This window comes from Shewanella sp. 10N.286.52.E4 (assembly GCF_041468785.1).
Taxonomy (GTDB): Bacteria; Pseudomonadota; Gammaproteobacteria; order Enterobacterales; family Shewanellaceae; genus Shewanella; species Shewanella electrodiphila.
Genome location: NZ_JBFRJJ010000019.1, coordinates 115,344 through 156,417 on the forward strand (window position 1 = coordinate 115,344; position 41,074 = coordinate 156,417).

The following is a 41,074-nucleotide window of genomic DNA, read 5'->3' on the forward strand; positions in this document are numbered from 1 at the left end:
GTAAAAATGCGCGCCATTTTGTAGCCATTGCCAAATAGACTCGCCTTGCTCGGCGATACGATGCTGCACATAAACTTTATGTTCTTGATCCCGTGAGAAAGCGACATCTAAACGAGATAAATCGCCAGATTTTAGGTATTGCTGCCACTCGACTTGATATAAGAAGTCTTGTTCAAAATGAGGGTTACCGAAGAATAACCAGCTGTCACTATTAACCCCATCTACTGCACGTTGCTGCATGAATGCTCTAAATGGCGCAACGCCTGTACCAGGACCAACCATAATAACTGGCGTGTCATTATTTTCAGGTAAACGGAAATGCTTATTAGGCTCAACATACACCTTCACTAATTGGCCTTCTTCAGCTGATGCTAAGAAATGTGAAGCACCGCCAAATCTTGCTTGACCAGCTCGCTCATCTTCAACTAATGCAACGGTTAAGTGCACTTCATTCTCAACTTCAGCTTGGCTTGAAGCGATAGAATATAAACGTGGAGTCAGCGGTCTTAACAGCTCAACTAATTTAGCGGCATCAATAGTGACCGGATATAAACTAATTAAGTCAGCTAATTGATGACCCAGTACAAATTGACGAGTTTGCTCTTTATCTGCAGCGATTGCAGTTAACTCATCGTTAGCAGCAAGTTCAGCCCAAGCTGTTACTAAGCCCGGATAAAGCTGTGTCAGTTCTTTCTTTTCTAGTAAGGCCTGCTCAAGAGAGAATGTATGCTTGCCAACCTTAACTTCTGTGTTCGCATCCAAAGATAAAACAGCAATCACTTCATTGACTAAGCCTGAGCTATTCGTAAACCAAATACCTAATGCATCACCTACTTCATAGCTAATGCCTGATTCGCCTAAATCAATCTCTACATGACGAACATCACGATCAGAATCACGACCAGTTAATTTTTGGCTAAGTAAGATTTCAGCTTCGTAAGGTTGCTGTTTAGTGAACTCGCTTTCTGAAGTTGCTTTAGCAGTGTCGATTGACACTACGCTCGCGCCACTTGCTTGCACTAAAGGCTCAACAGCTTCTAGTACTTGCTCTTGCCAGCTTTCAGCCGCCTCTTCGTAGTCAACGTCACACTCAACGATAGGTAGTAATTGTTTTGCACCTAACGCCGTTAAACGTTCACTGAAATCTTTTCCGGTTTGACAGAAGAACTCATAGCTCGTATCGCCAAGCGCTAATACAGAGAAGTTAAGTGCGTCGAGCTTAGGCGCTCTTTTTGATGCAAGAAACTTATGTAACTCAATGGCATCATCAGGCGCTTCACCTTCACCATGGGTACTGACGACAGCGATTAGGATTGTTTCTTGCTTCAATTGGCGAACATTATAATCGGCCATTGAGGCTAAATTGACAGCGAATCCTTTTGCCGTTGCTTGCGCCGTAAGTGATTTAGCAATCGCTTTACCGTTACCTGTTTGGCTACCAAATAAAATCGTCACTGTTTGCGCTGCTGCAGTTTCTGGCGCTGAGGCAATTTGACCTTGATTTGAGGTTGCCGCTAAATAGCCACTAACCCAAGCTAATTGTGTTGCAGATAACTCTGAAGTGAGCTGTTTTAGCTTGTCGACTTGTCCTTGAGACAATGGCGAAGCGAATGAAGAAAGTTCTTTTAACAACATTAGATGGCCTTATAACAGTTTAATGTCAACAGACTACTCCTAATGCTTACAACCAAAAAATAATAAAAATTACTTTTTTATTCCATTAAGGAATATGCAAAGGCGGTTTTTTAAGCTACAAAAGTGTGGTGTAGCGCAAACTTTTAGGTCAGACCTCGGTAAAAATGAGATTTAGCTCATTCTTTACTTGTATCAAACTTAAGAGTTGCCAGAATGATGCACTTTATAAAAATGGTACTAAAGTTGTGTGAATAATCAAAAGTCGTAATGGCTGCTGTTCAGGCAACTCGAAATACTAAAACGACCCGACCCTTCCCTACATATAACTAAGAGGTTGTCCTTTTGAAATTAGGTCTACCGAAAGAGAGTCACCCAGGTGAGCAACGCGTTGCGCTAATCCCTGCTAATGTGACCATTTTAATGAAAAAACAGCTACAAGTGATCGTAGAATCAGGCGCTGGACTACAAGCAGGTTTCACCGATGACGATTACGTCAAAGTTGGGGCCACAATAGCTTCTTCACGAGAAGCTCTACTCACTGAAGCCGATATCATTACAGTGGTAAACTGTAAGGGTGATCAATTTGATGAAATTCAAGCTGTTTTGAAACCACATCAATTGGTTATAGGGATGATGGATCCGTTAGTTAATCCTCAAAATGCCCAGGCAATCGCCAACACTGGCGGCAGTGCAATTGCGCTTGAATTGATCCCGCGTATCACTCGTGCTCAAAGCATGGATGTCTTATCGTCAATGGCAACCATTTCTGGCTATAAAGCCGTATTACTTGCCGCGCACAAAGCCCCGCGCTTGTTCCCAATGATGATGACTGCTGCCGGTACATTAAAACCGACTCGTGCCTTTATCATGGGTGTCGGTGTTGCAGGCCTTCAAGCTTGTGCAACAGCAAAGCGGTTAGGCGCTGTTGTTGAAGCTTATGACATCCGCCCTGCTGCTCGCGAACAAATTATTTCAGTCGGCGCCAAACCTGTTGAGCTGGATATTGAAGCTGAAAATACTGAAACCAAAGGTGGCTACGCTGCTGAGCAAAGTGATGACTTTTTGAAACGTCAGCAACAAGCTATGGCGAATGTGTTAGCGCAACAAGACATTGTCATTACCACTGCGGCTATCCCGGGTCGTAAAGCACCAGTGCTTATCACTAAAGAAATGGTTGATGGCATGAAAAGCGGCACAATCATTGTTGATTTAGCCGCTGAAAGTGGCGGTAACTGTGAGTTAACTCAAGTAGATGAAGTCATTATGCATAATGGAGTGATGATTTTAGGCCCTTCAAATGTACCCAGCACTGCTGCAAACCATGCCAGCCAAATGTACGGTAAAAATGTTGAAAACCTACTTAACCTACTTATCACTAAAGAAGGTGAGCTAGTACTTGATTTTGAAGATGAAATCGTCAGCGATACTGTTGTAGCTCATGGTAATGATGTTAGTAGTGCCCGTCTTCGTGACTTACTGGGTTTAGCACCTTTGGCGACACCTGAAACCCCATCAGAGGAGACAGCCTAATGGATATGACCTTATTACTATTACTGACACTTTTTGTTGTTGCAGTATTTTTAGGCGTTGAACTGATTACTAAAGTTCCTCCTACGCTTCACACACCGCTAATGTCGGGTTCAAATGCGATTTCAGGTATTTCGCTAGTTGGCGCATTATTATCAGCTGGCTCTGGCGCAGGTATTATGGTTAACGTACTTGGCTTTATTGCTGTAGTGCTTGCCACCATCAACGTGGTGGGCGGTTACATGGTAACTAACCGCATGCTAGCCATGTTTAAAAGGAAATAGACTCAATGACAACATTTATTTATTTAGCTTACCTTGTTGCCGCAGTCTTATTTATTCTAGGTATTAAAGGGCTTACAAAACCGCGTACTGCGGTTCGTGGCAACCAACTATCTGCGATGGGCATGTTCATTGCTGTTGTCGTGACCTTGTTTGATCAAAGCATTCTTAGCTACGAGTGGATCATCGCAGGTGTGTTACTGGGTGGTACTATCGGTGCCGTGATGGCGACAAAAATCAAAGTCACCGACATGCCGCAAATGGTGGCATTACTGAATGGTTTTGGTGGCGGTGCTTCACTGGCAATTGCCGCTGCAAGCTTCCTTGATCCTGCAGCAGCAACCAATGCAGTAGCACTTATCTCTATCGGTGCCACTATCATTATCGGTTCTGTCACGTTATCAGGCTCATTTGTTGCTTTCGCTAAACTGCAGGAGCTTATCTCGGGTAACCCGATTAAAGTACCCGGCAACAAACCGTTAAATGCGATTCTATTAATCAGTGCAATTGCGCTTGCGATTGCGATGGTCATGGATCCAACCAACACCAACTTAATGTATGCCTTAGTGGCTGTAGCGGTGGTGTTAGGTGTACTACTTGTAGTGCCCATTGGCGGCGCAGACATGCCAGTTGTGATTGCATTACTTAACTCATATTCAGGTATCGCAGCCGCAACGACGGGTTTCATCACAGGCAATACTGTGCTGATTGTTTCAGGTTCTTTGGTAGGCGCTTCAGGTATTATCTTGACGCAAATCATGTGTAAAGCAATGAACCGCTCACTGTTTAATGTGTTATTCGGTGTGATGGCCGAAGGCGGCGAGAAGATTGATGCTGATGAAGTATATGCTGGTAAAGTGAAATCAACATCACCAGATGAAATCGCCATGATGCTCGAAACGGCTGAGCGCGTTGTGATTGTACCTGGTTATGGTTTAGCAATGGCTCAGGCTCAACATGCCGTACGTGAACTTGCCAACGTATTACAGAGCCGCGGTACTGACGTTAAGTATGCAATTCACCCTGTAGCAGGCCGTATGCCTGGCCACATGAACGTACTACTTGCAGAAGCTGAAGTGCCATACGAGCAGTTAATTGAAATGGATGAAATTAATCCACAGTTCGAGCAAACTGACGTGGCGATTGTGATTGGCGCGAATGATGTTACTAACCCAATGGCACGTGAAGATAAAGGTAGCCCAATTTACGGCATGCCGATTCTGAACGTTGATAAAGCCAGAACCGTTGTAGTCATTAAACGTTCTTTAAGCCCAGGTTTTGCAGGCTTGCCTAACCCATTATTTGCCATGGATAACACATTAATGTTATTCGGCGATGGTAAAAAAGGTATTGTTGAACTGACACAAAGCTTGAAAGAAGCTGAATAATTGATGCACTCTTGATCCGCTCTTGATGCTCAATATTCATAGAAAAGGCCGCTAAGCGGCCTTTTTTCTTGTCGATAACTCGCTAAACAAGCTGATTAATTTTCATCATGTTCATTTATCGAACAAAAAATAGTTTCATTAAATGACAGGTTGTCGTCATTCCCTTATCTTTCACGCTTTCTAATGGATAATATTTAGACTATTGTCATGATAATTGACTATTAAGTCTAAAAATCGTACAAATGTTAGCTGGTTTATTTTTCCTAATGACTCGGATGATTGACGAATATGGATATCAACGCTTCTCAAATTGAAGCACTAACTGCACAAATTGCTCAGCTTAAAAGTGAAAATGAATCACTAAAGCAAAAAAATAAACAGATCCAGCAACAGCTATCTGCAACATTGGATGGCACTGGGTTGTGTTTGTGGGAACAAGATGTGCCCACAGGCGACTTGTGTATTTATAATCAAGAATGGGGCTCATTGTTAGGTTACACCCGCGAAGAATATTCAGCCAATATGCAAAGTTGGAAAAATAGCCTCCACCCTGAAGATAAAGATTGGGTCATTAAAGCATTTGAAGATCACGTTAATGGGCAAGAAGATGTTTATCAAGCAGTGCACCGAATGATCCATAAAGATGGCAGTACCCGTTGGGTCTCAGATCGCGGCAGGATAGTTGAGTATGCAACAGATGGTACTCCGCTAAAAATTCTCGGAACCCACATCGATATCACCCAAGAAAAGCGCTACCAATTAGATTTAGCACGACTCGCACATCGAGATCCATTAACAGACTTATTAAATCGCACTGCAGCAGAGAAAGTTTACAAAGACTTTCAACGCAGCTCAAAGTTTGACTCTGGTACATTACTCTTTATAGATGTCGATAATTTTAAATCTGTTAATGATCGTTTTGGTCATCGTTTTGGTGATTTAACACTTATTGAAATCAGCCAAGTATTGCAGCACTACTCAGAGACTTTACTTCCCAAAAGTAAAACTAAGATTGCGAGAATTGGTGGTGATGAATTTGTCATTATTACCACGATATCTGAGTATAAATTAATAAGTGTTTTAGCAGGTTCACTGGTCAGTCACTTTAAACAAACACAAACCATTGATGATAAAAATATCGCCCTTGGACTCAGTATTGGCATAAGCTGTTTTACTAGCAAAGATCTTTTTGTTGAAGTTTGCGAGCAAGCAGATAATGCCATGTATGGGATCAAACAAGCAGGGAAACATAATTACTCTTTTTGGCAACAACCAAAAAGCATTTCGCAAATCATCCGCTAAGCTGCAATTGTATTTGATTAAAGACGTTAACAACTTGCTATAAAAATCAGCGGTTATGTCATATTAAAAAAAATGCCATGCTATAATCCTTCCAAAGTTACTGTAAAACCTGACACTTAGTCGCTTTACACTTCCTACTCAATTGTTAATTATTTATTTCATTTATTACTGGTAGTTAAGTTTATGTCTAAATATTCGAAGCTTATTCCTTTCTTTTTATGCATTTGTCCACTATCTGTGACCGCCAGTGAAAATGTAGAAGTTGAACCACTAGCAAGCAACAAAACAAGCGAAAGCACACACACTGATAAGACCGTAGAGTACTTTCCAAGTAAATGGGGCGTAGGGATTGGAATGCGCCGTGCTGATATTCCCTATGCCACCGAAGACGATGTCGTCACCGATGTCATGCCACTAATTGAGTTTGAAAATGACTATTTCTTTTTAGACGGATTAGAAGGTGGTGTACATTTATGGAAGAATGATGAACACCAAGTAAATATCTACAGTCGCTTTCGTTTTGTTGATATTCCACAAGAATATCAAAACGAAACTCAATCTGATGCGTTTGATTTTGGTATCCAGTATCGGTTCCAAAAAGAGGGTTTAGAAGCTGACGCTGCTTTTATGAGTGACGGTAATAAACGCTATTATGGTTACACCCGCACCCAGTATCACTGGACTGCTGGCGACTGGCAATTAAACCCTTTTGCAGAGTTTCAGTGGAAAAGTAACTCCTTTAATGAGCATTATTATGGTTTTAACCAGATAGACCCTGGCGCAGGGCTTGCCTTTTCTGCTGGCTTAAATACTCGTTATCATTTAGCCAGCAATTTATACTTATTAGCTAATTTCGGGGTCACTCGCCTTGAAAATGATATCTATGATTTACCGACCATTGAAAACCAATATCAATTTGAATCCTTTTTTGGCTTCGGTTTTTATCCCGATGCTAAGCGCCCAAATACCAATCCCGTACCTAAAGAAAGCGGTGAATTTTTACGTGTTGCTCACGGCTGGGCTACGCCTTCAAATCTCAACGAAATCTTAACTGGCAATGCAAAAGGCGACAGGTATAACAATCAGCTCACCTCTTTGTTTTATGGTATTCCATTATCCGATAGCTTATTTACGTTACCTATTGATCTGTACTTTACTGCGGGTGGTGTTTGGCATCATGACTCTGAAGTACAAGACAACCTCGCTGAAGGGGTTATTGGGGTAAAAGCGTTCTACACCCTTGATTTAGGTTGGCGTTTCCGCATCGGTGTCGCAGAAGGATTATCTTATGTTTCCGAAGTCACTTATATTGAAGGTAGTGAGCTTGATGAAAAAGATTATCGCCCATCTAAACTATTAAATTATTTAGACTTCTCTTTCGATGTAAACATTGGCGATGTCTTTAACTATGCACCTCTACAAAATGCGTGGTTGGGTTACAGCATCCATCACCGTTCAGGTATTTTTGAAACCAGCTCTGCTTTTGGACGCATTAAAGGTGGCAGTAATTACAACACCGTTTACGTGCAATGGCATTTTTAGTTCGTACTAAACATAACTAAACATAACTACACATAACTAAACAATATATATACGAGGCCTGTCATCATTGATATGACAGGCTGTTTTATTCAGCATCAATATTTAGCATCAAAGTAGGTAGGTGCCTCAGCAAACTGCTCAATGAGCCATTGATTTGCATTCTCATCCCCCATTAATATCGACAATGTAGGCTGTAAAACTTCAATTAATCTAGCCTGGCGCCAAAACATATAATTGGGTAAAACCGGCATAACTCCGCGATTAAATGTGCGCTGAATAAGGCTCGCTATTTCTTTCATTTCAGTGGCTTCAATAGTCGGACTGAGTGGGTAGGTTGCGCTAATGAAGTCACGATAATGCTCAAACTGTTTTATTTCTTCTAACGAATAATGAGTCAGCAACCATAACAACTGCGGGGAGCTCCAGTGGCTGATATTATCTCTGTCGTTAATCACTGCCATATTACGTCGATGAAGCTGTTGCCAAGCAAGGGTTAAACTATCCGACTGCGCTAGACGCCAAACAAGGTAAACATCAGCTAACCATTCATGTTCATAGGCTGTTAGTTCACTTGGTAACCCTTTGCCTTGCAAAGCGATATTCTGTAAGTGGCCTATTTCGTGCCACAAGGTTAACTGTGACTGCTGTGCTAAGTCTAATTGGTAAATCTGTCCATTAAGCGCCACATTTTGATATACCAAAGGAAGAACACGATTAATGACAATCAAACCTGCCACATTCTCATTATTAACAGGAAATACCACTGCGCTTTTAAAACCTAGACTATTGGCAATATCATTATGACTTGGTAACTGACGAGTTACAGCTACAGGAAGCTGTGCAAGGCACTTTGCATAATCTGATATACGACAAATAAGTGCACTTTTTTCTGCTATGGGTTCACGAGGGTATAAACTTGATTGCACACTTTCTTTAGAAGAATTTATCGCAGGTGTAGAATTTAATGAAGACGTTGGAACTGAATTTTGTGATGGCGTAAGTCTTAGTATTGATGTTGATTCTGCAGTTGAAGTTGATATTGGTGTTGATTCTGAAGTTGATGTTGATGTTGATGTTGATGTTGATGTTGATGTTGATGTTGAAGTTGAAGTTGAAGTTGAATCAGAATGAAAATTAGCGTCAGCGTTAGCCAACAACAATAGGCTAACGCTAACGGCACTGATAAGAACTAGCAGTGCCGGTTTTAACACTATTTTTTAGCCATAATATTTTCAATTATTGCCGTGGTAGATACGCCATCTTCAAAGCCAAGAATTTCAACCTTACCACCAGCAGCCATCACTTCAGTACCGCCAGCCACTTCTTCCACTTTGTAATCACCACCCTTCACCAACGAATCTGGTAATAAACGGCTGATAACGCGTTGCGGAGTATCTTCACTGAAAGGAATAACCCAATCGACAGACGCTAAACCAGCCAGCACAGCCATACGGCGATCTTCTTGGTTTACGGGTCTTCCTTCACCTTTAAGTCGTTTCACTGAAGCATCGTCATTTACCGCAACGATTAAGCGATCCCCTAAGGCTTTTGCTTGTTGTAAATAACTCACATGTCCTGCATGTAAAATATCAAAACAACCATTGGTCATTACGACTTTTTCACCGCGTAACCGTGCTTGCTCAAGGGCATAAGCCAGTTGATCTTCAGTGACGACACCGAAACCTGACTCGCCTTGATTTAACGCAAGCGCTTCAATTAACTCAATGCGACTAACAGTGGCGGTACCTAACTTAGCAACAACCACACCTGCTGCGATGTTTGCAATAGAACAGGCCTGCGCCATCGTACTTCCTGCAGCCAACGAGGTAGCTAGCGCAGATATTACAGTATCGCCAGCACCTGTGACGTCGTAAACTTCACGCGCCACTGTCGGAATGTGCAGCTCAGCTTCATCTTGGCTGATAAGCGTCATGCCTTTTTCAGAGCGAGTGACCAGCATGGCATCAAAATTATGTTCTTTAATCAGCTGTTTTGCTTTAGCGATTAAATCTGCTTCGTCTGTTACCGTACCAACAACAGCTTCAAACTCACTCATGTTTGGTGTCAATAAAGATGCACCGCGGTAACGAGCAAAGTCAGTGCCTTTAGGGTCAACTAACACAGTGACACCTTTAGCACGTGCTTTGGCAATAAACTCAACAGGAGTATCGATAGCACCTTTAGCGTAATCAGAAAGCACGAGAACATCGACATCATCTAAAATAGCTTCACTACTACTGAATAAGTTTTCACTGTCAGCTTTGGCATATTTTTCTTCAAAATCTAACCGGATTAACTGCTGGTTACGGGAAAACACACGTAACTTAGTAATCGTTGGCTTATCAGCCACAGTTAACCAACGAGGCTCAACCCCTTGTGCTTGAACCCCTACAGTCAGTGCTTGAGCAGTCTCGTCTGCCCCAACAATACCCGCCAGCTGAATTTGGCCGCCTAACGCTGCAATATTTAATGCTACGTTTGCAGCTCCACCTGGACGGTCTTCAATTTCATTAATGTTCACTACAGGTACAGGCGCTTCAGGAGAAATACGACCCGTAGGGCCAACCCAATATCGGTCAAGCATGACATCGCCGACAACTAAAACACGGGCTTTTTCGAATGCTGGTAGAGATACCTTCATAATAAACTTTTTCTTTTTGCTGACATTAAACGGTGATTGTACCTAATTTTGCTATAAAATTAAGTTAGAATAGCAACTAATTTTGAATTTGGGGTGAGTTACACGTGGTAGAAAAAGCGCAATTTGGTTCTCATTTATTACACCCGAAACATTGGCCGTTATGGTTAGGTGTTGGTTTTATGAGACTTACCCAATTATTACCTTTACGCTGGCAAATGAAAATGGGCGCAGGACTGGGTCGATTAGTACTCAAATTTGCAGCAAAGCGAAAGCACACTGCTGAACGTAACTTACAGCTTTGCTTTCCTGATATGCCACAACAAGAAAGAGATACCCTACTCAAACAGAATTTTGAAGAAACGGGTAAAGCCATTTTCGATACTATCAATGCATGGTGGTGGTCTAACGATAAAATACAGCGTCATATGACCATGAAAGGCGATCAACATGTCACTGACACGCTTGATAGTGGCCATGGCGTTATTCTCTTTGCCGTGCATTGCTTGCCACTAGAGATGGGCGCAAGAATGTTTGGTCAATTCCAACCTGGAATTGGTGTATACCGCCCCCACGATAATCCTGTGATGGAATACCTACAGGTGAATGGACGTCTACGTTCAAATAAAGGATTAGTGCCTAAACGTGACCTGCGTAATATGGTAAGAAGCTTGAGAAATCCTGATGTGATTTGGTATACCGCAGACCAAGATTTTGGCCGTTCAAGTGCGGTATTTATTCCTTTATATGCTGTACCAGATGCTGCAACTATTACTGGCGCCACCACTCTTGCGAAACTTGGCCGCGCTAAAGTGCTGCCATTTTTTGTCGAACGCAATAGTAATGATGATGGTTACCATATGGAGATTATGCCGCCATTGGATAACTTCCCAGGTGAAGATGAACTCGCTGACGCCATTCGTGGTAATAAAATAATTGAAACGATTATTGATAAAAATCGTCCTCAATATATGTGGCTACATAGACGATTTAAAACTCGGCCAACCAAAGAAACACCATCGCTATACGAATAAATGCTGCATTAAAAGCTGTTTAATTGAATCAGCAAACTGACTAAGTAGTACTTTAAACGTCAAAAATGAAAATAAAAGGTGGCTAAACTCGGTCACCTATTTCAACAAGCAATTGAGAAAACGCTAATAAAGTGTATCGGCAACTTGAAATCAATTAAGAAATGATCAAGGATGCCAAACTTAATCGCTTCAACAAATGACTCAGCATGATCTCTACGCTGAGTGATGATTTAGATACGGATTTCTAATCGCTTTGGCAAATACTTATATGGACGCCTTGTTACATTGTTAAGTTACTAAACCAATAATTAGGAACACATCGCCCTTATGTTAAAGTCGTTTTGCGCTTCATTGATTGCTGTTTCTACCCTCTTGGCCAGCTTAAACGCTGCCGCGGTAGAATATCGTTTGCCCGCTAAAGACAGCCGCTTAATTGGTGAAAACCAATATTATGTTGTGCCTGAAGGTAAGCTCACTTTAGAAGCCATTGCTGCTGAATTCCAATTAGGCTTGAGCAACATGATGGAAGCTAATCCTGGTGTTGACCCTTACCTACCAAAACCCGGCAGTACCTTAGTCATTCCTCACCAGCTTATTTTGCCCGATACCCCTCGCAAAGGCATTGTAATCAACAGCGCAGAGATGCGTTTATATTATTACCCAAAGGGTAAAAACACAGTTGAAGTGTTACCCATTGGTATCGGACAAGTTGGCCGTGACACCCCAGAAAACTGGGTCACTCAAGTGTATCGAAAGCGCGCCAATCCGACTTGGACTCCGACGCAAAACACTCGGAAAATTTATGCCGATAAAGGTGTAGAGCTTCCTGATGTATGGCCTGCTGGCCCTGATAATCCAATGGGGTTGTTCGCACTTTACGTAGGTAACTATTTTGCCGTACATGGAACGAATGCCTCTTTTGGTATTGGCCTTCGAGTCAGTCAAGGTTGTGTGAGATTACGCGATGAAGATATTGAGCACCTATTTAATTCAGTGCCCGTTGGCACTCGAGTAGAGTTCGTAAATCAACCAATTAAGGCCACCATTGAGCCTGACGGTAATCGTTACTTAGAGGTTCACCAACCTTTATCAGAAACCATTGAGCAATTTGAGTCATCTGAGCAATTACCGTTAACGCTAGATAAGAAAATCACCTCTATTGTGGCTCATGCTGAAACCGACTCATTTACTTTAAAGCGTTTATTAGAGCAAAGAACCGGGATGCCTACTCGCATTAACAGCATTCAACATGCGCAATTAGATGAAGACGCTGCGCCAGCGGATTCAGAGTAACTCTTTCCATTAAAGCCTCAATCTAACCTCAATCAGATTTGATTGAGGTTAGGCATCCCCCCAACGCTAACCTGCATATTCCAACTTGAGTAACGCACCACAAATCAGTAATCTAAAAAGCCATTGTTAGTTTACTCATGGTGATAGATTGAAAACTGGTATCAAGCAGAATACATCTCAGCTGTTGATGGGAGTTAAAGATAAAACCCTCCCTTTAGCATTAATGCTTACCTGTTTGTTTTCACTAGCCATAGGGTTAATGCCACTCAATCTGGCCGCGTCTCAATGCAAGCTTTCCAGTCAATTTAATCAGCTTAGTCAAATTGAACGCCAAATTAGCCTCACTGAGTTGGATAATGGCTTAATCGTCAGACAGCTAAATAGACCGCAGCAATCCACTGTCGCTATTGCAAGTCAATTTAACGTAGGCTCACGTAACGAAATAGCTGGGCAAACAGGATATGCGCATTTGTTTGAGCACCTGCTATTCAAAGGCAGCGAAAACGCCCCTAACGAAAGTTACCCTCAGCAAATGAGCGCCATTGGTGCCCGCTTTAATGCCAGCACACATTTTGACTATACCAATTACTATGTCACTGTCCCCGCGCAAGCATTGGAGTTGAGTTTATTTCTTGAAGCTGACAGGTTTATCCGTCCTGTACTATCTGAAACCACAGTTAAAAACCAACAAGGTGCAGTGCTAGAGGAAATGGCCACTAGCATAGATAATCAACCTTATCTTCGACCTGCAATGGAGTATTTACTTTCCCAAGTCGCAGGCAGCCCTTATGCTCATGCCATCATTGGCAGTAAAGCGGATGTGACGAGTGCAACCGCAGCCGAACTTGAACAATTTCACCAGCGTTATTATCGCCCCGATGCGATGCAGCTATCCTTAGTGGGCAAGATTGATATTGATAGCACAAATACCATCAAACAATATTTTGCTGATTGGCAAGCACCTCAACACAACCTAGACGAGTTTTCTGCCGTATCAGTAACTCCAACGGCCACTAAAACTGAAATCATTGATAAGCGAGGCCCTTGGCCTGCATTATTAATGGCATGGCACACTGTCGGCAGACAGCACCCTGATTATGAAGCTGTAAGCCTTTTACAAAGCCACTTGTTTCAAAATCTTAAAAGTGCGCTCGCAGCCAACACATTAGAAAACCCACCACAAATGCTCAGCTACTCGATCCCATTGACCATGGAAAATCACGGTGTCACTAACCTTGTCCTCGTCCCTAGAGCAAACACCTCTTTAGATGAACTACAAAATTTGGTTGGATCACTATTTAGTCAAGTCATAGAAAACGGCCTCAACGACCAAGCTTTATGCACGTTAAAAACCGTTGCACTCAATGATATTAACCAGCAATTATCAAACAGTCAGACCTTAGCAAAATACCTGTCGAACACCTCTAAACGTGATAAATTCTTTCCATTAACTCAGCCATGGCGCCGAACCGAAGCCGTCACTTCAGCTGATATTCAGCGGGTCACTCAAGAATACTTTATTGATAAAGCAGTGCGAGTCGATTTATTGCCGCCTTGGTATATTCGCTGGGGGAAAGGGTTACTTGAAATCTTACCTCAAGGGTTTTCAGAGAAACTAGAAAGGTGGGCGCTATAATGAGAACTTATCACTTGAGCCTATTAACCATCTTAACTAGCTTTTTGTTATTAGGTTGCCAGCACTCCCCTGTCATTTTTACTGAGTCACAACCGCCTAAAGTGCCTCAGTTTGCTGAATTAGACAACGCCCCTAAACTGCCATCATTATCGGCGCCTTTAATCAGAGATTATAACAAGGAGGGAAATACCAGTACGCAAGTATCTAATGAACCAAATAGTATTAATATCAATGACAAACTATCAATTCACCAATGGGCTGTTAATCAAGAAGACGCTGTAAGCCAACCAAAACTCAATCGAGTTTATTTTATTGGGATTTCACCTAGTGCATCGCTTGAAAACCCTGATGTGCTTATCGAAGCATTTTCTCAACGCCGTAAAGAGCTAGCAAACCAACAGCAACATAAGCCAGATATTGCCGCCTGCTATGACAGCATCCGTTTTAGAGCCAGCTTGCATAGTATCGCTATCACAATGCAATGCTCTGCGCCATTTAATGAAATGCAATCATTAGTTTGGGCATTTTGGGATGAAAATGCGTTAACTAACCTCAATATTGAAACAGTACAAAGAAACTTAAAACTCAATAAACACATTGGTGCATTCACAGGTTCAGAAATCGATAAAGTCTTTCGCAGTCAATTACTCGGCCCACAGCATCCTTATAATGTAAGTCTCGACAACCAGGGATTAGTAGACTCTCTTGAAAACACCGAAGCAGGTTTTAAGCAATTGCAGCACTTACAACTTACTACCCGTGAGCGATTGCAATGGCATTTGTTTACTAATGATGTAGAAAATTCATTTAATCATGATTCGCAAAAGACTTTGAATCAGCCTCTAATCGAACGTGAAACAGCTGAAAACCTGCATAGCAAAACGATTAATGACAGTTTACCTCTCTGGCTGCTACATGACTCCAATACCAGTGATAGCATGTTGAATAACACAGCCAGCAACACTGTCCATAATACAAAAACTTTAACCTCTGAGGTTACTCCCAAAGATCAAATAACTCCCACAGCCACTATTTATCTCATTGATGCGCCAGATACAGTGCAAACACAGGTGAGAGTCGGTTTTGTTAGCGAAAATGCGAACAACTTATTGAATCACCACCAACAAACGGCAACGAATAATAGTGTAGGTTGTAAAACCATCGCACCATTATTAGGTAGAAGTTACAGCGGCAGATTATTCTACGATTTACGTGAAACCCGCGGATTAACCTATGGGATATACGGCCGCTGTGTTGATGCACCACTTAGTCAGTATTTATATTTTTATGGCAGCACAGCACTAGAAAACTCAGGGGCCTTTATTAAAGGCATACTTGACCATACTCAGCTACTGACCGAAAGCACTGTTAGTCAAGCTGAGTTAAATGCAGTCTCGACCTATTTAATTGGACAGCAACAACTGGCATTGGACACGACTTTTGGTAAAGAAAGTAATTACATACGTAATATTTTATCAGGCAAAACAACTCAGCAAGCGCAACAGGAAGTCAACGCAATAAGCCAGCTTACCCCAGAACAGTTTTTACAAATCTCGAATCATGTTTTATCCCATCCCCCCACAGTCGTCATCCGTGGCGACGCAGATAAAATCAGCGCAGATATTCGACAAAAACTACCAAGCTGGCAAGTACAATTGATTTCAGCGCGCGACTAACAAATAAGAAAACTGACGCCACAGGCTACGAAGTTCTTTCTTGCTGATAACGTTCGCAGTCATCAGTAATCGATAACCACTTCACTTGGTTTGATGTATAGATATGATAGTTAGGTTTAATTAAGCTCGGCTCATCTAAAGAACCAATGGTCAGTGTGAAATAATCAGGGTAGCGCGTATCCCGATAACTTAATGTGCAACCGCATTGCTTGCAAAAACCACGACGAACATTATCTGAAGATTCAAATTCGCTCACCTCGCCTTTAAGCCAGGTTACTTGCTCGCGTTTAAAATCCATCCATACTTGAAATACGGCACCAGACGATTTTTGGCACTGCTTGCAATGGCAATAATCGGCATCAAATGGCTTGGCAGATAGCTGATATCGCACTGCGCCACATAAACAGCCGCCTTCTAAAATAACAGGTTTATTTGTTTCAACTGTTTCAACCGCCTGCTGTTCCATACCCATAACTCATTCCTTAATGGTTAAATTGCCAATTGATTGAGTATTTATCATTACCTCAGCCACAAATGAAGTCAAAACTATCTGAATAACTCCCCCCTGAATCAATAAATAACCAATAAAAAAGCCCTCAAATGAGGGCTTTTAATAGAGATATTTTTAAAGGAGCAAACTTATTTAGTAAGTCGCTTCACGCTTTTCAGCTTCAGCATCCCACTTAGGAGCAAGTTCTTTTAAGAATCTTTGCTTATCAGCATTCATCTTATCCATGTCCATACCTAATGCTTCCTGCGCTTTCTCTTTAGTAGAGATATCAGGGATAGCGATTGGCATTTTCACGCCTTTAGCTGCAAGTAGTTGAGCCAGTTTGATACGTGCATTAGCTGCTTTATCAACTGCGCCACCTAAGATGCGTAACGCTTCTGCTGGAGCATGAGCTGCAACACCGTGAGATGCTGTAGCGTAATCCCAGCGCCACTGACTGTGACGAATATCCATTAGGATAGGCTTCATTTCAGCTTCAGTTGCACCTGCTTCCCAAGCTGCGCCAGCTTCGAAGTGAGCATGTACAAGTTGAGTTTCAGCTCTTAGCTTAATTTCAGTCACGTTCTTTTGATTCTCGTGAGTCACTTCCATCATGAATTCTTTCGTTTTACCTTCATGACAAGTTGCACAAGTTTCGTCGAAACGATCGAAAGGGTTACCCACTTTATGGTCAGTGAATTTGCCTTTACCATTCGCTTTAGCAACACGTGGCATATGACAGTCAGTACAACTTACGTTGTTTTTACCGTGCATACCTAGCATCCAGGTTTCATAACCAGGGTGTTGTGCTTTTAGCATAGGCGTTTTAGAAATCGCGTGAGTCCAATCAGCAAAGTTGATTGCATCATAGTAAACTTCCATTTCTTCAACAGTTGTGCCGTTGTCCCATGGGAATTTCACGTAACCTTTACGGTCTTCAGTTTTCTCGAAGTAGTATTCAACGTGACATTGACCACAAACCATAGACTGCTTGTCTTTACGAGACGCTTTATCAAATGGCTTATCGATAGCTTCTAAAGCGCGATCAACATATGGACGAGAAATACGTAATTTTGGTGAACCTTTTTCATGACAATCGCCACAACCTAAAGAGTTAACGATTTCAGCTCCGCCTTTAGACCATTTACCTTTAAAGTAACCGTCTTCGCCTTGCTCTTCGATCATACGAGGTACATCTGGGCTTTTACAGCTCCAACATGCCATAGGCATTGGGCCATCATCTGGTCCAGTTGGGGCGCCAGTACGTAATGTATTACGCAAGTCAGTCACTGTGTAGTGGTGACCACGTGCCTTATTATAATCCTTAGCAAAACCGTAACCTGCCCATAACACAACCAGGTTTGGATCTTCTGCTAACACATCTACGATTTCATCGCTTTCTGATGTCGCATGCCAAGTTTCATATTGCAATTTATACTTATCTTTATATACTTCATTTCTTGGTTCAGTTTTATCACTAGCCATCGCACTAGTCATCATAAAACTGGTTGCCATCAACGCACTAAGCGCAACAACTTTTGCTTTCATTTTCATCACCGTTCATCTCCGTGTTACATTTTATTTTAAATATTCACGACATCTCCATGAACAAACTTATCCATTTAAGGTTAAATTAAGAATACCCCTTTATGAGTATTAGGCAATAAGCTTGCGCTAGATCAATATGTTAATATGTTGTACATCACACTTTTGAATACTTGTTAATATATTACAGTAATCTCTAATGTAAAATATTGCTTAAAATTCCCGTTAAAACAGACTTAAGTTGGATACCAAATGATTAAAAGAGGCAGTCTCACCTCCACTATTCTAAGACTAATGTTAGTCTTAATTTTCATTTCTTCCAGCTTAGCTGTGTATTCAATTATCAATCTAAGTTTCAGTATTGGTGACGCCAGAGCTATCAATGCTTCCGGCTCATTGCGTATGCAAAGTTATCGTTTAAAACTGTATTTAGAGCGTGATGAACAACTGCTGCAAGAAAAGATAAATCAGTTTGAAACGACTCTGCATTCTGAGGCGTTAGAGCGTTCATTAACCTGGTACAGTCCTGATGCATTATCTCAGCAATATCTGTTGGTGGTGGATAAGTGGGAGCAAATGCGCTTTTTCATCGAGAATCATCAGCGTCAAGATTACAGTGACTCTTTAAAAGACTTTGTTGATACCATAGATATATTAGTGTTGGAAATGGAGCGTTTTGCTGCACTAAAACTGCGGATATTGGTGATTGGTCAAATCATTGGTTTATTCTTAATGTTAATTGTCGCCATCGCCGCAACACGTTATACCCGCAAGAGAATGGTACAGCCTATACTCCAATTGATGGATGTCGCTAACTCTATTTCAAAAGGTAAATTCAAAGTTGATGTACCACAAACAGAATATATGGAACTGCATGCACTCGGAGAAGCCTTTAAGAAAACCGCATCAGAGCTCGATACCCTTTATCAAGATTTAGAAGGCCAGGTCAATGAAAAGACCATCGCACTGACACGAGCAAACAACGAGCTAAGTTTTTTGTATGACAATCTCATCAGATTACACGCCGATAGCCTCGACTATAAAGCACTCAGCACTGCACTTACTCAGCTCAAAGACTTTGAAGCATTAGATTATGTTCGTTTAGTGATTGAACACGATGACGAAACCATTGATAGTATTGAGGCAGATAATGGCTGGTTAGACCCTGCGGTACAAGACCCTAATGCACATACAGAGGTCAAGCCAGTTAAGTTCAACTTACAACTAGAAGATAAAAATCTCGGTTATATTGAGGTGGTATCTCTCAAACCACTTAACAACATGTTATTTGTCAATTTCGCCATGATGCTGACTCGTTCCATTGTTATCCACAATGCCACAGAAGAAAGACAGCAACTCGCGTTAATGGAAGAACGTGCCGTCATTGCCAGAGAGCTGCATGATTCTTTAGGTCAGCTACTTTCATATCTCAAAATCCAAGTCAGCTTATTGCGCAAAAAAATTGAGCCTAATTGCATGACTGAAGATGTGCAGACCCAACTAGTGGACATTAATGATGGCGTCAGCACTGCTTATGGCCAGCTTAGGGAGTTACTGTCTACATTCAGGTTAACCATTAAAGATCCTAACTTAGGTCAAGCCATTGAAGTGATGTTAGCGCAACTTCGTAAACAGACAGGGATCATTATTGAGCTAAATTACCAGTTATCACCGCATTTACTCGCTGCCAAGCAACACATTCATGTATTGCAACTCACTCGCGAGGCAACAATCAATGCAATTAAACATGCAAAACCTTCACGCATAGAAATTGATTGTTTTTTGGCAAATTCTGATATGATACATATCAATATCAAGGACGATGGCATTGGCGTGTCGCATTTAAAAGAACGCGATCAGCATTTTGGTCTCGGAATAATGTACGAGCGTGCAACGAAACTGCATGGCACTGTCAAGTTTGATAATAATCCGCAGGGCGGCACAACTGTCTCCCTCGTATTTCCACCCCAGCAGGAGCCTTTAAATGGGTAAACCTTATTCAGTATTAGTAGTAGATGACCACCCGCTACTTCGACGTGGTATTTGTCAGTTAATCACTTCAGATAGTGACTTTAGACTGTTTGGTGAAGCAGGAACGGGGTTAGACGCACTGACTGCGATTGGTGAAGATGAGCCAGATATTATCTTGCTCGATTTGAATATGAAAGGCATGTCTGGCCTAGATACTTTGAATGCCATGCGCCAAGAAGGCGTCACCGCAAGGATTGTTATTCTAACCGTTTCTGATGCGAAGCAAGACGTGATTCGTTTACTTCGAGCCGGTGCAGATGGTTATCTTCTTAAAGACACTGAGCCAGATTTATTACTGGAGCAACTGAAAAAAGCCATGCTTGGCCATCGCGTTATTAGTGATGAAGTTGAAGAGTACATCTATGAGCTGAAAAATGCTGATAATGATGAAACTTGGATTGCATCATTAACCCCGCGTGAGTTGCAGATTTTAAAAGAGTTAGCTGAAGGTAAGAGTAATCGCGTCGTCGCTGAAGATTTACATATCAGTGAAGGTACGGTGAAAGTTCATGTGAAAAATTTACTCCGTAAAGCAAACGCAAAATCGCGAACAGAAATGGCAGTGAGATATTTAAACCACTAGTTTATTTTTGACTGATTTAAAAAAGGCGACTCATAATAGAGGCGCCTTTTTAATGTCTGCAATCACGAGCATTTGTTTGTAAACACTAAGACTGAACTGCCAAGATTAACAGTTAACTTAACACTTAGTTCTTAACGTTTAGCTCTTAACATTTAGCTCTTAACGCTTAAGGATGAACTCCATCCAGCTTTTAAGTGCCGTCTCAAAATCCTCTAGACCACAATAAGCTTCAGACTCTGAATCGTACATGCTCATCGACTCTTCCAAATCAAAATCTTCATCAAAGTCGATAGCAATTGCGAACACTCTGACTTGTTCACTGTCGATCAACAAGGCTAAATCACGACTATGCATTAGCCAGTCATTTTGCTTATTAGCCCTAATAATTTCAATCTGCTTAATAATATTATTGCACTGCTCAATATCATTACCCAATCGCTCGGCAAAAAAGCGACCTAGAATGGCATGTTCCATACTAAATTCAGCAAATAAAGTGCCGTCTAAACTGTTACGGCGAAACTCGTATTCCATGATAAAACTCAACATTAGGCTTTGATCTTATTTTAACTGATGTTAGCTAAAACTGCGCAGTCACAACGCGTAAATAATGAAAATGTTGCAGATGAACAAAAAATCCGTCATTTTTATCTTCAGTGCTACTATTGCCTATACATTCACCACTTAATCTTACATTCAGCACGACAAATCACAGTACACGTTCATCATCGCGAGTCAGGACTTATATGGATACAGGTTTTATTTATTGCTTACTCTTATCAGGCCCTAATGCAGGTCAGAGCATCACGCCATCTGAACTTAATCAATGGCAACCTGAAGACGGATTATTATGGGTGCATTTACGCTACAGCGATGAAGAAGCAAAACAATGGGTTATCGATGCCCAACTGCCGCAAACGGAAACTGATACCTTATTAGCGGAGCATACTCGTCCACGCTCATTAAGCTCTCAAGATGGGGTATTAATGGTTTTACGCGGCATTAACCTAAATCCTAATTCTTCACCTGAAGACATGGTATCGATGCGTATTTTTGCCCAGCAACATCGAATAGTTTCAACCTGTGAGCGTCAACTTCAGTCAGTAAAAGACATCGCGGAACAAATTATCAGTAAACCTAACAGTATTGATTCTAGTGCTGACTTTTTAGTATCACTTTGTGAACGATTAACGCACCGAAAAATGGAGCTAATACATAATCTCGAAGATCAATTAGATGATCTTGATGACCAAATTACTGCACCAATAAGTTCGTCGCTTCGCTCTGATATTGCTGAACTTAGAAAACAAACAGTCACGTTAAGGCGCTATTTTTCACCTCAACGGGATGCCTTATCTCGGCTATTAAACGATGGCCATGTGTTGTTCAACTCTGAACATAAACTGCGTATACGCGAAATAAACGAAACGTTAATCAGGGTCATAGAAGACTTAGATGCTGTTCGCGATCGCGCTAGCGTCACTCAAGAGCAACTTCAATCTCAGCAGGCTGAGCAACTTAACAAGCGCTTGTATTTTCTATCACTGATATCGGCAATTTTTCTGCCGCTTGGGTTTTTAACCGGATTGCTTGGAGTGAATATTGGCGGTATTCCCGGAACCGAAAACACATGGGCTTTTGCTATGTTCTCTGGTGGGTTAATTCTACTCGTCGCTATTCAAATGTGGTTATTTTACCGCTGGAAATGGTTATAAAATCTGCATAAATAATTTTATTAAATTTTGTTTACAGTTAACCTTTGCCCACAAAAAAGGACGCATATAGCGTCCTTTTTAATCGATAGCTGCTACAAACGCAGCATCAACACATTACTGAGCAGCTGGTGCTGCTTCAACTTGTGCTTTTTCGATAGACAATAATTCAACTTCAAACACTAACGTTGAGTTAGCTGGAATAGTACCTGTATCACGTTCGCCATAAGCTAATTCTGATGGGATAACGAACTTGTATTTAGCACCAATAGGCATTAATTGAACACCTTCAGTCCAACCAGGAATCACGCGGTTTAGAGGGAACTTAGCAGGCTCGCCACGGCTGTATGAGCTATCAAACTCAGTACCGTCGATTAATGTACCTTTGTAGTGTACTTCAACAGTGTCTTCTGCCACTGGAGTCTCGCCTTCACCGGCTTCTAGCACTTCGTACTGTAAACCAGACTCAGTCGTAACAACGCCTTCTTTAGCTTTGTTGGTTTCAAGGAATTTCTTACCTTCTTCAACAGCTTGGCTTGCTAATAACTCTGCTTGTTCAGCACGTTTTTCATTTAATTTAACATCAAGACCTTGAAGTACAGTTTGCATTTCTTCTTCTGTAAGATCTAAAGTATCAGCTAAACCATCGCTAAATCCTTGAATCACTAACGTACGATCAACAGCGAAACCTAGGTCTTCTTGCTCGGTAATATGACCAGCCATGTAACGGCCAATTGAGCCACCAACACTGTAAGCTTCTTTTTGCGCGTCAGTTGTTAATTCAACTTTCTTTGCCACGACTTCTTGTTCTTGGTTACATGCAGTAAGACCAACAACAGCCAGTGCAACTAACGATAATTTGTAAATAGATTTCATTAAAGCTTCCTCAGCGTCCTATAGCGGTTACAATAACCTGTAGGTAAAAAATTTGTATATATTTGGCCACTTTATACTAAATAAAGTGTTTTTTGCAATGGCCTGAATAATAACACTGCCTTTGAGACAACTTTTACAGGAGCAAGTTCATGTTTCGACTTACTATGCTGATATTGTGTATCTGCTCCCTTTTGGGTTGCCAACCCGCGGCTGAAAAAGTGTTTAGTGTCACCACAGATTCAAGCTATAGCGCAAGCTTATCTGAAGATGGTCAACTTGCTTTAGTGAGCACGGCTAGCAATGGTGTTCAGTTATGGGACCTCAATAAACAAGCCTTAAAATTTCGCTGGCAACATGGCAGTGATGCGCAGTCCACTGACAATAATGTTTTCGACACAGCCCTTTCTTCCAACGCGCAATATGCTGCCACCTTAACCGCAGACTCATTGGCGATTTGGGATGTTAATACTGGTGAATCTATTGGTTGGTGGTCACTTCCTGCCTCAGCGCAATCGGTGGCAATTGCTAATAATGCCCAAACTTTAGTCGGTTTAGTTGATGGCTCAGTGATGTCTTTTGCACCACAAAAAAGCCTGATCAAATTTTTAGGCCACCAAGAAAGAGTATCCAGTGTGTCTATTTCAGCAAATGGGCAATTGGCGCTGAGTGGCTCAAATGATGGCTCAGTGATCCTGTGGCAGGCGCAAACGGGTCAGCCGGTTCACCAATGGCAACTTGAATCTCGTATTGGCAAAGTCACCCTTAGCCAGAACGGCCAACTTAGTTTTGCCAGTGATATTACAGGCAACGGCGCGATTTATTACAGCGATAGCGGCGAGGTATTATCAACTCTTGCCATTAATCGTCGTCAAATGACTTTCAGTAGTGCACGCTTTATTCAACAAGATAAAATCCTAGTAACCGGCTCGCCATCGAAAGAAATTATTCTATGGCAAACCCAAACAGGTAAAAAACTGGCAAACAGGCAAATTCAGCTAACTAAAAACAGTCAAAATAGAGGTGCCGTTGTATACTCTATTGCAAGTGATGCCCAACAGCAGATTGTGAGTATCAGTAATCAAGGTTTAGTTGAGTCATGGGGGCCATTGCCATAATCGCAATGCGCAACTCTATGGCGATGAGAGGAAGTAATGCAAGACATGCAACAAAAGATTGATGATCTAGAAATGAAAGTCGCTTTTCAGGAGATAACACTTGAAGATCTTAACCAAGAAGTGATTAAATTAAATGACTTAGTGGCATTTCAACAACACCAAATGTCATTAATATTAAATAAGCTACAAGCCATTGAGCCCAGCAACATGGCTTCAGCATCAGAAGAAACCCCGCCACCACATTATTAAGTGTTGGCTAAAGCATGTTTACTAAAGTGATGTTTGCTATATTCACTGACGAGTAAACCAACAAGCTATCTTATACAAATCACTATCAATGAAGCATTAAGGAACGCTATGCCTGCAAGTGACATTATGACAATAGCACAATCTGGTGAAGCCATTTTGAATCGTCAAGCACAAGCAGTCATATCATTTGATCCAGCTCTGGTTCAGCTTACTGAGAATATGATAGCCACGATGACAGCTGCAAATGGTGTCGGAATTGCTGCGCCGCAAGTATTTAGTGATTTAGCTGTATTTATCATGCATTCAAGATCTAATGACCGATATCCAAATGCACCAGAAACCTCGGCAACCGTTGTGATTAACCCACGTATTATTGCTTATTCAGATGAAATGGAGCTGGGGAGCGAGGGTTGTCTATCTATCGCTGAACGGCGTGTTGACGTATTAAGGCACAAAACAATTAATGTTCAGTATCAATCTCTAAGCGGAGAGGTTATCAAGCAGCAACTGAGTGATTTTGTTGCCCGCATTTTTCAGCATGAATTTGATCATTTACAGGGAATTACTTTGCTTGAACGGATAACTATGGCTGACCAAAATTCATCACAAGCTGGCAATCAAGAAATCAGTACTGAACAAAATCAACAAAATCAGCACACGCAAGGTGCTGTCGAATGAATAAACTGCTTAGCATAGGTCTACTGTGTTTCAGTCTTACTGGCTGTGCATACAATAGCATATTGATAAACTATCCTTCGCAGATCGCACCGATTAAACAGCAACTTGCAAGCCCTACACCCAGTTCTAAATTGTCAGAATTAGCGGGTGAAATAGATACCAATGATGGCTTGTTATATGCTCAAGAAGCGGGCCGCGTCGCCCAGGTTTCGGGCGATTTCGAAACCAGTAAAACCTACTATCAAGCAGCTATTCAGGCTTATAAAGCGTTTGATGACAGAGCAACCATTAGCGCATCTGACTTAACTGCTACCGCAAGTAGTTTAGTGCTAAACGACAACGCAATACCTTACCGTGGACCAGGTTATGAACGGATCATGGTTCATCAATATCAAGCATTTAACTATCTGTTTTCTGGTGATGCACAAGGTGCATTAGTCGAAGTGCGTCGAAGTAATCAACTACAAGCCAGTGAACAGGCACGCTATCAAAAATCGCAAAAATCGGTACGAGCAATGGCTAACGGCACTATCGACAGTGAAATCAATAAGCTAGATCAAGCCACTGGCACCGTTACCAGTTCTTTTTTAAATGCATATAGCTATTACACAACAGGTCTGCTTCATGAACTGTTAGGCGAGCCCAATGATGCCTATATTGATTACCGTAAAGCGGCACAAATCACACCAAACAATAAATACCTGCAGCAAGATCTAGTCAGGTTAGCTAAACAATTGTCTATGCCTCAATACGATGAGTTTAAGCGTCGTTGGGGAGATGCTATTTTACCTAAAAAAGGCCAAGGCCAAGTGGTGATGGTGGTCGAAAAAGGCTTCGTGCCTGAAAAACAAAGCTTAACCGTTCCGTTTACTATTGATGGTAATTGGCAAACAGTGTCACTGGCTACATATCAGCCACACCGCCAAGTGATTCAACCTTCGACTATCCAAGGTCTCGGAACCGTATTAAAAGCGGAACCAATTGCCAATATTGATGCCTTAGCTATTAACGCACTAAAAGAAGATTTACCTGCAGCCTTGGTACGCCAAGCTGCGCGGGTCTATACTAAGTCTGAAATGACTCGCAGTGTTGAAAGTAGCAGTAAGCGCCGTAATAACGAAGCCGATGCAGCAGCAATTTTAATGCAGATTTTTAATGTAGTGACCGAGCAAGCTGACAGACGTAGCTGGCTGACATTACCAAGACAGGCACAAATCGCCCGCCAATATATTGAACCAGGCGAGTACCAAATCCGTTTAGGCAACAGTCCTGCTGCCAAAATTGATGTACAACCTAATCGGGCAACATTAATTTGGGTGATAGAGACTGGTAATCAAACCCGTTTTTATTCAATAATTATTTAACTCAACTATTTATTTAACTCGACTACTTATAAGTCATATCCAACATGGAACTTACTATGAAACATTTTAAACTGATTTTTGTTTTAGCCGCTGTAATCGGGCTATCAGCTTGTCAATCTAAGGTTGAATATGGCGATGCAACCGAAGTAGAAACCGTTAATGAAAACTTCGGTTCAACTGATTTACAAGCCATTGCTGCAAAAATGGTTGATAGCATGCTGACGTTCCCGCCTGTCATCGTCATGACACAGAACGATCGCCCAATTATCTTTGTTGATAAAATCAAAAACAAAACCTCTGAGCATATCGATACAGAATCCGTCACTGATACCATCAGCAATAAATTATTACGTTCAGGTAAATTCCGCTTTATCGATATGACTAAAGTTGACTCAGTGCGTAAGCAACTAGACTACCAAAACAATGCTGGTATGGTTGACCCGTCTACTGCGATTAAATTCGGTCGTCAAGTCGGTGCCCAGTACATGCTGTACGGCAACTTATCTAGCATCGTCAAGCAAGATGGCAGCACAAAAGACGTATACTACAAAATGACCATGCGTCTAATGGACTTAGAAACAGGCCTAATCGAATGGTCTGATGAAAAAGAAATCCGTAAAGTTAAATCTAAGTCTTTCTTAGGCTTATAAGCCTCTGATAAACTTTAATTAGCCGACTTCCAGTCGGCTTTTTTACAACTGTAAACAATAGTCATTGAATAAAACGCTAGTTCCAAAAAACAATAATAAATATTTAGGGAAGAAATTGTGAACCTGTTTAAGTCGTCTATCGTCGCGCTTGCTTGCGCAAGCTTATTTGCTTGTAATAGCACTCCTAAGATTATTGCAACAGAACGTGATGGCAGTGCCAATATCAGCGAAGCCCAAGCAATGGCTCGCTCTAATGTCGTCTCAGAAGTGAATTATCAGCTGAGTTTTAATCTTACTGGCGAAAGTCATTTTAGTGCTATCACTAAAGTAGATTTCAACCTTAGCAGCAATAAAGAGCCGCTGACACTTGACTTGAATCAAGCCACAATTAACAAGCTCACCATTAATGGTAAAGGCATTTACCCGAATTATAACGATGCTTATATCAGTATCAATTCGCAGTTACTCAGCAATGGTAAAAATACCATTGAAGTCGAATACAGCCGCGAACACAGCACCAATGGCGAAGGCTTACATCGTTTTGTCGATCCTGTTGATGACAAGGTGTACTTGTACTCTCATTTCGAGCCAGCTGCCGCTCAGCAAATGTTTGCCGTATTTGATCAGCCCGACTTAAAAGCCACTTATCAAATCACAGTTAACGCCCCTAAAGATTGGAGCGTCATTAGCACCATGCGCGAGAGTAACATTGAAGAGCAAGCTGATTGCAATCTATGGACATTTCCAGTCACGCCTAAGCTTAGCCCTTACAACTTCTCGATGCATGCGGGTCCTTATCATGTTTGGGAAGACAACAGCGGCAAATACCCAATGCGCTTATTTGCCCGTCAATCGGTTGCCGAACAAGTCACCGCTGAAGACTGGTTCACCTACACGAAGCAAGGCCTAACATTCTTTGATGATTATTTTGGTATCGACTACCCATTTAAAAAATACGACCAACTGTTAGTCCCTGATTTTTTATATGGCGCGATGGAAAATGCAGGCGCCATTACTTTTGCTGAAAACCGTTTCATGTACAAAGACACGATGACGGCAGCCCAGCGACAGCGCTTAGCTGGTGTTATCATGCACGAGATGGCGCACCAATGGTTTGGTGACTTAGTCACAATGAAATGGTGGAATGGCCTATGGCTCAACGAAAGCTTTGCATCCTTCATGGGCACTTTAGCCACCAGCGAAGCAACGGAGTTTAGTCATGCTTGGCGAACGTTTTATGCGACTGGTAAACAAAGTGCTTATCGTCAGGATAGCTTAGTCACCACTCATCCTATCGAAGTGCCTGTACCTACCAGCATGAATGCGTTTGATAATATTGACGCCATCACCTACTCAAAAGGTGCATCCACCCTGAAACAACTCAGGCATTTATTAGGCGAAGACACCTTTCAACTAGGTGTGCAGCAATATCTAACCAAGTACAGTTATCAAAACGCCACACTCGATGATTTTATTGGTAGTTTATCTCAAGCCAGTGGGCGTGATTTATCCCAGTGGACTCAAGACTGGTTGTATCAAGCAGGTGTAAACACCTTAAAAGCTGAGTACAGCTGTGACAATGACAGAGTCAGCGAATTTGCGTTAATTCAAACTGCGCCAAGTGATGCATTACCGACATTACGCGAACAACGTGTACAAGTGGCATTATTTGATGCAACCCGTTACTCAATCCATCAAGGCCCCAAAGTTGCGGTCACATACAAAGGCGAGCGAACCGAAGTGCCTGAACTTATCGGTAGCCATTGCCCTAACTTGGTTTACCCAAACTTTGAAGATTGGGGATATGTGAAAGTCGAACTTGACGAACGCTCATTTGAAACCGCAAAACAGCAGCTGAGTAAGGTCAGTGACCCACTGCTTCGTTCAATGTTGTGGCAAAGCATGTGGGACAGTGTCAGTGACGGTAAAACCTCTCTTAAACAATACATCAATGTCGCACTAGTCAATGCACCGCTTGAACAAGACTACACTATCTTAGGTCAAGTCATCGGTAACTTAAAACAGGCTCAGTATTACCTCGACAGCATGGCGCCGAATCATAAAGCGTATGCAGTTAAAGTCGGTAAGGCTCTGACTCAAATGAGCTTACGCATGGCAATGGAACATCGTGACAATGCTGACTTCCAGCGCCGCTGGTTTGATGCCTATGTTAGCCTAGCGAGTAGTCAGCACGCATTGGATCACCTCGCCGATCTACTGGAAGGCAACGCGACGATTACAGGCTTAAATATCAGCCAAGATTTACGCTGGAAAATCATTATCAAACTCAATCAATATGATTATCCACAAAGTGGCCTTATTGCCATTGAAGAAAAACATCGCGACTTATCAGATTCAGGCCAGAAATCTGCAATAGCCGCTGAAGTCATTCGACCTCAAGCAAGATCAAAGCGTCAGTGGCTCCATACCATTGAAAATGACACTGATATGCCATTTTCAAAACTGCGCGTAGCGATGAATTACTTATACCCAAGTGAGCAAAAGTTATTAAGTGCAGCGACAGCAGAGCAGCGTTTAGCCAATATTGCAGAAGTCGATAAAAAGGGACCTGTATTTATGCGAGCTTATAATCGTAGGTTAATTCCAACCGCATGTACCAATGCCAATATCGCCGCGATTAATCAAGTGTTAGATACCGAAACAGGCTTGTCGAAAATGACCCGTAGAGCATTATTAGAAACCCGTCAAAAAGAGCAACGCTGTGTCAAAATCAGCGAAATGTTAACTCACTAGTTCACACATATATGCAAGATAACTCTACATTTTAAAATGTAGAGTTCACCAATGCAGCTTCATGAAATGAAGCTGCATTTTTTGTTTTAAACCAGCAATTAATAACAGGAAGTAATGACAGTAAGTAATGACAGTAAATAGCTTGGTTAACTTCTCAATGTAAATGTCATCATCACAGGGGCATGATCGGTACTATCACTGTCTCTTGCATAATCAGCCCTAACAAGATGTCGATCATGGGTTTGATAATCACTGACTTCAGCCAGGTTTCTTGGGTGTGATGCATCAAATTCACATGAGGCTAAAATGTAATCCAACACCGAGCCTGTATTACCAAAATAGTGAGTTGACTGGCGAGCATATTTTAAAGGGTCAACAGGCGGCAACACATCTTCGGCAATGTCAGAGTCCTCTTCATGTAGACCTGATTCATACTCATCTTGAGCCAAAGTAGCATTGAGCTTTTGACCGGTTTTAAATAAATCATAACTGTCGAATAAGCTAAATTGCGCAAACGCATCCGCCAGAGTTTGGTCATTCATTTTTTTAAGTTCAGGATCAATAATATCGTTTCTAAAAACACGTTTCCCATTGGCACGAAAGGCCTCTAACGCAGTGCTTTGCAAGGTGTCATTAAAGTCGCCCATGAGTAACACTGGTAATTGTGTCTGACTCCGTTGCTTAGCGATTTCATTAAACAATAATGCCGCCTCACTACCCCGCTGCATGTTTGAAGCCCAGCTTCCTAATGCTTGCCTCGCCATAATATCAGCGCCGCCTGTCATGCCAGAATCAGCTAATCGTTCGACGCCCATGCCACTTCGTTTTGACTTTAAATGCACCACATAACATTCGCATTCGCCAAAATCAGCTAACGCAATTTTTACCCGTAGCGGTTTACGGCTAAAACTAAAATCATTAGCAATTCCCATTAACGGAAACAAGGTTTCATCGGGAGTCACTAACGCAGATTCAGTAATGGGATATTTCGACGCAATAGCAACTACAGGGTCTTGATAGACATAATCGCTGATTAAACTCGGCTCATCCAAAGCGGCAAAATACTGATAACCCAAAGGCGCAATTAATGCCTTTAATGCATCAGGACTAAAGACTTCTTGAAAACCAATAATATCTGGTTGATGCTCGGTTAAATAATCACAAATCCAAGCACATTTTTTCTGCCATTGCTGGTGAGAATAGATATTTTCAAAGTCATAATAAGCCGCTGGCGGCTCGATAAAATTAAATAAATTAAACGAAACCACTTTAAAATTTTGTTGTTTATTTTGCTGTTTTTTACTGCTGGTCTGAATCACCGCAAACTGCCTAAAAGCCCTATTCTGACAACAGATTAAAGCCAAATCGATTAAGTGTCGATGTTAATTACAATCAATATCAAAATGATCTTGAACCATCTTTTTGTGAAAATTCATTAATCGAAAAATGATCCTAAATTAGCAACTGCCGTATTACCCCTCGAAATCAGCGCCTGAAATCAGTAATCAAAAAGTCAATTTTATAATTCGTTTACAGAAACAAATTCGAGGAAAGAACGATGAAAAGGATCTACTCTCTTGCCCTATGTTTTTCACTGATTGGATTAACTGCTTGTTCAGATGATGACGATGACACAGTCACTGATGCAGAGGTCGAAACGCCAGTTGTCACTTATGCTGAAGTACGCGTTATTCATGCTGGCAGCGACGCGCCAATGGTCAATGTTACTGCTGATGGTGCAGCTTTACTGTCTGATGTCGATTACGCCATGTCTAGCGGTTTACTCGAAGTACCTACGGCAACTTATGCCATCAATGTCGATGCGATACTTGCTGATGGCAGCACATTAACAGTACTTGAAGCTGAGCTAGCAACAGCAGAAGACATGGAATATACCGCCGTCGCATTAGGTAATGTCAGTGATGAAACGCTAATGCTAAAGCTCATTGCTAATGAAGAAAGTGCCATTGATAGCGGCAATGCCCGAGTCCAAGTTTTACATGCCACTCCAGCAGTAGGACTGGTTGATATTTATGTCACAGCGCCAATGGCCGACATCTCAATGATGGAGCCGACATTATCAGCAAACTATATGGATAATAGTGACCAACTCACCGTACCAACTGCTGATTACCAGATTAGAATTACAGCATCCGGTGACAAGAATGTCGTATTCGATTCAGGCACAGTTAACCTAGCCGATGGAATGGATTATTTAATTTCAGCAATTCCAAATGAATGGTCAGGTAACTCTCCTGTTGCTTTATTAGTTGCGCTACCTGAAGGCCAAGTACTACTGAACGATGTTAGCAGTGGCAGTGATATCCGTGTAGTACATGCCGTTGCCGATGCCCCAGCTGTCGATGTATTTTTAGATGGCAGCTCAACGCCGGCCATTGATATGCTTTCATTCGGTAACCTTGCAGGCTACGTCAATATCCCAGAAGGCATGCACACAGTAACCGTTGCGGCTGATGCCGACAATTCAGTAGAAGTTATTACCGACGCCGAACTCGATTTAATGCTAGGAAGCAGCTACTCAGTACTCGCCGTCGGTTCTCTCACTGACAACGACATTGCACCTTGGGCTTTTGCTGAACATACACGCCGCATTGCGACTGAAGCGCGCCTGAATGTCATTCATGCCTCTTACTCTGCAGGCAACGTCGACGTGTATTTAACCTCGACTGCTGATATCAGTGATGCAACACCTGCTCTCACTGATGTCCCATTCAAAGCGGCATCAGGCAGCTTGAGTATCGCACCGGGTGATTACACTGTCAGCGTGACTGTCACAGGCACTAAAACAGTAGCGATTGGCCCGCTAGCTGTATCACTTGCAGGCAACGGTTTATACAGTGTTGCAGCAGTAGATGCAGAAAATGATACTTCAATGTTCTCGGTTATCTTAATGGACGATTTTGTCGCCGAAGAATAATCAAGGCCATTCACTCGTAAACGATTATCTCCGTCCGACCCTTTTGCGGCTTATCCTCCACCCGAGATAAGTCGCTTTTTTATGAGGAAAATAAATGATGAAAAATTCACTCGCCAATATGCATCAGTTATTACAGCGGTATACTTCAGTAGTAATAGGCGTACTATTGAAAAACCTGTGTTTATGCAGTCTTTTTATAAGCTCCATCGTATTTTTTCAACCTTCAGTGAGTGCTATGGAAATACAATTTAACTCCCAACAGCAACTTCAAGCAGCCAAAATCAGTAATGACACGGTAATGGGCGGCATCTCATCAAGTGAAATTAACCGCGATAAACGCCAAGATAAGCCCGTTTTTAGCGGCAATGTTTCACTTGCCAACAATGGTGGTTTTGCATCAATGGAGTATCGTTTACTCGCGATAATTCCGCGAGCCAACGCCGTAAAATTAACTGTAATAGGTGACGGAAAACGTTACCAATTACGCTTTAAGACACCGAAACTTTCCTTTGGTGAAGCTTATGTGGCTCACTTTAATACCATTGCAGGTCAGCGCACTGAACACAGGTTTACAGCTGGTGATTTTAATTCGCAATTTCGTGGTAGAAACGTCAACGCACCTGAATTACTATTTGAAGATATCGACCGAGTCGGCCTACTGATTGCCGATAAACAACAGGGAGACTTTTCTCTGATGCTCGATACTATGACGTTTACTGATTAAATATCAGATAATCTTTACCCTATCACGGCAAGACAACTGGACCCCAAATGAAAACAATGACCCATATTAAAGGCGTAATATTCGACCTAGACGGCACTTTAGTTGAGTCAGAATTGGACTTTGGTAAAATTAAGCAACAGTTAAACTGTCCATTTGATACTGACGTTCTCGACTTTATCGAAGACATGCCATCAATAGATGCTCAGCAACAAGCCCATCAAATCATTATTGAGCACGAAGCTCTTGATGCAATGAATGCCAAGGCGCTGCCTCATATGCATGCGTTATTGGCCAGTTTGCAACAACTGTCACTGCCTACAGCCATCGTGACCCGAAATAGTAAAACCGCAACAGCAACTAAACTGTCGCAAAATAACATTGCCATGGAATTAGTGTTAACCCGTGAATGTTACCCTGCTAAACCCGCACCAGATGCGTTACTTGCCATTGCCAAACAGTGGGATATTCCTGTCAGCCAGCTTATCTATGTAGGCGATTATTTATACGATATCCAAGCAGCTAAAAATGCAGGGATGCAATCAGTGTTTATCAATCACAACCAACACGCAGAATACCAAGACCAAGCGGACTTTATTGTCAGTGATTTAAAAGAGCTACAAACAGCATTAGAAGCGAATAATCAACGCTAAACTCGCCCTATTACGGTTTTAGTTATAGTTATAGCTTTAGTTTTAGCTTTAGTTTTAGCTTTAGTTTTAGCTTTAGTTATTGGCATACATGGCACGCTTTCACAGGTAAAGCCACCTTCAGTGAACCAAGCCATAAGCTGCAACGTATCTTTCAACTCAGTCAGCAATCCTTTGCCTTTTTCCTACTGATGAGAAAACAATGAATCCATTACACCCAAAAAAGCTGTTACACAGTAAGTGGACTAAAGTGCATGTCACCAATAAATTGAAGCACTTTTCAGTGATAAAAGTGACTTATGATGAAGATGGAAACGTACTAGAATGTATTATTCGTGCAGAAATGAATGCTGAAGAATTTGCTATTAATTGGCGTAACCTAAAAGACACTCAGCTTTGGCGCCAAGGTTGGAAATAAAGCATTGCTAACGCCTGGGTATTTCCGGCAGAAATCTTGATGTATCAGTCGAAAATGCTAGAGGTTTTAGGCCGTAATACTTGATATTTTAGGCCACAAGGCTTGAGGTTTTAGGCGGCAAGGCTTGAGGTTTTAGGCGGCAAGGCTTGAAACTAAGAACAAACCAAACAAAATCAAACTCCCTTTTGCTGTCGCCTTTTTAGTGGAATGACGAAGCTGACGAGATTCACTTGCAAGCAAGCGTTCCATATGGCTTTGTGTCGTATCAAAATGGCTATTTTTATTCGCGCTCATCCCTAACTCTTGCTCATTTTTAGGATCGCTTTTTTCAGTTAACTGTGGCTGATTAGCCTCAAAAGGCGCAGCTATTTTAGGTGTAATAATGGATAGCACTTGAGTTTGGGCTTGAGTTTGTTTTTTAGCTAAATGCTCGGCTGTAGATATTGGCTTAGTCATACCTTTAGATTTGGCCATTATTCTCGCTTTAAGCTTCTTTTTAGCTTTGGTTCTGGCTAGCTTTTTCAACTCAGCTTTTGATTGGGCTGACATTTGAGTTACAGGCTCAGATAAAAGAATAATTTCAGTTTCCGTATTCGCAACCGTTTGAAAATTAACTTCGATGCCTTGTGCATCAAACAACTCATCAGTAGTCACTGAATCCGATGGCGAAGTCGCTGCTAATAACCCTTCTGCTAACGGTTTAATATTTTGGTCTTCACCAAAAAATTTTTGTATGTATTGGGCACACATAATGTAGGCTAAACGTTCACTTTCTTCATAGCGCTGACTATCTAAAATGTACGCTTTGAAAGAATATGCCAGAACGGTCGATAGACAAGCTAAACTCTCGTATAACTCATTCAACTGAGGATATTTGTTTGCCACTTCCCTCCAGTGTTCCATCACCACTGAATCTACTTCAAATTCATAACTCATATCAGGAATATCGACTAAGGCCGCTAAAGATTTCTCTGCCAGATAAAGTTGCCACATGTCGTCATAGGATTTACGCTTTGTAGCACATTTTAAAATCTCATAAGAAACGGCAATATTGGCAAGTTTTATATCAATATCTGCGAATTTACTTTGATACTCAGCTGAGTGATAAAAAAGATACAAGCTTTCATACGCATCAGTTATCGCATCATGATCAGCATCTTGAGTAATCCCTAAGCTATGATATAAATTTTCCATTAATGCTTGGCCCTTCCTCATACAGCTAATGCTTTTTAAAATTGATTACAACAACGACCTTTTGAAGCAAGATAAGTCGCTCAGACAACATCATAATTCAAATAAACATTACATATGGAATAGCCGTTATTCCATATGTGGACTATAGCAACAAACAGCCATAAAAAGCCTTAACTAGACCTTAAATTAGGTTTTTAAAACAGTACATTAATGAAAGTTAATAATGAGACAAATGATTATTGAGGACATAAGATAGGTAAGAAAATACAGCCACTGATTAAAGCGATAACTTTCAGCCAGCGTTTTATAAGATGAAGCTTTTATAAGAAGCTTTTACAACAAGCTCTTGGCGCTCAATTATTATTAATCAGTTTCATGTAAGCCAATAACCGTCGAACTTGTCACAGAAGCATTAAAGTGGCGTTGTTTTACAGACAAATAGGACTCATCACTAAAAAACGCATTCATCACCTCTTCTGAAGGAAAATCAATGGTGAACACTCGATTAATCTGAGAATTGGTTTTAGACTTTAGTACCTCAGATACTGCAAAATCATAACCAAAGTCACCACCGTAAAAGTGCAAGATTGGCAGCATTGCATCGCGATAAGCCTGATATTCAAGTTCATCATGAACATGCAAAGCCATTATTCGTTGAAAGCCCATTGCTACCTCACTTGCTAATATTCAGTGTGTTAACACTAACGCTGCCAGTTAAATAAAATCACTGATTTCTGCTAACGATTTCTTCTGTAATGCATGTTCAGGCACTGTGGCGGCCTCATCAGGGTAACCCGCAATAATCAGCATGTATGGGCGTTCGTTATCACTATCACGGCCACAAACCTTGCTTAAAAAAGACATAGGTTTAGGTGTATGGGTAAGTGTACCTAGGCCTGCGTTATGCAGCGCTTGCAGTAAAAAACCTGTCGCAATTCCCACTGACTCATGAACATAATAATTCTGCTTTTGCTCACCATTATCTTCGCTGCGCTTTTTAGTAAAAACAGCAATCAACCAAGGGGCTTTTTCAAGGTAAGGTTTTTCAGCATTGGTGCCCAATGGTTTTAAATTATCTAACCATTCTTCACCACCACGCCCCGCATAAAAAGCTTGTTCAATGGCTTCTGCTTGCTCACGGATCTGAGCTTTTACATCAGCATCGCTTATCGCGACAAAATGCCAAGGTTGATGGTTAGCCCCATTGGGCGCAGTGCCAGCGGCCAAAATACATTGCTCGATAATTTCTTGCGGTACAGCACGCTCTGAAAATTTACGAATAGAATGACGTCTTTTGACATCCTGATAATTTTGCTTGGCACGTTCTAGCATCTCAGCTTGAGAATATTCGATAAAGTCAGTTAATGGCAGGTGAGCTTCGGTCATATCTAGTCCTTATTATTTTAGTTCGCACGGTTAGAGTCTTGTTCTAATTATCGAGTTATCAATTTATCGTCCGTTAACAATCGTTATATGCTCCATGAGCAAGTAGCCGCTAAAGTTCTATAGAGTGTAAAGGCTTAACCATATGGCTACAAAGCAAGCAGACTGCGGCCTGTGATGCATAAACCACCACCTTACATTGTATATTTACAACTGAAAACTCAACTATTAAAAGTCAAAAATGCTCTCAATACACATCCGACCAGCACAATGGTTCGAACTCCTTAGCTAGCGATCATTTTAATTTTAATGCTGCAACCTCTTGGGCATAATCAGCAACCCTTTTACTTAAGTTGGCAAATAAAAAACTTACGCCAGTAACGCAATCATAACTAACTTTATTATTTGAAACGCAAAAAATAACACATTATTTAATATGGAAGTTACCAAGTACAGAACCGTTAAGCAGATTCAAATAAAACACGATAATAAAAATTAAAGGTTTACATGAATTTTACCATCAAGCATAAGATCAGTTTCTTCGTCTTCATTTCATTATTCGCCATTATAGCTGTTGGATATAAAGGTATCGATTTAGTCGAGCAGAAAATGCTCGAAGCCAAAAAGGTCCAACTACAAGTACAAGTCGAATCGGTAGAAAGTCTTCTTAAATCGGTTTATCAAAAAGTGCAAACCGGGGAGCTTGCAGTTGATGAGGCAAAGCAAGACTTTTACCTTACCCTACAAAACCTCAGTTATGGTCATAACGGTTATTTCTTCGCATTCACTTCCGACATGATCCTTCGCGCATCCCAAAAAGGCGCAAAAGTAGCGGTTAATATCGCCCATGTCCAAGACAATGATGGCGGATACCTGTATCAAGAGATTTTGGATGGCACCCGAAATCGTGATAATCGCGGCTTTGTTGAATATGACTTTAAACGCGTTGCCAATGGTAAGCCTGAACCCAAGTTATCTTATTCATTAATGTTTCAGCCATGGGATTTAGTGGTGGGAACGGGTATTTATATCAGTGATATTAATGAAACTGCCCACAAAGCAATGATGACTATGGTGTTAGTTATCGGTGTCATTTTGGTTATTTTGCTGAGTATTTCCTTTTTCATTATTAAAGCGATAACGGGACCGATTAATCACATTCAAGCGGTGATGCTAAAAGCTGAAGCCGGTGATATGACACAACGTATTGTGATCGACAATGATCATGATGAGTTAGGTCAGCTAAGTAGATCAATCAATGCAATGTTAAGCCAGTTTCATCAGCTACTCGATAGCTTAAATGTCTCATCCAAAACTCTGTCGAGTGCATCTGAAGGGCTATCAGTGATTGCTGCACAAACCAATCGCAGTGTTTCAGAACAAACGGGTGAAATTCAAACCGTAGTCAGTGCCATTGAGCAAATGTCTGCGACAATCAAAGAGGTTGAAGGCAATACCCTTAACGCTGCAAGTGCCACTGCAGAAGCCAGCGACATGATTAATGGTGCCAGCGATATGGTTACAGATACCATCACATTAATAAATAACACCTCCCATAGAATTGATGAAGCCAGCGCGGTTGTCGATGAGCTTAAGCAGGGATCCGCAGAAATTGCACAGGTCCTCAATGTGATTACCAGCATTTCAGATCAAACCAATTTACTCGCCTTAAACGCGGCGATAGAAGCCGCTCGAGCTGGTGAAGCTGGTCGTGGTTTTGCAGTGGTTGCTGATGAAGTGAGAAGCTTAGCCCATAGTACTCAAAACTCGACTGTGGAAATCAGCAAAATCATTGAGACCCTACAACACTTAGCTCAAAGTGCAGCCAGCAGCATGAATGCAGGTAAAGAAGCCACTGATCAAACCATAGAGGCAGCGGCTAGAACAGACCAAAACTTAAAATTAGTGGTACAGCATGTGGACAACATTAACCAAATGACTGAACAAATCTCTTCGGCAACGACTGAGCAATCAGCGGTTTCTGATGAAGTAGCTCGCGCCATGGTCAATATCAGTAATATTTCACTGGAAACAGGTCAAGCAAGTGAGCAAACCAGCCATGAAAGTGAAAATGTGAAATTACTGTCAGAGCAAGTTGATACAAACATTGCTAAATTCACGATTTAATCGTCTTAAGTGAGTAACAGATAAAGCAGCAATACAGGCTAATTTACACGCCCTGTTGCTGCTTTCTTTTAAAGTCATTTAATGTGATTTGTAGCGCTTCGATCGCGGTTTGCGTATCGATATTATTTTCTTCAAGCAATTGAATTAAATCGACCGCAAGTTGCACCGATTTAGGCGCATCATTCAATGGTGATTGTGGCTGATTTTCTGTTGTCATCTATGGTGCGTTCCAATACAAATAGCGGGTAAAACAGTCAATTTAACCAAACGACGGTTAATGAAAACAGCCGTTAGTCAAAGCAAGAATTACAGCATGAGTTACTGCATAAGTTAATTCATAAGTTATAGTGAAAAGTTAGCAATCGCTTTTTGAATACCAATCACATCAGTGCCTTTCTTTAACTCTTTAACAATAGGTTGTTCTGTCCCTGAGATAAATATTTTAAGCTCAGCATCCATATCGAAAGTACCTGCAGTTTCAACAATAAAATGGGTCATCGATTTATAAGCAATTGAATGATAACTCACCTTTTTTCCTGTCATGCCCTGCTTATCAATCAAAATTAAACGCTTATCAGTAAAGACAAACATATCGCGGATCAGTTTATAACCCATTTGTACTGATTCATTGTCGGCTAGAATTGGTGACAGCTCTTGCTGTAACTCACCTAAATCCATTTCAGAGGAATTACCTAAAATCGCATCAAAAAGTCCCATCACATTCTCCTTGGTTATGACCTTTATTCTTAAGATATTAAATGAATAAAAAAGTGGATAAAATAGTGCGGCATCTACACCCAATTAACAAGCAAAAAGCTGTTAAAGTATTCTAACGACACTGTAAACCACACTTTCAAGGCTAATTATGAATGCTGCTATCATTGGCGCAACCGGCTTAATCGGCCATTACTTATTGTTAAATTTATTGGCAGATGCTCGCTATCAAACCGTGTTGGCCATAGGTAGAAGATCGCCTGAACTTGCGGCAGAAATAGCAGGAATTGAAAAGCTTATCTTTGTCGAAACACAGTTACAGCAGCTTACCGAGTTAAGCTTACCTGTCAGTATTGACCACGCTTTTTGCTGTCTTGGCACCACCATTAAACAAGCGGGTAGTCAGGAAAACTTTATCAAGGTTGACCACACCGCCGTCATCGACTTTGCCAAGCTTGCGATTGAGTATCAAAGCCAGACTGGGGTGAAATTATTTGTGGTCACTGCCCTAGATGCCAATGAGAATTCGACTGTGTTTTACAATCGAGTAAAAGGCCAAGTGCAGAAGGATTTAAGCCTCCTCCCCTTATCCAAACTCTACATATTTCAGCCAAGCTTGTTATTAGGAGAGCGAGCCAGTCAGCGAACCTTAGAAGATATAGGCCAGAAGTTTTTTGCTATTGCCTCAGGGATATTTATTGGCCCTTTAGCCAAGTACAAACCCATTACCGGCAAGCTTGTGGCTGACAATATGCTGGCTGTTGCAATACAAGATAAAGAGTTAGTAACTGATGCCGATTTAGTTAACGACAGTAAGCTTGATAATGTAATGGTTAGGATTATTGATAATAAACAGATGCATCGATTGGTTAATTGAGTTTTATCCTAACTTTTAGTTATCATTTTGAAAAATCAACGTCGTGGCGCTTCGCC

At 41.5% G+C, this 41,074-nt stretch carries 38 protein-coding genes (1 of these 38 running past the window's edge); 25 read left to right on the top strand and 13 right to left on the bottom strand.

Annotation, left to right across the window (positions count from 1 at the left end):
* Window positions 1-1,635, bottom strand: the 5' portion of a protein-coding gene (locus AB4153_RS10195; protein ID WP_371997288.1) for an assimilatory sulfite reductase (NADPH) flavoprotein subunit. Its footprint begins 150 nt before the window's first position; only the first 1,635 of its 1,785 coding nucleotides appear in the window; its start codon is at window positions 1,633-1,635; its stop codon lies off the left edge, out of view.
* A 342-nt stretch (window positions 1,636-1,977) separates the two neighbouring features.
* Between AB4153_RS10195 and AB4153_RS10200 the strand changes: the two genes are divergently transcribed.
* The 5 genes from AB4153_RS10200 to AB4153_RS10220 all read left to right on the top strand — a co-directional run bounded on the left by AB4153_RS10200 (window position 1,978) and on the right by AB4153_RS10220 (window position 7,675).
* Entirely contained in the window at window positions 1,978-3,165 is a 1,188-nt protein-coding gene (locus AB4153_RS10200) for an NAD(P) transhydrogenase subunit alpha (protein WP_102528214.1), read from the top strand.
* Between the two features lie 5 nt (window positions 3,166-3,170).
* Window positions 3,171-3,446 (top strand): NAD(P) transhydrogenase subunit alpha, encoded by a 276-nt coding sequence (locus tag AB4153_RS10205; protein ID WP_055025191.1) that lies wholly within the window; start codon window positions 3,171-3,173, stop codon window positions 3,444-3,446.
* A 5-nt stretch (window positions 3,447-3,451) separates the two neighbouring features.
* On the top strand, window positions 3,452-4,831 hold the full coding sequence (locus AB4153_RS10210; protein ID WP_102528213.1) for an NAD(P)(+) transhydrogenase (Re/Si-specific) subunit beta: 1,380 nt from the start codon (window positions 3,452-3,454) through the stop codon (window positions 4,829-4,831).
* Window positions 4,832-5,119: 288 nt separating this feature from the next.
* Window positions 5,120-6,133 carry a diguanylate cyclase domain-containing protein gene (locus AB4153_RS10215; RefSeq protein ID WP_229371426.1) on the top strand — a complete coding sequence of 338 codons (1,014 nt, stop codon included), beginning with the start codon at window positions 5,120-5,122 and terminating at the stop codon, window positions 6,131-6,133.
* A gap of 183 nt (window positions 6,134-6,316) precedes the next feature.
* Window positions 6,317-7,675 (top strand): MipA/OmpV family protein, encoded by a 1,359-nt coding sequence (locus tag AB4153_RS10220; protein WP_371997290.1) that lies wholly within the window; start codon window positions 6,317-6,319, stop codon window positions 7,673-7,675.
* Window positions 7,676-7,770: 95 nt separating this feature from the next.
* Here AB4153_RS10220 and AB4153_RS10225 read toward each other — a convergent pair whose 3' ends face one another.
* A complete protein-coding gene (locus AB4153_RS10225) occupies window positions 7,771-8,601 on the bottom strand; it encodes a hypothetical protein (protein ID WP_371997291.1) in 831 nt (276 codons plus the stop codon).
* On the opposite strand from AB4153_RS10225, the gene AB4153_RS10230 reads away from it, so the two are divergent.
* Window positions 8,570-8,806, top strand: a complete 237-nt coding sequence (locus tag AB4153_RS10230; protein ID WP_371997293.1) for a hypothetical protein — start codon at window positions 8,570-8,572, stop codon at window positions 8,804-8,806. The genes AB4153_RS10225 and AB4153_RS10230 overlap by 32 nt on opposite strands.
* Before the next feature lie 79 nt (window positions 8,807-8,885).
* On the opposite strand, the gene hldE is transcribed toward AB4153_RS10230, so the two are convergent.
* Window positions 8,886-10,316, bottom strand: a complete 1,431-nt coding sequence (gene hldE, locus AB4153_RS10235; RefSeq protein ID WP_229371432.1) for a bifunctional D-glycero-beta-D-manno-heptose-7-phosphate kinase/D-glycero-beta-D-manno-heptose 1-phosphate adenylyltransferase HldE — start codon at window positions 10,314-10,316, stop codon at window positions 8,886-8,888.
* Window positions 10,317-10,420: 104 nt separating this feature from the next.
* Between hldE and lpxL the strand changes: the two genes are divergently transcribed.
* The 4 genes from lpxL to AB4153_RS10255 all read left to right on the top strand — a co-directional run bounded on the left by lpxL (window position 10,421) and on the right by AB4153_RS10255 (window position 15,952).
* Window positions 10,421-11,347: an LpxL/LpxP family Kdo(2)-lipid IV(A) lauroyl/palmitoleoyl acyltransferase gene (lpxL, locus tag AB4153_RS10240; RefSeq protein WP_248955536.1), complete on the top strand. Its 927-nt coding sequence runs from the start codon at window positions 10,421-10,423 to the stop codon at window positions 11,345-11,347.
* A gap of 327 nt (window positions 11,348-11,674) precedes the next feature.
* Complete coding sequence (locus AB4153_RS10245) at window positions 11,675-12,640, top strand: L,D-transpeptidase family protein (RefSeq protein ID WP_102528206.1); 966 nt, start codon at window positions 11,675-11,677, stop codon at window positions 12,638-12,640.
* A 223-nt stretch (window positions 12,641-12,863) separates the two neighbouring features.
* Window positions 12,864-14,276 (top strand): M16 family metallopeptidase, encoded by a 1,413-nt coding sequence (locus AB4153_RS10250; RefSeq protein ID WP_371997314.1) that lies wholly within the window; start codon window positions 12,864-12,866, stop codon window positions 14,274-14,276.
* Window positions 14,276-15,952: a M16 family metallopeptidase gene (locus AB4153_RS10255; protein ID WP_371997294.1), complete on the top strand. Its 1,677-nt coding sequence runs from the start codon at window positions 14,276-14,278 to the stop codon at window positions 15,950-15,952. Before AB4153_RS10250 ends, AB4153_RS10255 begins: the two co-directional genes overlap by 1 nt.
* Window positions 15,953-15,977: 25 nt before the next feature.
* Here AB4153_RS10255 and AB4153_RS10260 read toward each other — a convergent pair whose 3' ends face one another.
* The gene (locus tag AB4153_RS10260) at window positions 15,978-16,424 is read right to left on the bottom strand and encodes a GFA family protein (RefSeq protein ID WP_371997295.1); all 447 of its coding nucleotides are present in this window, start codon (window positions 16,422-16,424) and stop codon (window positions 15,978-15,980) included.
* A 171-nt stretch (window positions 16,425-16,595) separates the two neighbouring features.
* A complete protein-coding gene (gene nrfA, locus AB4153_RS10265) occupies window positions 16,596-17,996 on the bottom strand; it encodes an ammonia-forming nitrite reductase cytochrome c552 subunit (protein ID WP_102528204.1) in 1,401 nt (466 codons plus the stop codon).
* Between the two features lie 243 nt (window positions 17,997-18,239).
* Here nrfA and narQ point away from each other — a divergent pair, with 243 nt between their 5' ends.
* Both narQ and AB4153_RS10275 read left to right on the top strand, forming a co-directional pair.
* Window positions 18,240-19,979: a nitrate/nitrite two-component system sensor histidine kinase NarQ gene (gene narQ, locus AB4153_RS10270; protein WP_371997296.1), complete on the top strand. Its 1,740-nt coding sequence runs from the start codon at window positions 18,240-18,242 to the stop codon at window positions 19,977-19,979.
* A complete protein-coding gene (locus AB4153_RS10275) occupies window positions 19,972-20,601 on the top strand; it encodes a response regulator (protein WP_102528203.1) in 630 nt (209 codons plus the stop codon). Before narQ ends, AB4153_RS10275 begins: the two co-directional genes overlap by 8 nt.
* 159 nt (window positions 20,602-20,760) lie before the next feature.
* Here the strand turns inward: AB4153_RS10275 and AB4153_RS10280 are convergent, their stop codons facing one another.
* On the bottom strand, window positions 20,761-21,132 hold the full coding sequence (locus AB4153_RS10280) for a YacL family protein (protein WP_102528304.1): 372 nt from the start codon (window positions 21,130-21,132) through the stop codon (window positions 20,761-20,763).
* 212 nt (window positions 21,133-21,344) lie between these two features.
* On the opposite strand from AB4153_RS10280, the gene AB4153_RS10285 reads away from it, so the two are divergent.
* Window positions 21,345-22,313, top strand: coding sequence for a zinc transporter ZntB (locus AB4153_RS10285; protein ID WP_102528202.1), 969 nt, complete (start codon window positions 21,345-21,347; stop codon window positions 22,311-22,313).
* A 114-nt stretch (window positions 22,314-22,427) separates the two neighbouring features.
* On the opposite strand, the gene fkpA is transcribed toward AB4153_RS10285, so the two are convergent.
* Window positions 22,428-23,186: an FKBP-type peptidyl-prolyl cis-trans isomerase gene (fkpA, locus tag AB4153_RS10290; RefSeq protein WP_102528201.1), complete on the bottom strand. Its 759-nt coding sequence runs from the start codon at window positions 23,184-23,186 to the stop codon at window positions 22,428-22,430.
* A gap of 149 nt (window positions 23,187-23,335) precedes the next feature.
* Here fkpA and AB4153_RS10295 point away from each other — a divergent pair, with 149 nt between their 5' ends.
* The 6 genes from AB4153_RS10295 (at window position 23,336) to pepN (ending at window position 29,996) form a co-directional block, all read left to right on the top strand.
* Window positions 23,336-24,301 carry a WD40 repeat domain-containing protein gene (locus AB4153_RS10295; RefSeq protein WP_371997297.1) on the top strand — a complete coding sequence of 322 codons (966 nt, stop codon included), beginning with the start codon at window positions 23,336-23,338 and terminating at the stop codon, window positions 24,299-24,301.
* A 36-nt stretch (window positions 24,302-24,337) separates the two neighbouring features.
* Window positions 24,338-24,550, top strand: coding sequence for a SlyX family protein (locus AB4153_RS10300; protein ID WP_102528199.1), 213 nt, complete (start codon window positions 24,338-24,340; stop codon window positions 24,548-24,550).
* 108 nt (window positions 24,551-24,658) lie between these two features.
* Window positions 24,659-25,228: a peptide deformylase gene (gene def, locus AB4153_RS10305; protein ID WP_102528198.1), complete on the top strand. Its 570-nt coding sequence runs from the start codon at window positions 24,659-24,661 to the stop codon at window positions 25,226-25,228.
* The gene (locus tag AB4153_RS10310; protein WP_371997298.1) at window positions 25,225-26,592 is read left to right on the top strand and encodes a COG3014 family protein; all 1,368 of its coding nucleotides are present in this window, start codon (window positions 25,225-25,227) and stop codon (window positions 26,590-26,592) included. The genes def and AB4153_RS10310 overlap by 4 nt, the downstream gene beginning before the upstream one ends.
* Before the next feature lie 56 nt (window positions 26,593-26,648).
* Entirely contained in the window at window positions 26,649-27,242 is a 594-nt protein-coding gene (lpoB, locus tag AB4153_RS10315) for a penicillin-binding protein activator LpoB (RefSeq protein WP_198589569.1), read from the top strand.
* Between the two features lie 117 nt (window positions 27,243-27,359).
* On the top strand, window positions 27,360-29,996 hold the full coding sequence (gene pepN / locus AB4153_RS10320) for an aminopeptidase N (protein WP_371997300.1): 2,637 nt from the start codon (window positions 27,360-27,362) through the stop codon (window positions 29,994-29,996).
* Between the two features lie 146 nt (window positions 29,997-30,142).
* Here pepN and AB4153_RS10325 read toward each other — a convergent pair whose 3' ends face one another.
* Window positions 30,143-31,315, bottom strand: coding sequence for an endonuclease/exonuclease/phosphatase family protein (locus AB4153_RS10325; protein ID WP_102528194.1), 1,173 nt, complete (start codon window positions 31,313-31,315; stop codon window positions 30,143-30,145).
* A 239-nt stretch (window positions 31,316-31,554) separates the two neighbouring features.
* Here AB4153_RS10325 and AB4153_RS10330 point away from each other — a divergent pair, with 239 nt between their 5' ends.
* From AB4153_RS10330 to AB4153_RS10345, 4 genes are all read left to right on the top strand, one after another.
* A complete protein-coding gene (locus tag AB4153_RS10330; protein WP_371997302.1) occupies window positions 31,555-32,934 on the top strand; it encodes a DUF4397 domain-containing protein in 1,380 nt (459 codons plus the stop codon).
* A 94-nt stretch (window positions 32,935-33,028) separates the two neighbouring features.
* Window positions 33,029-33,658 (top strand): CIA30 family protein, encoded by a 630-nt coding sequence (locus AB4153_RS10335; protein WP_102528192.1) that lies wholly within the window; start codon window positions 33,029-33,031, stop codon window positions 33,656-33,658.
* Window positions 33,659-33,705: 47 nt separating this feature from the next.
* A complete protein-coding gene (locus AB4153_RS10340; RefSeq protein WP_371997304.1) occupies window positions 33,706-34,308 on the top strand; it encodes an HAD family hydrolase in 603 nt (200 codons plus the stop codon).
* A 199-nt stretch (window positions 34,309-34,507) separates the two neighbouring features.
* The gene (locus AB4153_RS10345) at window positions 34,508-34,723 is read left to right on the top strand and encodes a TIGR02450 family Trp-rich protein (RefSeq protein ID WP_371997306.1); all 216 of its coding nucleotides are present in this window, start codon (window positions 34,508-34,510) and stop codon (window positions 34,721-34,723) included.
* Window positions 34,724-34,855: 132 nt separating this feature from the next.
* Here the strand turns inward: AB4153_RS10345 and AB4153_RS10350 are convergent, their stop codons facing one another.
* The 3 genes from AB4153_RS10350 to AB4153_RS10360 form a co-directional block, all read right to left on the bottom strand.
* Window positions 34,856-35,917 carry a DnaJ domain-containing protein gene (locus tag AB4153_RS10350; protein WP_371997307.1) on the bottom strand — a complete coding sequence of 354 codons (1,062 nt, stop codon included), beginning with the start codon at window positions 35,915-35,917 and terminating at the stop codon, window positions 34,856-34,858.
* Between the two features lie 363 nt (window positions 35,918-36,280).
* Window positions 36,281-36,583: a DUF1330 domain-containing protein gene (locus AB4153_RS10355; protein WP_229371468.1), complete on the bottom strand. Its 303-nt coding sequence runs from the start codon at window positions 36,581-36,583 to the stop codon at window positions 36,281-36,283.
* Between the two features lie 48 nt (window positions 36,584-36,631).
* Window positions 36,632-37,303 carry a nitroreductase family protein gene (locus AB4153_RS10360; protein WP_102528188.1) on the bottom strand — a complete coding sequence of 224 codons (672 nt, stop codon included), beginning with the start codon at window positions 37,301-37,303 and terminating at the stop codon, window positions 36,632-36,634.
* A 504-nt stretch (window positions 37,304-37,807) separates the two neighbouring features.
* Between AB4153_RS10360 and AB4153_RS10365 the strand changes: the two genes are divergently transcribed.
* Window positions 37,808-39,427, top strand: a complete 1,620-nt coding sequence (locus AB4153_RS10365; RefSeq protein WP_371997308.1) for a methyl-accepting chemotaxis protein — start codon at window positions 37,808-37,810, stop codon at window positions 39,425-39,427.
* A gap of 43 nt (window positions 39,428-39,470) precedes the next feature.
* Here the strand turns inward: AB4153_RS10365 and AB4153_RS10370 are convergent, their stop codons facing one another.
* Window positions 39,471-39,644 carry a YbaM family protein gene (locus AB4153_RS10370; RefSeq protein ID WP_303515443.1) on the bottom strand — a complete coding sequence of 58 codons (174 nt, stop codon included), beginning with the start codon at window positions 39,642-39,644 and terminating at the stop codon, window positions 39,471-39,473.
* Between the two features lie 125 nt (window positions 39,645-39,769).
* A complete protein-coding gene (locus tag AB4153_RS10375; RefSeq protein ID WP_229371473.1) occupies window positions 39,770-40,144 on the bottom strand; it encodes a PH domain-containing protein in 375 nt (124 codons plus the stop codon).
* 148 nt (window positions 40,145-40,292) lie between these two features.
* Between AB4153_RS10375 and AB4153_RS10380 the strand changes: the two genes are divergently transcribed.
* Window positions 40,293-41,018 carry a nucleoside-diphosphate sugar epimerase gene (locus tag AB4153_RS10380; protein ID WP_371997309.1) on the top strand — a complete coding sequence of 242 codons (726 nt, stop codon included), beginning with the start codon at window positions 40,293-40,295 and terminating at the stop codon, window positions 41,016-41,018.
* The last annotated feature ends 56 nt before the right edge of the window (window positions 41,019-41,074 follow it).

Coding starts and splice junctions, on each gene's coding strand:
- AB4153_RS10205 (WP_055025191.1), top strand. CDS start 3,171: ATGACCTTATTACTATTACTGACACTTTTTGTTGTTGCAGTATTTTTA.
- AB4153_RS10210 (WP_102528213.1), top strand. CDS start 3,452: ATGACAACATTTATTTATTTAGCTTACCTTGTTGCCGCAGTCTTATTT.
- AB4153_RS10215 (WP_229371426.1), top strand. CDS start 5,120: ATGGATATCAACGCTTCTCAAATTGAAGCACTAACTGCACAAATTGCT.
- AB4153_RS10220 (WP_371997290.1), top strand. CDS start 6,317: ATGTCTAAATATTCGAAGCTTATTCCTTTCTTTTTATGCATTTGTCCA.
- AB4153_RS10230 (WP_371997293.1), top strand. CDS start 8,570: ATGGGTTCACGAGGGTATAAACTTGATTGCACACTTTCTTTAGAAGAA.
- hldE (WP_229371432.1), bottom strand. CDS start 10,316: ATGAAGGTATCTCTACCAGCATTCGAAAAAGCCCGTGTTTTAGTTGTC.
- AB4153_RS10245 (WP_102528206.1), top strand. CDS start 11,675: ATGTTAAAGTCGTTTTGCGCTTCATTGATTGCTGTTTCTACCCTCTTG.
- AB4153_RS10250 (WP_371997314.1), top strand. CDS start 12,864: ATGCTTACCTGTTTGTTTTCACTAGCCATAGGGTTAATGCCACTCAAT.
- AB4153_RS10255 (WP_371997294.1), top strand. CDS start 14,276: ATGAGAACTTATCACTTGAGCCTATTAACCATCTTAACTAGCTTTTTG.
- AB4153_RS10260 (WP_371997295.1), bottom strand. CDS start 16,424: ATGGGTATGGAACAGCAGGCGGTTGAAACAGTTGAAACAAATAAACCT.
- nrfA (WP_102528204.1), bottom strand. CDS start 17,996: ATGAAAATGAAAGCAAAAGTTGTTGCGCTTAGTGCGTTGATGGCAACC.
- narQ (WP_371997296.1), top strand. CDS start 18,240: ATGATTAAAAGAGGCAGTCTCACCTCCACTATTCTAAGACTAATGTTA.
- AB4153_RS10275 (WP_102528203.1), top strand. CDS start 19,972: ATGGGTAAACCTTATTCAGTATTAGTAGTAGATGACCACCCGCTACTT.
- AB4153_RS10280 (WP_102528304.1), bottom strand. CDS start 21,132: ATGGAATACGAGTTTCGCCGTAACAGTTTAGACGGCACTTTATTTGCT.
- AB4153_RS10285 (WP_102528202.1), top strand. CDS start 21,345: ATGGATACAGGTTTTATTTATTGCTTACTCTTATCAGGCCCTAATGCA.
- fkpA (WP_102528201.1), bottom strand. CDS start 23,186: ATGAAATCTATTTACAAATTATCGTTAGTTGCACTGGCTGTTGTTGGT.
- AB4153_RS10295 (WP_371997297.1), top strand. CDS start 23,336: ATGTTTCGACTTACTATGCTGATATTGTGTATCTGCTCCCTTTTGGGT.
- AB4153_RS10300 (WP_102528199.1), top strand. CDS start 24,338: ATGCAAGACATGCAACAAAAGATTGATGATCTAGAAATGAAAGTCGCT.
- def (WP_102528198.1), top strand. CDS start 24,659: ATGCCTGCAAGTGACATTATGACAATAGCACAATCTGGTGAAGCCATT.
- AB4153_RS10310 (WP_371997298.1), top strand. CDS start 25,225: ATGAATAAACTGCTTAGCATAGGTCTACTGTGTTTCAGTCTTACTGGC.
- lpoB (WP_198589569.1), top strand. CDS start 26,649: ATGAAACATTTTAAACTGATTTTTGTTTTAGCCGCTGTAATCGGGCTA.
- AB4153_RS10330 (WP_371997302.1), top strand. CDS start 31,555: ATGAAAAGGATCTACTCTCTTGCCCTATGTTTTTCACTGATTGGATTA.
- AB4153_RS10335 (WP_102528192.1), top strand. CDS start 33,029: ATGATGAAAAATTCACTCGCCAATATGCATCAGTTATTACAGCGGTAT.
- AB4153_RS10340 (WP_371997304.1), top strand. CDS start 33,706: ATGAAAACAATGACCCATATTAAAGGCGTAATATTCGACCTAGACGGC.
- AB4153_RS10345 (WP_371997306.1), top strand. CDS start 34,508: ATGAATCCATTACACCCAAAAAAGCTGTTACACAGTAAGTGGACTAAA.
- AB4153_RS10350 (WP_371997307.1), bottom strand. CDS start 35,917: ATGGAAAATTTATATCATAGCTTAGGGATTACTCAAGATGCTGATCAT.
- AB4153_RS10355 (WP_229371468.1), bottom strand. CDS start 36,583: ATGGGCTTTCAACGAATAATGGCTTTGCATGTTCATGATGAACTTGAA.
- AB4153_RS10360 (WP_102528188.1), bottom strand. CDS start 37,303: ATGACCGAAGCTCACCTGCCATTAACTGACTTTATCGAATATTCTCAA.
- AB4153_RS10365 (WP_371997308.1), top strand. CDS start 37,808: ATGAATTTTACCATCAAGCATAAGATCAGTTTCTTCGTCTTCATTTCA.
- AB4153_RS10370 (WP_303515443.1), bottom strand. CDS start 39,644: ATGACAACAGAAAATCAGCCACAATCACCATTGAATGATGCGCCTAAA.
- AB4153_RS10375 (WP_229371473.1), bottom strand. CDS start 40,144: ATGGGACTTTTTGATGCGATTTTAGGTAATTCCTCTGAAATGGATTTA.
- AB4153_RS10380 (WP_371997309.1), top strand. CDS start 40,293: ATGAATGCTGCTATCATTGGCGCAACCGGCTTAATCGGCCATTACTTA.